This is a genomic window from uncultured Cardiobacterium sp. (assembly GCF_938028825.1).
Classification (GTDB): Bacteria; Pseudomonadota; Gammaproteobacteria; order Cardiobacteriales; family Cardiobacteriaceae; genus Cardiobacterium.
The window spans coordinates 1-57671 of sequence record NZ_CALIZP010000049.1 but is presented as its reverse complement, the minus strand read 5'-3'; the positions used below and the strand labels follow the sequence as shown (position 1 = coordinate 57671).

Sequence of the window (57671 nt, the reverse complement as noted above, 5' to 3'; positions counted from 1 at the left end):
GCGGATTACGCCGGGCGGGTGAAAATGATCTACATCGACCCGCCGTACAACACCGGCAACGACTTCATCTACAACGACAACTTCGCCGAAAGCCGGCACGCCTACCGCCGCCGCCTCCGCCGGCGGACGGGCGACGCCCACGAACACGACGGCCGCCTGCACGCCAACTGGCTGACCATGATGTACAGCCGCCTGAAAATGGCGCGGCCCCTGCTCGCCGACGACGGCGTCCTCTTCATCTCCATCAGCGAAAAAGAACTGGCCAACCTGAAACTCATCGCCGACGAACTCTTCGGCGCCGCCAACTTCATCGAACTCTTCAGCTGGCAGAAAACGACGACCCCGGCCAACCTCTCCCGCAAAACCAAAAAAACCTGCGAATACATCCTCGCCTACCAGAAAAAGGCAGACGTGCCGCTGTGGGGCACGGTGAAAGCGGCGAAAAGCAGCAACGGCCTGATGAACCAGAGCAACGCCGTCGGCCGCCTCGTCTTCCCCGCCTACCTCACCCGCACCGGACTGCCCGACGGCACCTACCCGGCGGGGATGTACGGCACCCGCGCCTACGACATCGCGCTGGAACAGGCAACCGCCGTCAAGGGCGGCGTCTTCACCCGCCCGGTACACCTGCGCGGCAAATTCAAGTGGACGCAGCCCTATCTGGACGCGCAACTGCGCGCCGGGGTGCAAGTCTTCATCCAGAGCCGCGCCTTCTCGCCGTCTTACGAAAAAGCCGCCTACGCGGCGGAAAAAAGCTGGAACCTGCTCAACCGCGACTGCGGCGTCGGCACCAACGAAAACGCGAGCAGCGAGCTGGACAAACTCTTTACCCCGAACTTCTCCGACAAACTCTACCCCAAGCCGCTCTCGCTCCTGCGCTACCTCATCAACACCAACGTCGGCAAAGACGGCCTCATCCTCGACTTCTTCGCCGGCTCGGCGACCACGGCGCACGCGGTGATGGAACTGAATGCCGCCGACGGCGGCAACCGCCGCTTCATCATGGTGCAACTGGCAGAACGGACGCCGCACCACTCCGCCGCCGGCCAGGCGGGCTACCGCACCATCGCCGACATCGGCAAAGAACGCCTGCGCCGCGCCGCCGCTGCCATCCGCCAGACTGCCGCCGCCGACGGACAGCCACTGCCCGCCAACTGGGACGGCGGCTTCCGTGTGCTGAAAATCGGCGACGGGGAGACATAACATGCTCCTCATCGGCCGCGACAACGGCTTCCGCTTCGCCGCCCATTGGCGCTACGCGCAGAGCAAGGCGGCAGCAATGCTGGCGCAGCAACTCTATTCCCGCTTCGGCTACGACGACGAGCTGCGGCTGGAAAAAGCCGCCATCGGCTGCCTCGGCGAAGCGGCCTTCCGCCATTTCCTGCACAGCCAGCGCATCCCGTTTCAAGAAGACACGACCGATTTCAGCCGGGCGCGCAGCGACGCCTTCGACGTCGCCATTCACGGCAAAACCATCGACGTCAAAGTGGCGAAAAAATCCACCCCCAACCTGCCCAACGATCACTGGACCTACGGCTACCCGCAGGAACAACATCCCGCCAGCAAAAATTACGTTGTGGTCGGCCTCGTCGATTTCACCCTCGGCCTCGTCGCCTTTTACGGCTGGATCAGCGGTGCGCAGATCAGCCGCTACCCCGTCGTCACCCAAAACAGCTACGCCAAATTCCCTTACGAAACCCCCAACCACGAATTCCGCTACGGCGACATGAATAAAGACTTCGCCCAACTCTTCCGCCTGTGTGCCGCCACACCATGAACCCCATTCCGCAAAGCCTCTACATCCACATCCCGTGGTGTGTGCGCAAATGTCCGTACTGCGACTTCAACTCACACGCCCTGCGCGGGCAGATCGATGAAACGGCCTACATCCGCCACCTGCTCGCCGACTTCGCCGCCGATTACGACGGCCGCCCCATCTACTCCATCTTCATCGGCGGCGGCACGCCGAGCCTGTTGAGCGGCGCGGCGGTTGGCAGCCTGCTGGACGGCATCGCCCGCCTCGCCCCGCTTGCCGCCGATTGCGAAATCACCCTGGAAGCCAATCCCGGCACCTTCGAGCAAGAAAAATTCGCCGCTTACCGTGCGGCGGGCGTGAACCGCCTCTCCATCGGTGTGCAGAGCTTTGCCGATGCGCAGTTGCAGGCGCTGGGGCGCATCCACAGCAGTGCCGAAGCGGTGCGCGCCGTTACCCTCGCGCGGCAGGCGGGCTTTGCCCGCATCAACCTGGATGTGATGTTTGCCCTGCCCGGGCAGGACGTCGCCGGCGCGCTGGATGACCTGCGCCAGGCCATTGCCCTCGCCCCGGAGCATATCAGCTGGTACCAACTCACCCTGGAACCGAATACCGCGTTCTACGCCAACCCGCCCGTCCTCCCCGACAGCGACACACAAATCGACATCTACGAAGCGGGCAGCGCCCTCTTGACGGCGGGTGGCTACCGCCAGTATGAAACCTCGGCCTGGCGTGCGGGCGAACCCTGCCGCCACAACCTCAACTACTGGCAATACGGCGATTACCTCGGCATCGGCGCAGGCGCGCACGGCAAACAGACGCGGGACGGCATCATCACCCGCCGCAGCAAATACCGCGCCCCGGCGGCGTACCAAAAAGCGGCGGGAACGGGCGGGAACCCGTATAGCGACCAGCAGCTTACCGTCGCCCGCGACGAACAGGCCTTTGAATTCATGATGAACGCCCTGCGCCTGAAAGACGGCGTGCCGACCGCCTGCCTGACGGAACGCACCGCCCTCAGCCTCGACGACCTCCGCCCGACGCTGGACAAACTCGTGGCGCAAGGCCTGCTGGAAGCGGATATTGACCAGCGCCTGCAAACCACCGCGCGCGGTTTCGCCCTGCTCAACAACGTGCTGGATGCGTTTCTGTGAGGCCCGTCCCGGCAAGCAAGCTGCCTGCTTCTGCTTGCCGCTATGCCAATGCCGGGAAATAACACGGCGTGCGCGGGGCAGGCTCCCGCCTGCCAATCGCGGTGGCGGGCAGATTATTTGGGGGTATTCCCGTTTCCGGGCGATTCAACAACAAGCGCCGCCCCGCCCGCATCGGCACCTTCCCGCTGCAAACCGTCGAGAATCGCGCAATCGGGAGCGGCATCGCCGTGGCAGGCGTCGTGCCAGCGCTGCAATTCCGCCACCATCGCCTGCAAGGTGTCTATTCGCGCGCGCAGGGCGGCGATGTGCGCGGCGGTAAGCGCCTTCACTTCGCCCGCGTGCCGCCCGGGGTTTTCCTGCAAACGCAGCAGGGTGGCGATGTCGTGCAGGGAGAAGCCGACGGCGCGCGCGTGGCGGATGAAATGCAGGCGGGCGAGGTCGGCGCTGTCGTAGTTGCGGTAGCCGGCGGCGCTGCGCGCGGCGGGGGCGAGCAGGCCGCGTTTTTCGTAATCGCGGATTTGTTTGGCGGAAAGGCCGCTGGCGCGGGCGGCATCGCTGATATGCATAGGGTTGACCTTCTCTGTGGGTAAAGGTTTATAGTGCCGCCCGACGCGGGTACCCACAAGCGCGCGTTTCTTTTTCCTTCTGATTTAGCGAGGTTTTTATGCAACATATCACTTTGAATATCGACGGCATGACCTGCAACGGCTGCGTGGCAAGCGTGACGAAAATCCTGCAAGGCGTGGACGGCGTGGCAAGCGCGGCGGTGAGCCTCGCCGACAAGCGCGCCGAGGTGGCGTTCGATGCGGCGAAGACCAGTGTTGACGCGCTGATTGCCGCCGTGGAAGACGGCGGTTACGACGCCTCCCTGTAAAGAGACGCCCCGCCGCCCGGCGGGGTTTTTTCTGCTTGACCCTGACCCTGCGTCAAGCCCCAAGATGCGCCCAACCATTCACAGAGGAACATTCCATGCAACAAAAAATCCGCTTCCAGATCGAAGGCATGACCTGTCAGGCCTGCGCTTCGCGCATCGAGAAGGTGCTGAATAAAAAAGATTTCGTCGCATCGGCGGGGGTGAATTTCGCCAGCGAGGAGGCGCAGGTGGTGTTTGACGACGGCAAGGCGTCCGCCGCCGACATCGTCAAAATCATTGAGAAAACCGGCTACGGCGCGCGGGAAAAAACGGAAGACGCGCTGCCGCAGCCCGAAGAAACCGTACACATCGGCTGGCGGCTGTGGCTGCTCTTTGCCATCAACGTCCCGTTTCTCATCGGCATGGCGGGGATGATGGTCGGCAGACACGATTGGATGCTGCCGCCTTTGTGGCAGTTTGCGCTGGCGAGCGTGGTGCAACTGTGGCTCGCCGTGCCGTTTTACAAAAGCGCGTGGGCGAGCATCCGGGGCGGGCTCGCCAACATGGATGTGCTGGTCAGCATCGGCACCGGCGCGATTTACCTCTATTCCGCCGCCATGCTCTTCCTCGCGCCGCACGGCGGCCACGCGCACGGACAAATCTACTTCGAGGCGGGGGTGATGGTCATCGGCTTCGTCTCGCTGGGCAAATATCTCGAACACCGCACCAAGAAATCCAGCCTGAACAGCCTCGGCCTCCTGCTCAAACTCACCCCGCAGCAGGTTACGGTCGAGCGCGGCGGCGTCTGGCAAACCCTGCCGCTGTATCAGGTGCAAATCGGCGACCGCATCCGCGCCAACCACGGCGAGCGCATCGCCGCCGACGGCATAGTGGAAAGCGGCAGCGGCTGGGCGGATGAAAGCCACCTCACCGGCGAATCGCGGCCTGAGGCGAAGGAAGCGGGCAGCCGCGTGTTGGCGGGCGCGCTGATGAACGACGGCAGCATCATCTACCGCGCCACCCAGCTCGGCAGCCAAACGCTGCTGGGCGACATGATGAACGCGCTCGCCGAAGCGCAGGGCAGCAAGGCACCGATTGCGCGCATCGCCGACAAAGTCGCCGCCGTTTTCGTGCCGGCCGTCGTCGCCATCGCCTGCGCCACCTTCATCCTCACCTGGCTGATACAGGGCGACTGGACGCGCGCCTTGATGCATGCCGTCGCCGTCCTCGTCATCGCCTGCCCCTGCGCCCTCGGCCTCGCCACCCCCGCCGCCATCATGGTCGGCATGGGCAAAGCGGTGCAGCGCGGCATCCGCTACAAGGACGCCGCCGCGATGGAGGCCGCCGCGCACGTCAACGCCGTCGTCCTCGACAAAACCGGCACCCTGACCGAGGGAAAACTCGACATTGTTGCCGAGTACGCCCCCGCCGGCGACGCGGACAACCTCTACCGCCTCGCCGCCGCCGTCGAACAGCACGCCGCACACCCGCTCGCCCGCGCCATCATCCGGGCGGCGCAAGCGCGCGGCCTCGACCTGCCGGCCACCCTGGATGCCAAAACCGACGCCGGCGCGGGCATCCGCGCGCAGATTGCCGACGTCGGCACGGTCAAAGTCGGCAAACCCGACTACTGCGGCCTCACTCTGCCGGCCGACCTCGGCACCGTCTGGCAGACGGCCAGCACCGTCGCCGTCGCCGTGGACGGGCGCCCGCTTGGTGCCTTCGCCCTCGCCGACACCCCGAAAGCCGACAGCGCCGCCGCCATTGCCCGCCTGCACGCGCACGGCATCGCCACCTACATCATGAGCGGCGACACGCAAAGCACCGTCAGCCACATCGCCGCGCAACTCGGCATCACCCACGCCAGCGGCAACATGAGTCCGCGCGACAAAGCCGCCGCCGTGCAGGCGCTCAAAGGCGAAGGGAAAGTGGTGGCGATGGTCGGCGACGGCATCAACGACGCGCCCGCCCTCGCCGCCGCCGATGTCAGCTTCGCCATGCAGGGCGGCGCGGATGTCGCCGCGCATACCGCCTCGGCCACCCTGATGCAGCACAGCGTCAACCAGCTGGTGGACGCACTGCTCATCAGCCGCGCCACCCTGAAAAACATCAAACAAAACCTGTTTTTCGCCTTCATCTACAACGTGCTGGGCATCCCGCTCGCTGCGCTCGGCTACCTCAACCCCATCATCGCGGGGGCGGCGATGGCGTTGAGTTCCGTGTCGGTGCTGGGCAACGCGATGCGGCTGAAACGGGCAAAGATTGACTGATGGGGGAAAGCCCGTTTGCACAATCCCGCCACAACCCGCTAGCATGACGCCCCCACTTCCATTAAGGATTGCCTCATGCACAAAACCCTCCCCCTGCACGCCGACACCGTCGGCAGCTATCTGCGTACCGCCGCCCTCAAACAGGCCCGCGCCGACTTCGCCGCCGGCAACATCAGCCGCGACGCGCTCACCCGCGTGGAAGACCGGGAAATCGCCAAGCTGGTGCAAGACCAGCTCGACGCCGGCATCCAGGTGCTCACCGACGGCGAATTCCGCCGCTCCTGGTGGCACATCGACTTCCTCGAAAACCTCAACGGCATCGAAGGCTTCATCCCCGAACAGGCCTACGCCTTCAAAGACACCGAAGTCCGCAAATACAACACCCGCTGCAACGGCAAAGTATCGTGGAATCCGGAACATCCGTTTATCCGGCACTATCAAGCGCTGGCCGAAATCGTCGGCGGTCGCGGCATCGTCAAGTACACCATCCCCAGCCCCAACCAGCTGATGTATCCCTTCATCTGGGACACCGGCGTGTATGCAAGCAAACAGGCCTTTGCCGAAGACGTGCGCCAAACCTACCGGGACGCCATCCGCGCCTTTTACGACGCAGGCTGCCGCTACCTGCAAATCGACGACGTCTATTGGGGCACGCTGTGCAACAACTACGGCAAGCCCGATTTCGACTTTGCCGATAGCAAACGCTACGCACTGGAAAACGTACAGGCCATCCTCGCCGGCAAACCCGCCGACATGACCATCACCACCCACATCTGCCGGGGCAACTACAAATCGTCTTATCTTTTGAGCGGTGCCTACGACCCCGTCGCCCCCGAACTTTTCGGGCAAACCGCGTATGACGGCTATTTCCTCGAATACGACACCGACCGCGCCGGCGGCTTTGAGCCTTTGAAATATTTCAACGACAACCCGCACAAAGGCCGCATAGTCCTGGGGCTGATCACTTCCAAATTCCCCGCACTGGAAGACAAGGCCGCCGTGAAAGCGCGCATCGCCGAAGCCGCCAAAATCGTGCCGCTTGAACAACTCGCCCTGAGCCCGCAATGCGGTTTTGCCTCCACCGAAGAAGGCAACATCATGACCGAAGCGCAGCAATGGGCGAAAGTGCGGCTGGTGGAAGAAATCGCCAAAGAAGTGTGGGGCGAAGACTGATGCACACAAAAACAGCAGGTTCGACCTGCTGTTTGCTTTTCCGGGAGGGAGTCATGAACAGCTGTATGCTCAACATCCCCACCTGCCGATATCCCGCAGCCTTCCAAAAAGCCGTCGAACTGCACTTGGTGAATAGCAGTTTTTATGGGTGCCCGGTCAGGCGAGCCAACAACACCGCATCATTTCTGTTTGAAACGACTATAAGCACCTATTCTTCTTGCCGTTACCGCCGCCCCGGCGCGGTTCAACTATAAACAAGGAAAGCGGGCAATAAAAATCGCCGCATGAAGCGGCGATGACGATATGTCCGTGTGGCTCCCCGAGACGGGCTCGAACCGCCGACCCAGTGATTAACAGTCACTTGCTCTACCGACTGAGCTATCGGGGAATCAGGAAATTGAAGGTGTGTATGAAAATATGGCTCCCCGAGACGGGCTCGAACCGCCGACCCAGTGATTAACAGTCACTTGCTCTACCGACTGAGCTATCGGGGAATACATTCAAGGCGGCGCATTCTAAGCAGCACGCCGTTTAGCGTCAAGCAGGTGTTCGCCTATTTTCTCAATAAGCTATTTTTGCTGGTAAATTTTCAGGAATGCCGCCAGTTTGTCCAAGGCGGCGCTGAGGTCGTCCTTGTATTGCAGGAAGACGATGCGGAAATGATCGGGAGCGTGCCAGTTGAAGGCGCGACCGTGTACCAGCAGGATTTGTTTGCTGCGCAAGAGGTCAAGAATGAAGCGTTCGTCGTTGTGAATGCCGAAGCGTTTGGCATCTATTTTGACGAAGCCGTACAACGCGCCCATCGGCTTGACCATGGTCAGCCCCGAAATCTCGCTGATTTTTTCGTAGGCGAGATCGCGCTGTTCGCGCAGGCGTCCGCCGGGGCGGGTGAGATCGTAAATGCTCTGGTAGCCGCCGAGAGCGGTCTGGATGGTGTATTGCGCGGGAACGTTGGCGCAGAGGCGCATGGAGGAGAGCATTTCCAGACCTTCAATATAGCCTTTTGCCATCGCCAGATTGCCGGAGAGGATCATCCAGCCGGAGCGGAACCCCGCTGCCCGGTAAGCTTTGGACAGGCCGTTCAGGGTGACACAGAGGGTGTTTTCCACCAGCGTCGCGGTCGGGGTATGTTTGGCATCTTCGTAGAGGATTTTGTCGTAGATTTCGTCAGAGAAAATGACCAGGCCGTGTTCTTCGGCTATCGCCACGATTTCACGCAGGATTTCCGGGCTGTACACCGCTCCGGTCGGGTTGTTGGGGTTGATGATGACGATGGCTTTGGTATTGGCGTTCACTTTGGCACGGATGTCGTCCACCGCCGGGTTCCAGCCGTTTGCTTCGTCGCACAGGTAGTGCACCGCCCGTCCACCGGCAAGATTGACCGCTGCTGTCCACAGCGGGTAGTCGGGCATCGGGATCAGGACTTCGTCACCGCTGTCCAGCAATGCCTGCATCGCCATCACGATAAGCTCGGAGACGCCGTTGCCGAGGATGATGTCATCAACGGTTACGCCTTTGACGCCGAGTCGTTGTGTCTCGTGCATGATGGCCTTGCGTGCGGCGAAGACACCTTTGGATTCGCTGTATCCTTGCGCTTTGGCGAGATTGGCAATCAGGTCTTCGCGCACTTCATCGGGGGCGTTGAAGCCAAAAGGCGCAGGGTTGCCGATGTTGAGTTTGATGATGTCGTAGCCTTGGCGTTCCATCCGCACCGCTTCTGCCAGAACGGGGCCGCGAATGTCGTAACAAACATTGTCCAGCTTGTGCGATTTGCCGATTTTGCGCATGGTGTCTCCGAAGGTGATGCAAGGACGCGGGTCGCGTCGGAAGCGCGTCAATATACGCTTCCACCGGTTCTTCGGCAATGTGGTTTGAGCGGCAGGAAACGGGCAATAAAAAACACGCCTGTGCGTGCTTCGTGAATGGGGCAGTCTGGCATCCCCAAGGGGATTCGAACCCCTGTTACCGCCGTGAAAGGGCGATGTCCTAGGCCTCTAGACGATGGGGACAGAATGTGATGGAAACTACCGGATTGAGATACCCGAAATGATGCAATGCCGATTGGCATCCCCAAGGGGATTCGAACCCCTGTTACCGCCGTGAAAGGGCGATGTCCTAGGCCTCTAGACGATGGGGACATTTGGTGGAGCTAAGCGGGATCGAACCGCTGACCTCCTGCATGCCATGCAGGCGCTCTCCCAGCTGAGCTATAGCCCCGTATTCGGGAAGGCGCGCATTCTAGCAGAAAGCGCGCCTTCGTCAACGGTTCGTTTGCGTCCCTTGCGGGAAATTTTGTTCACCCCTGATTTTGCGTGATATATTCCGCTGCGAATTGCAGGCGGCGCAGGATTTCCGCCTGATCAAGCAGCGACAGGGTCACGGCTAAATCGGGTGATGGTGCGCCGCCGGTAACGGCGAGGCGTGCGGGTTGCCCAACTTTACCGAAGCCGACGCCGTTGGCTGCCACGCAGGTGGCGACGGCATCATGCAACGCCTCTTCGTTCACCACCGTCAAGGCGGCGATGCGTGCTTGCAAATCCTGCAACAGCCGCACCGTATCCGCGCCTTTGAACGCTTTTTTCGCCACATCCGGCGGGAACGATTGCGGCGCCTGGAACAGCCACGCCATGTTTTCCGCCATTTCCTTCAAGGTTTTGGCGCGTTCCTGATAATGCGGGATGGCGCGCAACAGTACCGCTTCATCCGGCGTGATGCCGAGCGGGGTGAAGTGCGGCAACAACTGCGGCAGCAAAGCGGCGGGCGTGACCGCCTTCATATAATGCTGGTTCAGCCAGCGCAGCTTTTCCGTATTGAAGGTGGATGCGGCGCTGTGCACGTCCTCGATGCTGAAAAACTGCAACATCTCGTCCATGCTGAAAATCTCCTGATCACCATGCGCCCAGCCGAGGCGGACCAGATAATTCAGAATGGCCGGCGGCAGATACCCCTCGCGGCGATAATCCAGCACATTCGTCGCCCCATGCCGCTTGGACAGCCGCTTGCCGTCGTCGCCGAGAATCATCGGCACGTGGGCGAAATCCGGCACGTCATAACCCAGCGCGCGGTACAGATTTATCTGCTTCGGCGTATTGCTGACATGATCCTCGCCGCGAATCACCAGCGAAACCTTCGCTTCCGCATCATCAACGACCACGCAGAAATTGTACGTCGGTGCGCCGTCCGAGCGGCGGATAACCCAATCATCCAGCTCGCTGTTGTTGACCGTCACCACGCCGCGCACCTTGTCCTGCCAGGTCACGCTGCCTTCCGTCGGATTCTTGAAACGCACCGCCGGCGTCACGCCCGGCACCGGTTCGCCGCCGTCGCGGTATTTGCCGTTGTACCGCTGCGGCAGTCCCAGCCGTTTCTGCTCCTCGCGCATCGCTTCCAGCTCTTCCGGCGTACACCAGCAATAATATGCCTGCCCGCGCGCAATCATCCCGTCGATAATCGCGTTGTACGCGTCAAAACGCTGGCTCTGATAGACAATCTCGCCGTCATGATGCAGGCCGAGCCAGTTCAGCCCGTCGAGAATCACCTGCGTGGATGCCTCGGTCGAACGTTCGCGGTCCGTATCCTCGATACGCAGGCGGAACGTGCCCTGATGCTGGCGGGCATGCAGCCAGCAATACAATGCCGTGCGTACCCCGCCGATATGCAAATCACCGGTCGGGCTGGGGGCAAAACGCGTCACAACCATAAAAACCTCACAAAAAAACAGAAAACAAGCGCCATTGTAGCGCACCCCACCCGGGGCGGATTCATGCATAATACCGCGCTTCATCACAACCGGAGCCCAAAGCCATGACCCCCAGCGACATCCTCGACCTCATCCGTGACGAAAACATCAAATACCTCGACCTGCGCATCACCGACAGCAAAGGCAAAGAACACCACGTCTCCTACCCTGCCGACATTGATGAAGACTTCTTCGAAGAAGGCAAAATGTTCGACGGCTCCTCCTTCCCCGGCTGGAAAGGCATCCACAACAGCGACATGATCCTCATGCCCGATCCGGCAACCGCCTACATCGACCCCTTCTACGCCGAAAAAACCCTGAACATCACCTGCGACATCATCGAGCCGGACACCATGCAGGGCTACGCCCGCGACCCGCGCTCGCTTGCCCGCCGCGCCGAAGCCTACCTCAAATCCACCGGCCTGGCCGATGCCGCCTATTTCGGCCCCGAAAATGAATTTTTCGTCTTCGACGAAATGAAATACCAGACGAGCATGCACAAAGTCATGTTTGAAATCGTCAGCGAAGAAGGCATCTGGAACAGCGCCGCCGACCTGCCGAGCGGCAACAGCGGACACCGCCCGAACATCAAAGGCGGCTACTTCCCCGTCGCCCCGGTCGATTCCCTGCACGACCTGCGCACCGAAATGTGCGAACTGCTGACCCAAGTCGGCCAGACCGTCGAAGTCCAGCACCACGAAGTCGCGACCGGGCAATGTGAAATCGGCGTGCGCTACAACACCCTGGTGCGCAAAGCCGACGAAGTCCAGCAACTCAAATACATCATCCACAACGTCGCCTACGCCGCCGGCAAAACCGCGACCTTCATGCCCAAACCGCTGGTTGGCGACAACGGCTCTGGCATGCACGTCCACATCTCGCTCTACAAAGACGGCAAAAACCTTTTCAGCGGCGACGGCTACGGCGGCCTTACCGACATGGCGCTCTACTTCATCGGCGGCATCATCAAACACGCCCGCGCCCTCAATGCCTTCACCAACCCGTCGATCAACAGCTACAAACGCCTCGTGCCGCACTTCGAAGCGCCGATCATGCTCGCCTACTCCGCGCGCAACCGCTCCGCCTCCATCCGCATCCCCTACATCACCAACCCGAAAGCGCGGCGCATCGAAATCCGCTTCCCGGATTCCACCGCCAACCCCTACCTCGCCTTCGCCGCGCTGCTGATGGCGGGCCTTGACGGCATCAAAAACAAACTGCACCCGGGCGAGGCGATGGACAAAGACCTCTACGACCTGCCGCCGGAAGAAGCGGACAACATCCCGCAAGTCGCCTTCTCGCTGGAAGAAGCGCTGAACGCCCTCGAAGCGGACAACGCCTTCCTCAAACAGGGCGATGTCTTCAACGACGACCTGCTCGACGGCTACATCGAACTCAAACGTCAGGAAGTCGAGCGGATGCGCCTGCAAGTACACCCGCTCGAATTTGAGCTCTATTACAGCTGCTGACCGCATCACCGCCTGCCGCCCGGCGGCAGGCGGACAACACAAGGACGCCCCACATGACAAAATTCCTCAACACCAGCGCGACCACCTACTACCTCGAAGAACTCATCAAAAACAGCCGCGAGCGCCTTTACCTCATCAGCCCCTACCTCAAACTGAACGACCGCATCAAAGAACTGCTGGAAGACAAAGACCGGATGAAGATAGACATCCGCATCGTCTATGGCAAAAGCGAGCTACAACCGGCGGAAGTCAACTGGCTGAAGAATCTGCACTACATCCGCACCAGCTACTGCCACAACCTGCACGCCAAATGCTACATCAGCGAAAACGCCTGCATCATCACCAGCCTGAACCTGTATGAATTCAGCCAGGTCAACAACAACGAAATGGGCATATACATCGAACGCGACGACGGCCCGCTCTACCAGGATGCCTACGCCGAGGCTCAACGCATCATCCGCATCAGTGACGAAGTCAAAATCACACTGGATGTCATCGAAAAAACAGAAAACGGACAAACCGCTGCCACTGACGAGGAGCCTGCGGATACCGCCTACCTGACCACCAGCAAACTTGCCGAGAAAACAGGCATCAGCAGCAAAGACTGCAACCGCAAACTGTGCGAACAAGGGCTGCAAGAAGAAAAAGAAGCGATGGGCAAAAAACACTACGTCCTCACCGAGAAAGGCAAAGTGGCGGGTGGCATCGTCAAAAAAGGCAGATTCGGCCTGTTCATCCTTTGGCCGCAAGAACTGACGCTCTAAGACCTCAAATCCTCTGAAAGCAGAGAAAACCCTCCCTGTGGGAAACATTTTTTGTCACGCGCGAAGGGAAAGTGGTTAACCGCCCGCGCCAAGCGTCCTATAATCCACCCGCTGCCCCGTCTGGGGCACCTTCCCATCTCTTACCAGGAGAACCGCATGAATCCGAACTACCGTTACCTGCTTGCCGCCGCCCTGCTCGGCGGCAGTACCGCTTGGGCGGCGCACACCCCGGTGATCAGCCCGAATTACGGCATGACGCAATACGACGTGGTGAAGCGCGGTGATGTCGTTACCATTGACGGCAAAGCCGATGAAGACATCTGGGCGCAGATCCCGGCGCTCGCCGGCAGTTTCCACTACCCCTGGGCGGCGAAAGAAGCGCCGCCGACGGTCTTCAAGGCATTCAGCAATGGTGAAAACCTCTATTTCAGCTTTGCCGTCAGCGACAAACAGGTACTGGCCAGCGAGCACTGGCGCGACGAAAACACCGTGGATGGCGAGGACCGGGTCGAGCTTTTCTTCGCAGGTGAACCGATTGACCGCCCGGGCGAAGACGGCATGAGTCGCTACTACGCCATAGAAATCGATTCCCAGGGGCGGGTGCACGACTACGCCATCGACTACTACCGCAAATTCGACAGCAGCTGGAACCTGCCGGGGCTGGAAAGCAAAGCCGAACTGACGGCGAGCGGCTACAGCGTTGAGGGCAAAATCCCGCTGCAAACCCTGCAAGACCTGAAACTGCTGCGCGACGGCACCATGCGCACCGGTGTTTTCCGCGCCGAATTCTCGCCGAGCGGCGGCGCGGAACCGCTGATGGAGTGGATTTCATGGGTCAACCCGAACACGCCGCAACCGGATTTCCATGTGGACAGCGCCTTCGGCATCTTCCGCTTCCTGCCATAACGGCGAACAGCATAAAAAACGGGCGCGAAGCCCGTTTTTTAGGGGCTGTTGACATTCGACTTGCGCAGCGGATTTTTGCGGCAGAAACGGCAGATGTAAGGCAAAAAGCGCAGTAAGGTTGGATACCTTGCGAGCATTTTAAAACGCAGCAACTGCCGGATTTTGGCCGAAAAGCCGCCGCGGCGTTGAGTGTCAACAGCCCCTAATGCTGTGCCCGCCAAGCGGCGTAAATGCCGGGTTTCGTTCTATTGCTTTCGGTGGTACCCCGCCTTAGCTTATAACCGGGGGCTTTGGGATAACCGTTCCAGGGCGGTTTTTTGCTCCACTGCGGGGCACGGGATACACTATCGTCTCCAATAACCAACGGGAGGAACCCCATGAAAATCCAAACCTTAACCGCTACCCTGACCCTTGTCCTGATTACCGCCTGCGGCGGCAATGGTGGCAGCGATACCCCAAATGTGGATAACCACAATCCCGATGCTGTGAGTGGTAACACGGGCAACAAGCGCTATGTCATGCCTTTCGATGATTGGGAAGACGAAGGCAGCGAACGCTTTGAATTCAAGCGCAATGGCGCAACGTTTGCGACCAGCAGGTTGAATCAGGGATATACCGTTGAAAGTGGCGCCCTGCCGGCAGGCTTTGCCGAATTCCCCGCACAAATGCACTCGGTGGCACCGGGTGGTCGGGAACTGACGCATACCCAGACTATGCGTTCTTACAAAGGATTTCATGCCGGCGTCTTTACTACGGGGCCCTATATCAATGACGTACTAAAGGACTGGAGCAATCGCGCGCTATATCTGAATTATCTCGATCCCACCAGACAACTGCCGTCTGCCGGCAAAGCCACCTATACTGGCCGTGCCTTCAACTATGACGCCGCCAACGACGCCAATCTGCGCTACACCATTGATTTCGGCACCCGTCGTGGGAGCGGGGAAATCAGCGCCTCGCGCAATCTGGGCCGTATCGCCCTGCAAGACGCCCCCATTTGGCAAAAGACAGATGATGAATTTGGCAATCTCAATGCCTATGGTGTTTATGGCGGCACGGCCAGCATTGAAGATACCGGTGGCCGCTATGTCGGCATAGATACCTATACCTTGGGCATCGCCGGGCCGAACGCGGAAGAAATCGTGGGCAATGTCAATTACGACGCTACCACCCCGGAAGGGCAAACAAGCTACCCCGAAGAAAAGATCCTGCACTTCCACGGCACCAGAGGCGACATCACGCCATAATTACCGCTACCAAAACTCCGGCTACCACGCCGGCACGGGCATAAAAAACGGGCTTCGCGCCCGTTTTTTTATGCCCTGCGGCAATCAGTTGTTCACTTTCGGTGAAGGCTGACCTTTTGCCGGATCGAGGCCGGTGTATTTGAATTCGTAAGATACGTCGAACGGTTTCCACCATTTGCCCACGCCGGTGTCTGCGTCGGTGTGGCGGTGCATCCCGGCCTTCGGCGGCGGTTCGATGTGGTAGGTCACCTTGTAGTTGCCCACGCCGAGCATTTTGATGTTTTGCCCGTAGTGTGGGCCGTCGCTGGCGACCATCGGCATGAAGGTGCCTTCCTGTTTTTCTTTGGTGTCGAGATTTTCCAGGGTGTAGGTGATGGTCAGGTACGGCATCCATTCGCCTTCGCCAAAGCCGTTTTTGTTGCCTTTGGTGGCGTGGATGTCCGCTTCGAGGTGGATGTCGGCTTCAGCCGCCGACAGCCCCATGCCGCGCGGTTCCATGTCGATCGGTTGCAGGTACACGGCGGCAATTTCCATCTCGTTGATGGTTTGCGGTTCACCTGCCGGATATTCGGTGAAGGCGTAGGCGCCGGTGGCGGTCAGCAGCATGGCAGCAGCCAGTGCGGTTTTTTTGATGCTCATTGGTACCTCCTATAAGGTTTACGAGCGGTTTGTGGAATCATCATCGTCAAAGGGCTAGAAACCCGTAACGGTGTGGCACCGCCTGCCGTACTGTTTGTACTGCCTGCGGCGGTGCGTCTGGTTACGGATTTTTTATTCATTCGACGCGGGTTGGGTGGCGGGTGCCTTGTTGCGGAAGAACAGCACCCACAGGGCGAAGAGGGCGGCGAGCAGCAGCACGATTTGCGGCAGGAGGGTTTCCCAGTAGGGGGCGATGCCGAGCCAGCTGTTCATCCAGGCGGGGAAGAGGGTGCCGTCGCCGATAAGCGTCGGGGTGAAGGCTTTGCCTTCGATGAGTTCGCCGACGCCTTTGCCCGCGAAGATGAAGGCCATCAGGTACATGAAGATGCCGGTGAACATGAAGAAGGGTTTGAGCGGCAGGCGCACCACGCTGTAGCGCATGATGAGGTAGATGACGGCAAGGGCGATGACGCCGACGGCGAAACCGCCGGCGAGGTAGCCGTAATCAAGCGCGGTTTTCGCTTCGGCGGCAAGCGCGAAGTAGAAGAGGACGGTTTCCGCGCCTTCGCGATAGACGGCGAGGAAGCTGGTCAGCCACAGGCCGATGAGCGAGCCTTGCGACAGCGAGGTGCCGATTTTCTTTTGCAGATAGGCTTTCCAGTGCTGCGCTTCGACTTTCGACAGCAGCCAGTAGCTCATGCCGAAGAGCATGGCGGTGGCAATCAGCATGGTGACGCCTTCGAGGATTTCCCGCCCGGCGGCGGCATTCGCGAGCAGCCATTTGAAGAGCAGGGCGGTAACGACGCTGGCGGCGAGCGCCCACAGCACCGAGCCGGTGATGACTTTCTGTTTGTCGCTGTGGCCGCTTTTGTGGATGTAGGCGATGACGGCGGCGACGATGAGCAGCGCTTCCAGCCCTTCGCGCAGGATGATGGTGAGGCTGGCGATGAAGAGGGCGATGCCGGTGGTACTGCCGCCGAGCAGGGTGATGGCTTTGTCCATGTTGACGGAAAAGGCGGTGATTTCCGCCTGGATGGCCGCTTCGCCCTTGCCCGCGTTCATCAGGCCGACGAGCTTGGTGAAATGCCCTTCCAGTTCGGTTTTGAAATTCACATCGCGCGCGCCGATGGCGTTTTCCATGCCGCTGGCTTCAAAGATGTCGAAGTAGGCATCCTGCACCATGCCGGCGGCTTTCTTCGCGTCGCCCGCCTGATAGGCGGCTTTCGCCTCGCCCAGCGCGGTGAAGAGTTCGGCGCGCACCGCCGCCCAGTCCTTGCCGCTGTCGGCGGTGGCAGTGTCGTCTGCGGCGGCAGCGGCGGCGACCGGCGCGGGCACGCCTTGCAGCGCTTCCTGCACGTCGTCCAGCAACGTGGTCACGCTGTAACCGAAGGTGCTGATGTTGTCGTCGCTTTCCGCCTGCTTCATCAGCGCGGCAAACTCGCGGTTGATGACTTCTGCCGCGCGCGCCGATTTCTGCATGCGGATGGTGGTTTCCATGTCGCTGTTCTTGAAGCCGTCGTACTGCGCCTGCTGGATGCGCGCCTTTGCCTCGGCGGGGTTTTTCTTCTCGAAGGCGCTGACGGCGGCGGCGAGATTGTCGTCAATCGCCTGATACGCTGTCGCCCAGCCGGGGTCGATGCCTTCCAGCGCGCTGTGCGAGCCGTGCGCGACCAGCTTGTGCCCGCTTTCCAGCGTCGGCACCACCGCGCGCACCTCGTCGCGCAGCGCCTGCAAGCGGGCGGCAACCGCATCTTTCGGCTCGCCCTTGCCGATCATGCGGCGGATGGCACCGAATTCCGCTTCCATCTCGGCGCTTTTCTTCGCGGAAATATTGATGCGGATCGGCCCTTCCAGATTCTCGAACACCTCGAAGTAGGCCATCTGCACCTTTTCCTTCGCTTCATCAACCTTGTCCGCCTGATACAGCGTGTTGGCTTCATCCAGGCGGGCGGCGATGTCCTCGGCAAACGCCCGATAATCCTGGGCGCAGACGGGCAGGCAGCACAGCAGCAGGAGGACGGTGAAAAAGCGGCGGATGGCGGTCATGATTGTTCTCGGTAAATAAGAACCGATATTGTGACAAATAAACAGGGCGGCACGCAAATTTACATCCGCATCCCCCTGTTTGCGCGGCAAAAAAACTGCCGCTGTGAAGAAAATAACTTTTCCACATAACGGCATGACAAATGTGAATGTCAGGGATTCGCATTTGGGCGTATAGTCGGGCTTCCATTCACAACCGGAGACATCCATGAAAAAAGTCCTCATCGCCACCGCCATCGCCGCCCTCGTCCTGCCGGGTTTTGCTGCCGATCCCGTCGGCAAGGTGCTTGCCGACGAAGGCAAGGTCTTTGAAAACGGCCACGGCAAAGTCGTGCGCAAGGCGCTGAAAAAGGGCGAGAAAATCGACAAGCACAACCACGAAGGCGAAGACATCATCTTCAACGTCATGCAGGGTGCCATCAAAGTGACCCTGAACGACAGCGAAGTGCATGAGCTGAAAGCGGGCGACACCCTCGTTTTCAACGGCAAAAACTTCATCGCCGGCGAAGCCACCGATGACGCGCTGGTCGTTATTACCCTGGTGAAAGAATAAGGCAAACAACCACTTGGAGGATATTATGAGCACACAGGCAGGCACTATCCTGAACGGCGAAGGCGAAGTTTTTGCCAACGGCCACGGCAGTGTCGAGCGCATCGTCCTACATGCGGGCGGCAGCATCGCGCGTCACAACCACCCCGGGCAGGACGTGATCGTAACCGTGCTGAGCGGCGGGCTGGACGTTGTCCTTGATGACGGCGAGAAACACCCGCTGCACGCGGGCGACACCCTTGCCTTCAACGGGCGGCACTACTTCGCGGCGGATGCCACGGCGGACACCGTCGCCATCCACACCACCATTCGGGAATAGCCGCCGGCAAATCCTGCGGCGGCGTGCGGGAAATCTCGAAGCGGACGCATGAAGCCGGAGGTAAAGCGGGGTTCGCCCCGCTTTCTTTGTTTTGGCGGCGTGCGGCTTATCCCAGCGCGATGTCGTACTGCCCGTGGCGGTAGGCGGAATCGACGTGCAGGCGGATGGGGATCTTCAAGAGCGCTTGCAGGTCGGAGAAGGTCAGCGATTCTTCTTCGCGGATGAAGTCGATGAGATCGAGCGCAGCGACGATGGTCATCATCTTCGGCCTGAAATCACGCGCTTCGCGCATGAGGTCGCGGAAGAGTTCGTAGGTGATGGTCTCGATGGTCTTGACATAGCCGCGCCCGCCGCAGGCGGGGCAGGGTTCGCACATCACTTGGCGCAGGCTTTCCCGCGTGCGTTTGCGCGTCATTTCGATGATGCCGAGCGGCGAGAGCGGGCTGATAGTGTATTTGCTGCGGTCGCCGGCGAGCGCGTCGAGCAGCGCATTCATCACGCCCTGCTGGTGTTCGGGGGTATTCATGTCGATGAAATCCAGCATGATGATGCCGCCGAGGTTGCGCAAGCGCAGTTGGCGGGCGATGGCGCGCGCCGCTTCGAGGTTGGTTTTGTAGATGGTGTCGTCTTGCGAGAGCTTGCCGACGAAGGCGCCGGTATTGACGTCGATAGTGGTCATCGCCTCGGTTTGGTCGATGATGAGGTAGCCGCCGGATTTAAGGGCGACGTGGCGTTTCAGCGCCAGCGCGATTTCTTCTTCGATGCCATAGCGCTCGAACAGGCTGCGGTCGCCATCGTAGAGTTCTAGGCTGGCCGCCATGTTGCCGAGGAAGTTATCGGCAAAAGCCCGCATCTGTTTGTAGGCGTTGGGGTGGTCAACCACGATGCGGCGCACTTCCGGGGTCACGTAGTCGCGCAGCACTTTTTGATACAACGGCAGTTCGGCGTAGATGAGGGTGCCGGGGCGGGACTGGCGCTGCTGTTGCAGGATGTTTTCCCAGACGCGTTGCAGGTATTGCATGTCGGCGCGCATCGCCCAGAGGTCGGCGGATTCAATCGCGGTGCGGACAATAAAGCCGCCCTGTTTGCCTTCGTGAAAGCCGGCCACGGCCTCGCGCAGGTTTTGCCGCTGTTCTTCGGAGGAGATTTTCGCCGAGATGCCGATGTCGGCGGCGTTTGGCAGATAGACGAGGAAGCGCGAGGGGATGGAGATTTCCATGGTGAGGCGCGCGCCTTTGCTGCCGATGGGGTCTTTCAGCACCTGCACCAGGAACGACTGCCCTTCGCGCATCACCTCGCTGATGCGCGCCGGCGGCTTGTCGCCGCGCCGCACCACGTTCTTGACGTGCAGGAAACCGGCGCGTTCCAGGCCGATGTCGATAAAGGCGGCGTCCATCCCCGGCAGGACGCGCTGTACTTTGCCCTTGTAGATGTTGCCGACGATGCCGCGCTTGCGCTCGCGTTCAACGAAAATGTCCTGCAATACGCCGTCGCCAAGCAGGGCGACGCGGGTCTCATAAGGCGTGTGGTTGATGAGGATTTCGGTGCTTGCCGTTGCGTTGTCTGCCATCTCAACTCCCTAGCGCCTGCAAAAACTCGCCGCTGCAACCCAGCTCGCAGAATCCCTGCCACAGCGCTTGCAGCGGCAGCCCCACCACATTGTAAAAATCGCCGGTGATGGCGGAAACCAGCACACCGCCGCGCCCCTGAATGCCGTAGCCGCCCGCCTTGCCCAGCGATTCGCCGCTGGCGAGATAGGCGCGCAGGAGGGCGTCGGGGTGCGCCGGCATGGTCACGCTGCTGCACTCGACGTGGGTGAAGAGGTCATGACGGCAGCGCATGGCAAGCCCGGTGAAGACCTGATGCTGCCGCCCGGAGAGCCGGCGCAGCATGGTGAGCGCCTCGGCATTGTCCTGCGGCTTGACAAGGATGACGCCGTCGCAGGACACGACGGTATCGGCGGCGATGATGAGCGCCTCGGGAAAATCGGGCATGGCGGTTTCCGTCTTGGCGCAGGCCAGACGCAAGACCAGCTCCGGCGCGGTTTCGCCCGGTTGCGGGGTTTCATCGACAGCGGGCTCGGTGGTGGTGAAATCGAAACCGAGCATTTGCAGGAGGAAGGCGCGGCGGGGGGAGGCGGAGGCGAGGACGATTTGCATGGGGCACCAAAGCGGGAAGAGGCGGGCATTATATCGCCCGCCTGCCATAAAAAAGCCCCGCTTGGCGGGGCTTCATCCTTACTGCGCGGGTTCGCAGTCTTTATAGGCAATCTGGTTGTTCGGCCCGGTAATCATCACCGGCTGGTCGCGGAAATTGTCCGCATTCATGTTGGCGGTGCTGAGGTTGTAGCCCGCGCCCTTGAAATAGGTGTCAACGTTGTCGGAGCGGTTCAGGTCGTATTTCATTGTCACCTTCTTGCCTTTCAGCGTGGCATCGGCCTTGACCGGCACACCGGCACCGTTGAAGCTGTAGGTCACGCGCAGTGGGCGGTCGGCTTCGCACATATAGGAAACCGTGCCGGATTTGGTCACCTTGTTGGCGTTAACCGGCTTGTCGCTTGCTGCGGGTGCACCGCCTGCTGTCGGGCTGCAATCCTTGAAGAGAATCTGGCTGCCCGGCGCGAAAATCATGATGGGCTGTTCGCGGTAGTTGGCGGAATCCATGTTGGCGGTGCTGATTTCATAGCCCGCGCCGCTGAAATAGGTATCGACGTTGTCGGAGCGGTTCAAATCGTACTTCATCACGCGCGCCTTGCCTTTCAGCGTGGCGGTGGCGCTGGTCGGGATACCCTGCTTGTTGAAGGCGTAGTTGACCGTTACTTTTTTATTGCCCTGACACTGATAGCTGACCTGGGCGGCGGAAACTGATGCGGAAAAACCGAGCGCCAGTAAAGCGGCTGCGGCGGGGAACCAGATTTTCATCGTAAACTCCTGAAAGTTGAAAAGAAACACAGACTGTCATGCGCTGCCTGCGACGCGTAGTATAAAACGTCCTTGCGGCGGATTCTTTGCCAAATCGTTATCCCCGCCTTGCAAAATATTAGCGTTCTGCCGCCGCCCCTTCCGCTATGATGCCGCCCGCTATCCGTTCCAAACCCATTAAGGAGAAACCGATGAAAGCACACCACTTCCTCCTCGTGGCTCTCGCTGCCACCAGCCTCGTCGCCTGCAAGAACATCAGCAGCGGCATGAGCCCGCGCGACCGCCATCCCGAACGCAAGGGCGAAGTCTATCCGCAGGCGGGCAACGAACAGACCGGCAATTACTACGGCGTGCAGCCGCAGAACGTGCAGCCGCCGCAGGAAGTCTATCCGCAGCAATAACCCGCCAACCGCATCAAGGAAACCCCGATGAAACCGCAACGCCTTATCGCTCCGACACTTGCCAGCCTCTTCCTTACCGCCTGCGTTAGCAGTGGCATGAACCCGCATGACCGCTACCCCGTACCGAACAACCCGCAGCCCAACTATCCCGCCTACCCGCAGAACAACCCGGTCTATCCGCCGACGCAAGACCAGCCGCAGCCGCAGCAAAACCCGCGCCAGCCGATGCGGCCGCAGCAGCAGGGTTACACCGGCGGCCCCGGCCACTTCGACTGCGAAAACGGCCTTGCGGTGGACATCCGCCACCTCGGTACCGAGCAAATCGAATTGCGCCTGAACGACAAAAGCGCCGTGCTGAAAAATGCTACGACCGCCTCCGGCGAACGCTACACCGCCAGCAAAGGCCTTTACGGACGCGGCGCGGAATGGCACCAAAAAGGCACAGAAGCCATCCTCAACTTCACCGATCCCTACGGCAACGTGGTTGAGACCAACTGCCGCAGCGGCATCATCCGCAACTGATTTCCAACCCCCACAAACGCCGGATATTCCGGCGTTTCTTGTACCAATCCCAAGAAATAAAATGATGTTCGCAGCCCACCATCCGCATGGTTCCGGCGGGCTGAAGCCGCCCTACGGCAAGTTATTTTTGATTTTGGTATTACATGGAGCCGACATGAACAAAAAGCACCTGCTGGCGGCCGCACTCGCCCTCAGCCTCACCACCTTTGCCGCCGAACCACCCGCCACACAAGCCGTCACCGCATGGAAAAATGCGGGGGAAACGACCGTTCGGGGGATGCGTTATCTCTATATCGTCATGCCGCGTCCGCAAAACCGTATCCAATACATCGCAGCAGCAGAAAAAATCCATGCCGCCGAGCCGGATGCCTGGTTCTTCTTCTTTGATGACGGGGAGAAAATTGACGAAATACTGGCCGTCAACCAGAGCGGCGACTTGAGCCGCTTTCCCGCCGCCTGGATGAAAGCGCACCTCATTGGCAGCACATCCCTCCAACTCGAGCCGAAAACACGCAGCAAACAATGGGTGCTGCATGAAGGCGAGTCGCGCAGCGACTACATCGCCACCCTGCCCTGCATAGAAGGCAAAGGCGGCTGCACCGAGTAATACCAATCCCGGAATAACCCGGGTGTACTGACGCGTCTCGCCGTGTCAGCGTCATGGCCAAAATAGCGGATAACCTACTGATTTAACGAATATTACACCCCGCCGCCGTCGGCAGCGCGTTTGTTGCAATCGGAAGCTATCGGCTACAATGGCATCTCCTTACTTACAGGCGGCACAACAATCATGGGCACACAAATGAACGACGCGGCAATCCGGCAACTCATACAACGCGAAATGGCGCAAACCGAAGCGTTGATGCGCGCCGAAATGCGTGCCGAAGTGCCGCTGGCGGAGCTGGTGATGCAATACGCCATCGGCGATGGCGGCAAACGTTTCCGCCCGCTGCTGACCCTGCTGAGTTGCGGTCTCTGTGCCTATCACGACGAACACGCCATCACCGCCGCCGCCTTCATCGAATTCATCCACAACGCCACCCTGCTGCACGACGATGTCGTGGACGAATCCGCCCTGCGGCGCGGCAAACCGTCCGCCAATATCGCCTTTGGCAACGCCGCCAGCGTGCTGGTCGGTGATTTCCTTTACACCCGAGCCTTTCAGCTCATGGTGCGCACCGGCAACAGCGCCGTCATCGCCATGATGGCCGACGCCGTCAACCAGATCGCGGCGGGTGAAGTCATGCAGCTCGGCAACATGCACGACCCCGACGTTGACGAGCCCCGCTACTACCGCGTTATCGAACTGAAAACCGCCGTACTCTTCGCCGCCGCCTGCAAAGTGGCGGGACTGCTCGCCCGCCTCGCCCCCGCACAAAGCGAACAGCTCGCCGCCTACGGGCGCAAACTCGGCATGGCCTTCCAGATCATGGACGACCTGCTGGACTACACCGGTGACGAAGCGCTGATCGGCAAAGCCCTCGGCGACGATCTCGCCGAAGGCAAGCCGACCCTGCCGCTCATCCGCGCGCAGCAACAACTGCCCGCCGCCGACAAAGCCCACCTGCGCCACATCATCGAACAGGGCGAACGCGAAGCCATCGGCGAAGTCATCGCCCTGCTGCACGCAACCGATGCCCTGCCGTACAGCCGTGCCGCCGCCGCCCGCCTCGCCGCTGACGCCGTGCAAGCCCTGGCGGATTTTCCCGACAGCGATTACAAAACCGCACTCATCGCCCTGGCGGTGCGCACCACCGAACGCTGTCGCTAAACACTCCGCGTTCACTGTTACCGTTTTTCGCCAATCTTGCCGACATGAAAGAGACGTTGCAGGCAACGCCTCTACGGTACGTTGCGCCTTGCTGTCGGCAGCGCGGCATGCGACGCGGCCTGGGCGGCGGCAGCCAAACGTTATGCCGCCAGCGTGGCGATGCCCAAGCACGACACTTTGCTCATAAATAAAGGCAAAAATGGCATGAATCGTTGCCGGAAGGAAAGAACGCGTCAGCAGGCGGCAAAAATTTGTCGCTTCGTTCGTCGGTGTGTTGCCGGCGCGGGAGCGGGCGGGGCGGCCATTCCGGCATCATGGACGCACGTTTTGTTGGTAATTGTTTGATGTACAACAGGAAAACAAACATGGCACGCTGCGAGCATATATGTTCCCAACAGCAAACGCTGTTACAACCCGCAGCAAACGCTGTAATTCAAACCTGAAATCTAAATGGAGTAACCCATGAAAAAAATGCAAAAAGGCTTCACCCTTATCGAACTGATGATCGTCATCGCCATTATCGGTATTTTGGCTGCTATCGCTCTGCCGGCTTACCAAGACTATGTTGCCCGTTCGCAAATGTCTGAAGCATTCAACCTCGCTGGTGGTCAAAAAGGTGCTGTTGCTGAATCTTATGCCAACTACGGTGTATGGCCTGCTGACAACAGTGCTGCCGGTATCGCTCCCGCATCACAAATCAACGGTAAATACGTTGATAACGTTAAAGTAAGCAGTAACACGATTGTCGCTACCCTGAAAGCTACCGGTGTTTCCAAAGGTATCCAAAGCAAAACGCTGACCCTGAGTGGTACTGTCACTCAAGCCGGTGGTACTGATGAAAAAGGTTCCTTCGACTGGACGTGCTCATCTACTGCTTCCGCTAAGTATCTGCCGGCCGCTTGCCGTAACACCACTACTACTCCGACCCCGACCCCGTAAGGCGAGGACGAAGCGGCAAAGTGTACCAATCAATATTTGGTATAAGCTGCAAACAGGGAAGCCACACAATGTGTGGCTTCTTTTTTACCCGAGTTTTAATTTCAGGAAATTCATTATGAAGAAATCCATACAGCAGGGTTTTACCCTGCTTGAGCTAATGATTGTCATCGCCATCATCGGCATCCTGGCGGCCATCGCCATTCCCTCCTATCAGGACTATGTCGCGCGTGCCCAGGTAGGCGAAGCGGTGCAGTTACTCGGCGGCATCAAGGTAACCGTCTCCGAGTTTCGCAGTGACCGCGGCGTTTGGCCGGTCGATAACGGCCAGGCCGGTATTGATATGGACGCGCTGAAAATCAACGGCAAGTACGTCAAGCAAGTAGAGGTATCGAACGGCGTCATTACCGCCACCATGCGCAGCAATGCCATCGCCAGGCCAATCAACAGCAAGCAGGTTGTATTGACGCCCACCGAGACCGGCGGCTCCGTCGTGTGGAAATGTTCTTCCCCTGATATGTCCGCCCGCTATCTGCCTTCCGTATGCCGCTAATCTTTGCATCCCGGAGGGGATGATGTCTTGATTGACCAGGGCAAGGATAAAGGCGAAAGAGATTTACGGTTGCTTCTGCGGCACCGCCGCATTGACTTCCCGTCACTTTCCCAACCATGAAACCGCGACTGTTGAGCGTCTTTCGCCATCACATCCCGCCTGGGCAAGGCAGACAAATATCATTTTTCAACATCAGGTGGGTTCCGGCCCACCTTGTTGTGTTTACAAGTTCCATATCCGGACATCTTTTGCGCCACCTGCATAAACAAGCAGGAAATACATCAAACAAACAGGATTTTTTATGCCGCATTTACCTCGTTGGGGACTTTTTTGGCTGACACTCGCTTTTCTTCTTGAACTGGCTAATCGCCTCTTTTTCCCGCAAACTCCCGATATCAGCTGGGCCGAACTCCTCTTTCCCAGCGAAATGTTCTATTTCTTCAATCCCATCGGTGTTTATTTTGGCATCTCTGCCCTGATTTTGTGGGGGGGAAAACGTTTGCCGCTATCAGATCGTACTATGCTGATACTCATGGCTATCGGCGTGGGCTCGTTTCTGCTGATGAATGTCATTCAGCCATATGAGGAGGGCAGTGCAGCAATCATGCTGGCCGTCATCCTGTGGGCGATCGGGGCAGCGGCGGTGTTGCTGTGGGGCTATCTGGCGCTGCGGGGAGTGCTTGACAGGAAAGGCTTACGCCTGACGAGAGCGGAGAAGCTGTATATCAAAGAATTTTTCTTCTTAACGATGCTTTCCTGTGCCCTGGGTTCCGCAACAAACACGGTGCTGAGGCTTTTTGCCGTCCTCTTCCCGCAGACCATGGATCTTGATTTGTATCGCATTGACCTCGCCTATCACGGCTTTGCCGGTATGCTCTTTGCCGGGTTTGATCTCCACTGGTCGCCATTTGTTAAAACGGTCGTGATGACAGTGTACAACTTGCTCAGTATCGTCTTGCTGTTCCTGCTTGCACCAACGCTGCGGGAAGGACGCATGGCGCAACTTCATGCCCTGCGCCTCATGCTGGTGCCGTTCCTGCTGGCCTCCGTGTTGTATGCCTTCAATCCGGTGGCGGGGCCACCTGCCTTTGCCGGCCGCTTCCCCTACGATATGGCATGGCTTGCCCCGCTGGGTTATGGGACAGATTTTGTCCCGCCGTCTTTCCGCAACGGCATGCCCTCGATGCACTTCACCGGTGCGATGCTGATGGTACTGATTGCCGCCGCCCTGACGCGCAAGATTTATTTTTATGCCACCGCCCTGTTTGCCGCGATTACTTTTATCGCGACCATGGCTATCGGCGAGCATTATCTGATTGACCTGATTGTTGCTGCCCCTTATTGCATCGCCCTCGGCACGGCACTGATGAATCCGCCCGGCTGGCATTTTTACAAGCGCCGCATCTGGTGGGCGAACACCGCCTGTTTCGTGATGTGGGAATTGTTGCTGCATTTTGCCGCCACCCGCGTGTTCCTGATAGAAAATCCCCTGTTCGTGCAGCTTTTCTCCGCGCTCAGTGTGCTGGTTGCAGTGTGGGGCTTTACCGCCTTTCTGCGCACTGTCTGGTACCTGCCGCCGCCGCAGACCGTCGGGGACAACGTGCCGCATGCGGCAGCGGTCGTGGCGGAAACAGCGGCGGGCGTGCCGCTGCGCTGGGTCAGTGGTCTTTTCGTCTGTTCCGGTTTTGCCGGGCTGCTCTATGAAGTGGTCTTTGCCAAGCATCTGGGCGTCATCTTCGGCGGCACCTCGCTGGCGGCATATACGGTGATGGCGACCTATATGGGCGGTATGGCGCTTGGCGCCTGGCTGGGCGGCATTCTTGCCGACCGGGTGCGCAGCCCGCTCAAATGGTATGCCGTCGCCGAAGGGGCAATCGGTATCTATGCTCTGGCAACGCCCGCCCTGTTCAAACTGATTGCCCATATTTATGCCGTGCTCGCTGCCGATGTCCGCCCGGATGCTCCCGTCCTGACCCTGTGGCGGGTATTGCTTGGCGTGATTGTTCTCGGCATCCCGACCATCCTGATGGGGACGACCCTGCCCATCGTGTTCAAATTCCTGCGCGGCTATCTGCCCGGACGCGGCAACCTCATCGCCCGTCTCTATACCGCCAATATCATCGGCGCCGCCTTCGGTGCGCTGGCGGGGGCTTATGCCGTCCTGCCCACGCTGGGGCTTGCAAGCGCCACCCGCCTCGCGGCGCTCGTCAGCCTGATGATTGCGCTTTATGCCATCGACCGCCTGAAAACCCTGCCCGCTCCGGCAAGCGGTGCCATGCCGGATGCGATGGTGACAGGGCATGTCGTCCTGCCGCCGCAATCTGCCTGGCAGCAGCGCCGCCTCGGTATCGCCGCGCTGCTGCTGGTGAGTATCGGCGGTGTGGTAACGCTCGCGCTGGAAATCGTCAATATGCACCTGCTGGCGATTGTCGCGGGCAACAGTGCCTATGCTTTCGGCCTGATGCTGGCGACTTTCCTGCTGGGGCTGGGGTTGGGCAGCGCCGCTTATGACAAATTACGGCAGCTTCTTACCGCTCCCGTCATCGCCGCCGCTGCGCAGTTGGGCATTTTCTTCACCATTATCCTTGCTGCCAATCAATGGAATGGCCTGGTGGGCTATTTCGCCAGCTTCGAGCCGATGGAGCATTATCATCACTTCGGCTTTGCCGCACGCGAGCTCATCCGCGCCGCCGTCTGCGCCATTATCATGATGCCGTCGGCCTTCTTTATTGGTCTCGGCTATCCGGCGGCGATGGCGCTCGCTTCCGCCTGGCTGAAAAATCGCGGTGATGCGGCGGGGTTGGGGATTGCCGCGCTGTGCAATACGCTGGGCAATATCGTCGGTGTCCTGCTCGCCGGTTTTGTGCTGCTGAACTGGCTCGGCTCAAACCGCCTGTTGCTGCTGCTTGCCGTGATCAGCCTGCTGCTTGCCTGCTATATGGCGTACACCGCCCGCGCCCTCTGGCCGCAAGCCTTCCGTTACAACAGCCCGGCACAGTCGGCAACGGCAGTGGCAACGGCTGCCGTCGTTCTGCTGGCCTTGTGGGTGTATCCGGCGCAATGGGACATGCAGCAGTTGTCCTCCGGCGCCAATGTGTATTTCACGGCCGGGGCGCGCGGCGAGGTAATAGATGCCCGCGAGAGTATCCAGGGCGGGCTGACCACGGTCAACCGGCAGCAGCAGGCGGAAGGAAACGGCAGCGGGCATACCGTGCTGACCCTGCTGACCAACGGCAAGTTCCAGGGCAACAATGCCGGCGAGATTACGGCACAAAAAGCCTTTGCCCGGATTCCGCTCCTGCACCAGCCGCAGCGGGCGGATGCCCTGGTCATCGGCTATGGCACGGGCAATTCTGCCTATACTCTGCATGAACAAGGGTTCGCCCTGGATATTGCCGAGCTGACGCCGGATATTGTCGCCCTTGCGGACAAGCACTTCGCCGACATCAACGGGCGGGTCTCGCAGCAGGATAATGTACAGATGTATTACACCGACGGCCGCAATTATCTGCTGACGCAAAACAAGCGTTATGACCTTATCAGCATGGAACTCACCAGCATCTGGTTTGCCGGTGCCGCCAACCTCTATAACCGCGAGTTTTATCAGTTGGCAAAATCCCGCCTGAAAGAAGACGGCGTGTTGCAGCAATGGGTGCAAATGCATCATATGCGGGCCATCGATTTGCTCTATATCCTCAATACCCTACACCAGGAATTCCGCTATGTGTGGCTCTATGTTTCCGGCGGACAGGGGATACTGGTCGCCAGCGATTCGGAAAAGGCCACGCAGTTGTATCATCTGGACGGGCGGGCGGCAGACAGCATCGCCGCTTTGAATGAAGAGGAGAAAGCCTTGCATGACAGCCTGTTGCTGGAACCGGCGGACATGGATTATCTGGCGCAGAAATTACGTGTGCCGCAATTCCTTGTCTCTACCGACAATAATCTGTACCTGGAATATGCGACACCCAAAGGCAATGCCATCACTTATGATTCATTGGCGACCAATATCGATATGCTGACCAAACTCAAACAGGAGCAGCTGCAAAAGCAGGGTGAAAGCATCCCTGAGAGCGGGAAGTAGCCCATGCACGGGGCTGTCGTTACGGTCAGCCCCGTTTTCTTCATCACGTTCAAGGAGAATCCATGTCTTTCAGAATCCGCTGTTTTTTAAGCCATTTGTCTTGCTCTGTCGTCATCGGCTGCCTCACGGCGGCGACCGTCTATTGGGGCTGGTATCCCGGGGTACTCGCCAAAGCGGTAGGCGTGTCGCATATCTTTCTGCTGCTGCTGTCCATCGACGTCATCATGGGGCCGCTCTTGACCCTCTTCCTTGCCAAGCAGGGCAAGAAAGGGCTGTGGTTCGATTTCGTCGTCGTTATTGTCATGCAGATAGCGGCGTTGCTGTACGGCATCTGGCACATCGCCGAGGGCCGCCCCGCCTGGCAGATTATCAATGTTTACCGCGTGGAAATCGTCAAGGCCATCGATGTGGATTACCGCAATGCCAAGCCGCCCTTTGACCGCGCTTCCTGGTTTGCGCCGCAATGGGGCATGGTGCGCCCCGCCAAGGACAAACACGAGCAGTCGGACTGGCTGATGCTTGAACTGGAACAGGGCAAATCGCCCGTGCAACGGGCCGAGCTGTATCAGCCGATAGCGGGGCACTGGCAGGATTTTGCCAAAGAGATTCAACCGCTTGCCGATTTGGGCAAGCACAATCCGCAGGCAGCGGTGGATGACATCTTGCGTCAATACCCGCAGGCTGACGGCTTCCTGCCGATGATGGGCGGCGAATGGGACATGACGGTGCTGGTTTCAAACAAAGAGCAGCAAATCCTCGCCACCGTGGATTTGCGCCCGTGGTGACGCGTTGCCGCCAACCGCCTTGCGACGATGATTGAGCCTGCCGCGTTCCTGCCCCTCCCCGGAGGGGCTTTTTGCTCGCGCAGATAAGGGATGTTGTGGCGGCAAACCTTGTCAGGTCGTTAAAAAACCATCACGGACAGCCGCCGGAAGCGCGCCTACAATGCGCCCCGCCTTAACCGCGCCAGCGGCAAGGCGTACTCACTCAAACAGGAGCAACACATGAAAAAAAGCCTCGCTTCCCTCACCATCCTGATGGCCCTTGCTGCCGGAGCGCAAAACCCGCCGCATCCGCAGGAAGAAACCGTCAAACCACCCGTCGCGGGTGCCCCGCATGACCGGACGGCACCGCCTCAGGCCGACGGGCAGAAAAATCGGACGGACAAACACCATCATGGCGACAAGCAGCCGCCGCAACACAGCGGCAAGCAGGGGCAGCAGCCGCCACAGCATGACGGCAAGCAGCCGCCCAAAGCGCCGCAACACAGCGGCAAGCAGGGGCAGCAGCCGCCGCAGCATGACGGCAAGCAGCCGCCCAAAGCACCGCAGCACGATGGCAAACAGGGGCAGCAGCCGCCACGGCACGACGGCAAACAGGGCCAGCAGCCGCCGCAGCATGACGGCAAGCAGCCACCGCATAACCGGCAAGTGGACGACGGGCAACAGCAAACCCCGCCGCCACCGCCGCAACAACACAAGTAAGCATATGACCGGCGTCCGGCGACGCCACCAAACGGAATGGCTCTGCCATTCCGTTTTTTTATGCCGCCAGCCTTTGCCCACGGCCTTCGTGCACGACAAAAATCTCTTTTGCCGGTTTTCCCATCTTTTCTTTCCCCTTGCCGTCGCCATGCGACACCGTCCTGGTTCTTATGAAAACACGTGGGCATTTTCCATGAAGACCAGGACGGTAGCCGAAGGCCGGAAAGGGGAGGGATAAAACCATATGAAAAAAGCGGTAACGGATGCTGTCGTGCAGGCAGGCAACGCGGCAAAGCCCTGCGACTATGTCGCTTCAAATAGGACTGATGCGGTGTTGGCGCGCCTCGCCGGGCACCCATAAAAATCGCTACGCGATTTTTATGGGAAACCCTCGCCGGACTGGTGCACTGTCTGCGGCGCGCCGCCTTGTCTCAATCCTGTTTGAAACGACTATAACGCCGCAAGAGGAAGCGGCGGTTTTGCCGTGTGAAGGGCGGCGGTGCGGCAAAGGCAGACGGAAGTATCAGGCGTGCGGGAAAGCGGCTACCATAGCGCCCCGCCCACACCGCCCGTCGCCCATGCCGCCTGTCATCTGCATCCTCGGCCCGACCGCCGCCGGCAAAACCGAACTTGCCTTTGCCGTCGCCGACCGCTATCCCGTCCGCCTCATCAGCGTCGATTCCGCGCAAATCTATCGCGGCATGGACATCGGCACCGCCAAACCCGATGCCGCCACCCTGGCGCGTTACCCGCATGCCCTTATCGATATTCTCGATCCCGAAGACGCCTATTCCGCCGCCCGCTTCGCCGCCGACGCCGCGCGCGAAATCGCCGCCGCCCACCAGGCGGGCGACATCCCCGTCCTCGTCGGCGGCACCATGCTCTATTTCCACACCCTCTACACCGGCATGGACGGCCTGCCTGCCGCCGATCCGGCCAAGCGCGCCGTCATCGAAGCGCGCCTTGCCGCCGAAGGTGCCGCCGCGCTGCACGCCGAACTGGGCCGTCTCGATGCGGCGAGTGCGGCGCGCATCATGGTGAACGACCACCAGCGCCTCATCCGCGCCCTCGAACTCATTGCCAGCAGCGGCAAAACCCCCAGCGCACACTACGCCGCACAGCGCCGCGCCGCCCCGCCGTGGCAGACGTTCGCCATCGCCCTCAACCTGCCGCGCGCCGTGCTGCACGAACGCATCGCCGCGCGTTTTCAGCACATGATTGCAGCGGGATTCATCGACGAAGTCGCCGTGCTCAAAGCCCGCCCACACCTCGGCGCCGCCACCCCCGCCATGCGCAGCGTCGGTTACCGGCAAATCTGGCAATACCTGGACGGGATGAGCGACCGCGCCACCGCCATCGAACAGGGCATCATCGCCAGCCGCCGGCTCGCCAAGCGGCAAATCACCTGGATGAACAACGGCCTCCGCCAAGTCCTCGACCTGCACCACTACGACCCGCTGCAAGGGCCCGATGCGCCGCTGGGCGCCATCGCGGACTTCATCAACAAAAAGCCCCTGCCGTAGCAGGGGCCTGACATCAACCCGGTTTGCCGTCAATGCGCGGGCTGAACCAGATGCGCGTGTAGCCGTGCAGCAGCAGACAGAAGGCGATGACCCACAGCACCTGCGCCGCCGCCACCCACAGCATCATCTGCGCGGGGACGGTCAGCGGCAGGATGACGCGGCAGACAAACGCCGCGCACACCAGCCACAGCCCGGCCACCAGGAGACGCGGCGGTTCGTGAATATTGCGCCCCGAATGGCCGAGGCTGACCCGCCCCATCATCGACAGCGTCAGCAGGCCGATGCCGGAGAGCGTCAGCGCGTGCATGGCGAGCGAATCGCTGATGGGCCGGAAAAGCTGGCAGAAAAAAAGGAAGAAGCCGAAAATCATCCCGCCGAAAGAGAGGAACATCGACCACAACAGCGGCCGGTGCCAGATGCCGAAGGTGTACCAGCCCGCCAGCCGCCAGCCGTTCGCGAGGGCGGTGGCGAGGGCAAACACCGACGCCGCCGCCTGCCACGGCGTGAAGACTTTCAGCAGGAAGAACAGGGTGAAAGTGACGAGGCAGAGGCGATCGAGCAGGTCGCTGTTTTTCGGCGAGAAGGGATAGCCGACGCCGCGTTCCGTGAAAAACGGCGTGACCCGCCGCCCGATGGTCAGCACGATGGCGAGAATGGTGAACACGCCGAGATACAGGCTCATCACATAACCGCGCGCAAAGCCGAGCAGGGCGCTGATGAACAGCACCTGGCCGACGGCCAGCAGGAACAGCTTCGACACCAGCCCCATCTGCCGCCACTGTTTGACGGCGAACACCGGCCTGGCGACGCCGTAGAGACTGCCGAGGGCAAAAACGAGATCGCAGCAGGCGGCGGCGACCTGCCACTGCGGCGCGAACGCAAACAGCAGGCGGGCGGCGAACCACGGCAGCCAGTAGCAAAAGAGCGGCCAGCCGTGCGGCAGCGGCACACCCGTCCAGTTCTGCACGGCGGTAAAAAGAAAGCCGGTAACGACGGCGGCGGAATAGCCATAAACCATCTCGTGCCCGTGCCACCAGGCGGGCGGCAGGCTGCCGGTCATGCCGTAAAAATGGAACTGATAAACCGCGAGCCAGGCGAGCATGGTCAGCACGGCAAAGGCGGACGCGGAAAAAAAGAAGAGGCGGAAACCCAAATTGAGAATCGCGGGATAGCGCTGCATAAACCCTCCGGAAAAACGGCGGGCAGGATAGCACCGCCGCACCGCGCCGCTTATGACGGAAATCAACCACGGGGCAGGGCGGGGCGTAGCTGCTAAAATACAAGGAGATCTTTCTTTGCAGGAATTGGTATGGAAAAAGGTGTTTTTATCAAGCGGGTTATCCTTCGTAACTATCGCAGTATCGGTTATTGCGACGTGTCATTGGGCAATCTGACTTATCTGGTAGGTGCCAATGGTTCGGGAAAAAGCAATTTCCTCGATGCCCTGCAATTCATACGCGATGCCTTGAATACTTCGCTGGATAATGCCCTGAATGAACGGGGCGGCATTGATGAAGTACGGCGGCGTTCCAATGGTCACCCAACCCATTTTGGTATGCGCCTGGAATTTATCCTGCCCGGCCAAAAACAGGGCAGTTATGCTTTCAATATCGGGGCATTGAAAGGACGTGGCTATGAAGTGCAAACGGAAGAGTGCATCATTGACGGTAAAGGAAAAGGCCCTTCCTACAAAATCAACCGGGGAGAAATGGAAACAACCAGTGAAAAAATCTTCCCTGCCATTACCAAAGACCGTTTGGCACTGGTTGCCGCTTCCGGTTTGCAGGCTTTCCGCGAAGTCTATGATGCCTTGTCTGCCATGAGCTTCTATAACCTGAATCCAAAATTGATGCGGGAATTGCAAAAACCGCAGGAAGGCAAGTTGCTGAAATTTTCCGGTGAAAATATCGCCAGTGTTATCGGCCACTTGCAACGCCTTTCTGACGACAAGCAAATCAAAAATATAGAGGCCTATTTGCATTCTGTTGTGCCGACAGTTCGTTCAGTCATGCAAAAATCCGTCGGGCACATGGAGACTTTGGAATTCCGGCAAACCGTGGGCGCCGCCAGACATCCGTGGAAATTCACCGCATTGAATATGTCGGACGGCACCTTGCGCGCCCTGGGCATTCTGGTCGCGCTATTTCAGGGTAATCAGGACTATTTCCCGACTCTGGTCGGCATCGAGGAGCCGGAAACCGCCCTGCATCCCGCTGCCAGCGGCGCCTTGCGCGAAGCCCTTGCCCGGGCAGCGCAGGAGACACAGGTTATCGTTACCAGCCATAGTCCAGAACTGCTAGATGATCCCAATATTGCCGATAGCCATATTCGGGCGGTTATTGCCGAAGATGGTGAAACCAATATCGCTCCCTTGGATGAAGCCTCCCGTATTGCCATTAAAGAACACCTCTTCACTGCCGGGGAATTACTGCGCAAGAACCAATTGGCACCGGATCGGGAATTTCTGAAAAAACAGATATCGCAGCAAGCAGACTTATTTGGAGAAACCGTCTAATGAAAATAGCCTGTATTGTTGAAGGCGACGGGGAGGTTCGGGCATTACCGGCGTTACTGCATCGCCTGCATCAGCGGTTTTCACCCAATACACCGCCACCCCTTATTGAACCGCCAATCCGGGTGCGGCGGGATCAATTCCTCAATAGACCCAAAGAGTTCTCTCGTCACCTGCAATTAGCCGCCTTGAAGTGCGGGCAAGATGGCCGGATCCTGATTCTGCTTGATGCAGATGATGATTGTCCGAAAATATTGGCAGATAAAATTGTGCAAGATGCCCGAAAAATTGTTCCGCACCGTCCCGTTTCTGTAGTGCTGGCCAACAGGGAATACGAAGCCTGGTTTATCGCCTCTGCCACCGCGTTGCAGGCAAGTGGTGATTTCGTAATTACCACCCGGGAAAAAATACCCGCCGCAGAAGGGCTGCGCGATGCAAAGGGTTGGGTGAAACAGCATATGCCTAACCGCGTTTATGGCGAAACGATCGAGCAATTGGCATTGACGCGGCAAATGGATTTGGAGCAGGCATGCAAGAACAGCCGCTCCTTCCGCAAATTATGCGGCGAGTGGGAAAAATGGATGCGGCCATGAATCATCTGTCCACCATCAGCCGCATCACCGCCCTGTGCCTGCTTGCCGTTTTCGTGGCGTGTTGCGGGTATGCCCTGAATCTGCTGCTTGCGCCGCGTTTGATTCGTGCCGCTGCCGACCGTCTCACGGCGGCGCAAATCGTGCAGCGGCAGGCGGATTTTGCCGCTGCCGCACCGCTTGCCGTGGAAGGGTTGGGCGAGATGTCGGCATGGGCGTTCGTCAAGCACGACGAGCTGTTGCCCGGGCGGCAGGCGGCGTTTGCAGAGAGTTTTGCGAACGGTACCTCCGGTGAAACGGTTGTCGGCCTGAAATTGTGGGATGACGCCGCCGACGACGGCGATATGGTGCAAATCCGCTCGGCGGGCTATTCGGTTACGCTGCTGCTCAGTGATGTGCCGCGCAATGTGTATATTCCCGTCTATCTCGGGGTGCCGGTCGTCATACACGGTGTGCGTGACGGGCGCGGCGGCGGCATCACCGTGTCGGTGGCCGCGCAGCGCGCCCTGAGCCAGGGCGAAGCAAGCTGGCAGGATTTCCCGCGCACGGGCACCGACGGGCAGGTCGGCGCGGGGCTGGCTCTGCCGCTGCTGCATGCCGGGGAAGCGGTGGAAGTGTTGTTGCGACCGGAGGAGGCGCAAGGATGAAAACGCGCGGTTGGTTTGCTTTTTGGCGGCAGGCGGTGATGTGCCGCCGCCTGGTGTATGCGGCGTTGCCGTTGCTTTGCCTGATGGCGGCGGTTTTTTTCGCGCCATCGGCACCGCCTGCGCCGCCGGGGGCATCTGCATCATCCGCACCTGCGGCAACAGTCGGCAGCATTAGCGTGGTGGCGAGGCTTGACAGCTTTCCGCGCGCCGCCCCATCTTGGGGGGATGCGCTCAATCCCGACGGGCAGGTGCCCGCCACCGGTTTTGCCGCCTATTATCTCGACCGCAGCAAGTCCGGCCGGGTCATCGCGCGCGAAGAGGTTCCGCATATCAACATCCATTACGGTTATGACGACTTTCACGGCATTCCTTCCGACCAGTTCGATGCCTACTGGATCGGGCGGCTGCATGTACCGCAGCGTGCCGTGTACTCGCTGTTCGTGTGGCATGTCTCGCAAATGACCGGGCGCATCCGCCTGGTCATCGACGGCAGGCTGGTGGGGGACGGATTGAGCAGGGATCTGCCGGACAATCTGCTGCTGGAAGCGGGCGATCATGTTGTGGCGGTCGAATATGCCAATTTCTGGCATACCACCGACTTCCGCCTGAATCTCCGTCCGAGTGTGCCCGTGATAATCTCGCCCGATTCGCTGGCACCTTCCCTGCGCGCCTTGCAGTTGCCCGCCGACACGGTTGTTTTTCTGGTAACGGCCACGTGGCATGGCAACAGGTTCGACAACACTTTCCCGCTCTACATTGATGATCCCCGTCCCTATGTGCTGCTGGTGCAGGGCGGCGGCCTGAACTGGGAAATCCACGGCACACCGCTGGCGATTGTCAGCGACAGTGCGGATAACGATTTCCGCGCACCGGGCAGCCCGCCCGTGTTCTTCTGGGAAACGTACATCGATATGCCGGATGCGCTGTTTTCCGCCGGTAACTGCCGCTGTCAGGGGGCTGAAATCGACTGTGCGGACAAGTTCGACAAGATGACCGCCCTTATCGACCGGGTGCAGCAGTGGACGGGCTATCCGCTGGCGGGGGTGGGTGTCGGCGATGATCACCGTGCGCCCCGTCTCCGCACCGACGCGGCTTCCCTGCAACAGAAGCGGGAGGCATTTGCGCGCTTCAAGGCGGAAGAAGGCGGCAAATGCGCCGCCAAATACCGGGAGGAGACGGGGCAGGGGATGCAGCGCCGTTTCGATGCAATCATGCCGCAGGCGGCACCCTGATGATGCGCGACTTCTACCGCCGCTTCCCCGGCCGCAGCGACTGGCAGCGCAATAATGACGGCCGTTTCCGCACCCTGTGGCGGCATTGCCGTGCCTTGCGCCACCATGCCTATTACACCCTGCTGCTCGCCTGCCTTTGCGCCATCGGCATCGGCTGTGCCTGGTGGCCGTATATCGGCGATGCCGATTTTCAGCCCGCCGATGCCCGGCAGGAGCGCCGCTTCCCCCTGCTGTGGTTCCCGCCGGCGGACAATCCCTGGGGCAGGCAGCTCAACCCAAAGCGGCAGGCGCCGACGGGCGGCTTCGACGCCTGTTATTTCAGTCTGGACGCACCGACCCGCCTCGTCGCACGCGAGCATGTCCCCACCGCAAGCAGCCGTGGCGTGCCGGAAAAAACCGGCATCCCGCCGGAAAAATTTGCCGCCTACTGGGTCGGGTGGCTGCATATCGGCGCGGCGCGTGATTATCGCCCGGACTGCGGCTACGACAATATCAATATGCGCATCCTGGTTGACGGACACGTCATCATGCAAAGCAAACGCAGCGACAACGGCTTCCTCCGGCAATTCATGAAGCCCGTTCACCTGCAACCCGGCGACTATCTGCTGGAAATTGAACTCGGCGGTCTGCCGCCGCAAACCGTTTTCGAGCTGCACTAGGGGCTGTCGTGTGCCGGAAGCGGGACGCCGCGCACAAAAATCCCCGCTTTCCCGCCGGTCATTTCACATATAAGAAAATAAATATCACGGCAATGCACAGAACATACGGCGAGGGAAAGCAACGGGGAGTGTGCGGTATAAAGTTGTAATACATTGATTTATCACAATAAAAATCGGAGTTTATCCTGCTGTGGCCGTGTGGAATTCCGCTTTATCGCCTGCGGCATCTGTACTACAATTCGCGGCGAAGGTTAACGGATTCACATCCTTTGGCAACGCCCGCCGTTGCCGGGCAGCATCCGCTGACTTCTCCACCGTGCGGCAAGAGCCCGCCCCAAAGCGCATTATCCGTGCGTTTTGCCGCGTGTTCCCGCCGTGCGGCATTTCCCAGCATTAACGGAGTTCATCATGTCCACAATGTTTTTCGTGCAGTTTGCCATTGTGCTGCTGTGCATCATGATCGGTGCCCAGGTCGGCGGCATCGGTCTCGGCGTTTTCGGTGGTTTGGGTCTCGCCATCCTGACCTTCGGTTTTGAGTTGCAGCCGACCAGTCCGCCGATTGATGTCATGCTGATGATTATGGCGGTCGTCGCCGCCGCAGCAGCGATGGAGGCTTCCGGCGGTCTCGACCTGATGATTCGCGCCGCCACCCGCATCCTGCGCAAGAATCCGAAACACATTACCTTCATGGCACCGGTCGTGACGTATGTCTTCACCATCTTTGCCGGTACCGGCCATGTCGCTTATTCCGTGCTGCCCGTCATCGCCGAAGTCTCTCGCCGCAGCGGCATCCGCCCGGAACGCCCGCTGTCGATGGCGGTCATCGCCTCGCAGTTTTCCATCGTCGCCAGCCCGATTGCGGCAGCGGTGGTCTCGGCGGTCTCCTATCTCTCGCCGTATCACGTCAGCATCCTCGACATCCTGATGGTTACCATCCCCTCCACCGTCATCGGTATCGGCATCGCCTGCATCTTCGTCAACAAGATGGGCAAGGAGCTGAAAGACGATCCGGAATATCAGCGCCGCCTGCAAGACCCTGCCTATCAGGAAATCTACGCCGCCCAGGAAGCAAGCGGCGGCAGTGAAGCCGCTTCTTTCGACGAGAGGAAGGCAAAAACCTCGCTCACCATCTTTATTCTCGCCGCGCTGCTGGTCGTCATCCTCGGCTCCATCGAGTATGTGTACAAATACTGGCCGGGCTTCCCGCAGGAAGTCCTGCACCATCTGCGCCCGGTCTTCCCCGATGCCGAAGGTAAGCCGAAACTGCTCAACATGCCGCACGTCATCGAAATCGTCATGCTGACTGCGGGCGCACTCATCATCCTCTTTTGCAGACCAGACGGCACCGCCATCACCCGTGGCTCGGTTTTCCACGCCGGGATGCGCGCGGTCATGGCCATCTTCGGTATCGCCTGGCTCGGCGACACCCTGATGCACGCCCATATGGACGAGTTGCAAACGCTGGTGAAAGGCTGGGTGGAAACCGCACCGTGGCTCTTCGCCGTCGCCCTTTTCGCCCTTTCCGTGCTGGTCAACAGCCAGGGCGCAACGGTCGCCACCCTGTTCCCGGTCGGTATTGCCCTCGGCATTCCGGCGGAAACGATGGTCGGTACCTTCGTCGCGGTGAACGGCTATTTCTTCATCCCGAACTACGGTCCGATTATCGCCTCCATCGACTTCGACACCACAGGCACGACGCGCATCGGCCGCTATATCCTGAACCACAGCTTCATGCTGCCCGGCCTGCTCAGCATGGGCTTCAGCCTCGCCATCAGCATCCCGCTTGCCAAATGGCTGCTGGGCTGAAAGCCGCCGCCTGACGGCACAGGCATCACCAGGGGCGGCCGGAGGGTCGCCCTGTTTTTTTCTGCCGCCGTGCTCTCCCCGCATGGGCGGTTTTTTTATCGTGCGCGCCATTCCACAAAAAAACACAGGAAGGCAGGACGTGAGCACAAGATGAACTGTTCTTTGACAAAGATTAACCTCTTCGCCTATATTCAGCCTCCGGGCGTGCCGCGCGCCGCCTGATTCCTTCACGCAACCATCAGCGAGGTCTCCTATGGAACAATCTGCTCCTGTTTTTACCGAAATCACCGTCAACGGTTACTACACCCTGCTCATCGCCTGCATCGTGCTGCTATTCGGGCGGCAGCTGGTGAAACACATCCGTTTCCTGCGCGATTTCAACATCCCCGAACCGGTCGCCGGCGGCCTGGTTGCAGCGGTCATCATCTACATCCTCTACGGTCTCGGCAGCTACATCTTCAAGTTTGATGCCGGACTGAAAAATGCCTTCATGCTCATCTTCTTCATCTCCATCGGGCTCAGCGCCGATTTTTCCCGTCTGAAAGCGGGCGGCAAACCGCTGGTCATTTTCACCATCATCGTCGGCATCTTTATCATTGTGCAGGATGTCGTCGGTGTGGCGCTGGCAACCATGCTGGGGCAGAACCCGCTCATCGGTCTGGTCGCCGGTTCCATCACCATGACCGGCGGCCATGGCACCGCCGGCGGCTGGGGGCCGGAGCTGGAAAAAATCGGCTTGGTGGGGGCGACCGGCCTCGGCATGGCCTGCGCCACTTACGGCTTGGTGGCCGGTGGCCTCATCGGCGGCCCGGTGGCACGTCGCCTCATCAACAAAATGGGGCGCAAACGGGTAGAACCCGCCGAGAACATCGATGTCGGCGACAATCTCGACAAACCCGACGACATCTTCGAACGGCCGCAACGGATGCGCCTCATCACCGCATCTTCGGCGGTGGATACCCTGGCGATGTTTGCCGTCTGCTTGGTGTTTTCCGAAATCATGAACGATGTGGATGCACGTCATCTGAAAGACATCCTCCCCATCCTCGACCTGCCACAATTCGTCTGGGGGCTGGCCTGCGGCGTCATCCTGCGCAACATCCTCACCGGCGCCTTCAAGTTCAACATGTTTGACCGCGCCATTGATGTCTTCGGCAACGCCTCGCTTTCCATCTTCCTCGCCATTGCCCTGCTCGACCTGAAACTGTGGGAACTGACCGCGCTGGCGCTGCCCGTTACCGTCATCCTGGTCGTGCAAACGGTGGTGATGTTCCTCTATGCGACCTACGTGACTTTCGTCTTCATGGGCCGCGATTATGATGCCGCCGTGCTTGCCGCCGGTCACTGCGGCTTCGGTCTCGGTGCGACGCCGACAGCGGTTGCCAACATGCAGTCCGTGACCGAACGCTTCGGCCCGTCGCACAAGGCCTTCCTCATCGTGCCGATGGTTGGTGCCTTCTTCGTTGACCTTATCAACAGCGCCGTGCTGCAAAGTTTCGTCAAGTATCTATAAAACGGACGGGACACAAAAAACCACCGCCTGCGCGGTGGTTTTTTTGTGGGCGGCCGACCGCCGCCTCTTTCGCAGGGTGTCCGCTCAGAATTCGTAGCGGAAGCTCGCGCTGATGTAGCGCGGGCTGCCGTAGCCGTATTGCCCCCAACCGTACTGGTCGCGGTATTTTTTGTTAAAGAGGTTTTCCACGTTGAGCTGCGCCGAGAGTTGGTCGTTGATTTGGTAACGCGCCATTAGGTCAACCAGGGCATAGCCGCCTTCGCTGCCGTTGCTTGGAGTGCTGCGGATGGTGATGGAAGCGAGGCCGATGTCGGCAGCGGTCGCACTGCTGGCTGCTGGCAAGGGTGAGAGCGATGAGACTGCGCGGCAGGCTGTCCGGGGCGTGGAAGAGGACGCGTTCCACCCGTTGCAGACAGGCACTCTGCTGCGCGAGGCACATCGCCAGCCAGGCGCGCTGCCGCTCGCCGCCGGAGAGCGTGTTCACCGCCTGCTGCGCCAGCGGCACGACCGCCGTCTGCGTCATCGCGGCGGCGACCAGACTGCGGTCTTCCCCGCTGGACCGCTGCAACCAGCCCTGCCACGGGAAACGCCCCAGCATCACCAGTTCCTCCACGAGAAAATCCGCCGCTTCCGGCAAACGCTGCGGCAAATAGGCGATGCGCCGTGCCCGCGCCTTCGGCGGCATGGCGTGGATGGCTTGCCCGTCGAGCAGCACACGGCCGCCGCTGGGCGCCAGTTCGCCGCTCAGGAGGCGGATGAGGCTGGATTTGCCGGAGCCGTTGTGGCCGATAAGGCCGTACAAACGACCGGGCGTGAGGGTGAAGGAAATATCGTGCAAAAGGGTTTTGCCGTGCAGGACGAGCGCGGCGTTTTCTACGGTCAGCATAAGCGGGCGGGTGGTGAAAAGCGCGCGGTTATAAATGAGAGAGCTTCTTGTTGCCGCGCTTTGTGATGACCGGGAAAGCGGCTTGGTGCCGGGAGGCGTGTGATGCAGGCGGCAGCCGCGCCGCTGCGGTGCAAGGCGCAGCGGTGGAAGGATGGCTTGCCGCAGGGATGAGAAAGCCCGCCGAAGCGGGCTTTTTAAGGTTATTTGAGGATGACGTAGTAGGCGAAGAGCGAGACCACCGCGATGCTGACAAAGTTCAGCACGAGGCCGGCGACGAACATGTCGCGCGATTTGATTTCGCCCGTGCCCATGACCAGCGCGTTCGGCGGGGTGGCAACCGGCAGCATGAAGGCGCACGACGCACCGATGCCGATGACCATCACCAGCACTTCTTTCGGCATCCCCATTTCTTTGGCGACGGCGGCAAAGACCGGCACCAGCAGCGCGGCGGAGGCGGTGTTACTGGTGAATTCGGTGAGGAAAATGATGAAGGTGGCGACGACCAGGATGATCACGAAGGGCGAGATGTGGCCGAGTTTGGCGGCAATCATCTGGCCGATTTCCAGCGAGGCACCGGAGGCGCCAAGAACGTTGCTCAGGGTGATGCCGCCGCCGAAGAGCAGCAGTACGCCCCAGTCGGCGTTGTCGGTGACGTCTTTCCAGCTCGCGAGGCCGAGGACGACGACGGCGATGATGGCGCAGAGGGCAACAAAGGTGTCGGGCGAAGTGATGCCGAGCGCGTTTTTGATTTGGTTGCCGCAGATCCACGCCGCAGCGGCAGCGGCGAAGACGGCAAGCGTCAGCACACGTTGCTTGGTCCACGGGATGTGGTCTTCCGGTCCCTGATGGATTTTTTGCTTGAAGTTCGGTTTGCAGACGATGTAGAGGGTAAGGAACATCGCCGGCATCAGGATAAGGGTGATGGGCAGGCCGAGTTTCATCCAGGCGACGAAGTCCATGCCGAGTTCTTTGGCGGCGATGGCGTTCGGCGGCGAGCCTTGCAGCATACCCATGCCGCCGATACTGGCGGAATAGGCAACCGAAAGGAGGACGAAAACGCGCGTGCCACGGTCATTTTTGTTTACCGAGGACAGGAGACCGATGGCCAGCGGCAGAATCATCGCGGCAGTGGCGGTGTTCGAGATCCACATCGACAGGAAAGCGGTGATGAAACACAGCCCTACCACCGACCACAACATGCTCGAACCGGCGGCATGGATGATGATGTTGGCGATTTTCTTGTCGATTTTCTGCACTTGCAGCGCCGTCGCCAGCGCGAAGCCGCCGAGGAAGAGGTAGATAATCGGGTCGGCAAAACCGGCAAGGGCGGATTTCATGGTGATGACCGAGGCCACGGTGCCGTCGGGATTCATCTTCTCCGGCATATGCAGCAAGAGCGCGCCGATCGGGATCATGATGGCGGTCAAACTGATATGCACCGCTTCGGTGAACCAGAGGATGGCGACGAAAATCAGCAGCGCCAGACCCTTGTTGGCCTCGTTGTTATACGGCAGATACGAATACGATAGCCAGGCGACGACGAAAGCAATGGCGATAATGCCCAGGCCGGTCACGATGCCGGGTGGGAAAAAGCCCTTGATTTCGTTGGAAGTAACGGGAGAATTAACAGACATAACGGGTTCCTCTCATGATTATTGCCCGCGCTTAATATAAATCAGCATAAGTGATGAAAGGAAGCAGAGAATGCTAAATTTCCAACACTATCGCAGTGACTTAGCAAAGCGGGGCACCCATTACCCACAACCGTCGCCTTCCTTGCTTTTGCGTAACTGTCGCCGTAAAATCCACCCTCTTTTCACAGGCCCAACGCCATCGGCACAGTGAAACCTAACCGGAGACTATCAACATGCTTACCGCTGAGAAAAAAAGCGAAATCATCAAAAAATACCAACGCAAAGAAGGAGACAGTGGCTCTACCGAGGTACAGGTTGCCCTCCTGACCGCGCGCATCCTCGAACTGCAACCGCATTTCGACACCCACAAAAAAGACCACCATTCCCGTCGCGGTCTGCTGAAAATGGTCAGCCAGCGCCGCCGCCTGCTGGACTACTTCAAGCGCGTCAACTACGACGGCTACCGCAAGCTCATCGCTGACCTCGGTCTGCGCCGCTAATCCTGAAACGAGGCAGTCAGCGTGAAAGAAAGCATCACCTTTACCTACGGAAACCATCAAGTCACCCTGGAAAGCGGCGAAATCGCCCGTCAAGCCGACGGCGCGGTAATCGTCAATATGGACGGCACCGTCGTCCTCGTCACCGCCGTGGCGAAAAAGACCGTCGCCGAAGGACAGGATTTCTTTCCGCTGACCGTTGATTATCAGGAAAAATCCTACGCCGCCGGCCGCATTCCCGGCGGCTATTTTCGTCGCGAAGGGCGCCCCAGCGAGAACGAAACTCTCGTATCCCGCCTGATTGACCGCCCGCTGCGCCCGCTCTTCCCCGAAGGCTTCTTTAACGAAGTGCAGGTCATCGCCAGCGTGATGTCGGTCAACCCCGACGTAAACCCGGACATCCCGTCCATGATCGGTGCATCCGCCGCGCTTGCCCTGTCCGGCGTGCCGTTCAACGGTCCCATCGGCGCCGCGCGCGTCGGCTACAAAAACGGCAACTACCTGCTCAACCCGTCCGATAAAGAACTGCAAGATTCCGACCTTGATCTCGTCGTCGCCGGTACCGAAAGCGCCGTACTGATGGTCGAATCACAAGCCAACGAACTCTCCGAAGAAATCATGCTCGGTGCCGTCATGTACGGGCACGAACAGATGCAGACGGCCATCAACGCCATCCGCGAACTGGCCTCCAAAGCAGGCAAACCCGCTTGGGACTGGCAGGCCGAACCGCAAGACGAAGCCCTGCACGACAAAGTCCGCGAACTGAGCCGCGACAAACTCATCGCCGCCTACCAAATCGCCGACAAACTCCAACGGCAAAACACCGTTGCCGCCATTCATGAAGAAGTTCAAGCCGCTCTCGTCAGCGAAGACGGCTGGACTGCGGCTGATGTCGGTAATGCCGTGCACGAACTCGAATACCGCGTGGTGCGTGACCGCATCCTCGCCAAAGAACCCCGTATTGACGGCCGCGATACCGTGACCGTCCGCCCCATCACCATCCGCACCGGCGTCCTGCCGCGTGTGCATGGCTCCGCCCTCTTCACCCGTGGCGAAACCCAGGCGCTGGTTGTCGCCACCCTCGGCACCGGTCGCGACGCACAAATCATTGACGCACTCACCGGCGAATACCGCGACATCTTCATGCTGCACTACAACTTCCCGCCGTTCAGCGTCGGCGAAGTCGGCCGTGTCGGCTCGCCCAAGCGTCGCGAAATCGGCCACGGCCGCCTGGCGCGCCGTGGCGTTACCGCCATCCTGCCCAAAGAAAGCGACTTCCCCTACACCATCCGTGTCGTCTCGGAAATCACTGAATCCAACGGCTCCAGCTCGATGGCCTCCGTCTGCGGCACCAGCCTCGCCTTGATGGATGCGGGCGTACCGGTCAAAACCCCGGTGGCAGGAATCGCGATGGGACTGGTCAAGGAAGGCGACCGCTTCACCGTCCTCACCGACATTCTGGGCGACGAAGACCACCTCGGCGATATGGACTTCAAGGTTGCCGGTTCCGTAAACGGCGTAACCGCCCTGCAAATGGACATCAAGATTGACGGCATTACCCGTGAAATCATGGAGCAGGCGCTGACCCAGGCCAAGGCAGGACGCCTGCACATCCTCGACGTGATGAAACAGGCCATCGCTGCGCCGCGTGCGGAAATCTCCGAATTTGCGCCGCGCTTCACCACCATGCGTATTGATGTCGAAAAAATCAAAGACGTCATCGGCAAAGGTGGCGCAACCATCCGCAGCATCACCGAAAGCACCGGTACCACCATCGAAATCGAAGACGACGGCACCATCAAAATCGCCGCTGTGGACAAAACTGCGGCCGACAATGCGCGCCGCATCATCGAAGAAATCACCGCCGAGCCGGAAATCGGCCGCATCTACGATGCCAAAGTGGTGAAAATCACCGATTTCGGTGCCTTCGTCGCCTTCCTGCCCGGCAAAGAGGGGCTGGTACACGTCTCGCAAATCGCCGACTACCGCGTGACCAATGTCGAAGACGAATTGAGCATCGGCCAGGAAGTCAAAGTCAAACTACTGGAAATTGACCGGCAGGGGCGCGTACGGCTTTCTATCAAAGAGGCCAAAAATCCGCTATAATCCGCGCCCGTTTTACTATACAAACCCCGGAGAGATGGCAGAGCGGTCGAATGCGCACGCCTGGAAAGTGTGTATACGTTAATAGCGTATCGGGGGTTCGAATCCCCCTCTCTCCGCCAACCACGCAAAAACGCCATGTTTCATGGCGTTTTTTTTCGCCCGTGACCTGCCTCCGGTGTTTCGGGAAATCCCGAAATCGTGTCAATGGTATGCTCGTTTCAAATAGGAATGAGTCAAGGCGGCTAGTCGAAGACAGTACAGATAGTACGGCGCGGGTTTCCCATAAAAATCGCGTAGCGATCTTTATGGGTGCCCGGTCAGGTTCGCCAACACCGTATCATCTCTATTTGAAACAACTATAAATCGCCCAATTCATCGGAAATTTCCCACTGCTGTTTATCGCAGACAACGGCAGCCAAACACATTTCCCGCCGGCGCACATCCCCGCCGAGAAAGCGCGTGCTTACGGCATAATGGTGGCTCCTTATCTTTGGAGACCGCCATGCATCCCGACCTGCTCGCTCAACTCGAACGCCGCCTGCCCGCCGCAGCCGTCGCGCACATCCTCGCCAGTGCCATTCCTGCGCTGCCCTACCGCCTCGCCCCGGCCGCCGCCGGGCTGCCGCTCACCGCCTCACGCGTCGGCGGCATCGGCTACTGGCCGCAGCATCTGCCGCTGCCTGCCAACGCTCACGGGCGGCCGCTGGCCCTGCTCGCGCAAATCAACCTTGGCGAACTGCCCGCCGGGGCCGCCGCCACCATCGGCCTGCCGGAACACGGTCTGCTTGCTTTCTACATTGATGGTTATGACGATACCTTCGGCATGAACGACGCCGACCTGCGTAACCATCGCGGCTATCGCTGCGCCTACTTCGCTGACACCACCGCAGTTCCGCACAGCCGCGATCACTGGCGCGCGCAAAACCCCGCCGCCTACCAAGATGACGGCGACGGTACGGCAGATAACGACACCGATGATGAAGATTACTGGGCCGAAAACTGGCAGGAAGACCCGCAAACCTGCCTCAACGGCTGGCTGCAAGCCGTCGGTTTGCTCGTCAGCGCCCTCAACGACCCCACGCTGACCGCTGCCTGGGACACCGAAAGTACCGCCCTCTACAACAACAGCAGTGCCTGGATTGCCGCACACCGCGATTTCACCGACCGCGCTGTCGGCTATGCCGCGCTGCGTGCCGCCTGTCCCAGGACTCACGCCCGCATCACCGCGCTGGATGACGTACGCGCCACCCAATGGACGGATGATGCCCTGCTTGCCGACATGGATGCCGCCTTTGCCGCGCGCTGGCAGCATGACCCCCTCGCCGAAATCACCGCCTGGCTCACGCGCCGCGACAAACTCGTCGCCTATATTGATGATGCCGCCCTCAGCCACTGCTGGCAGCAGGAACGCGGGGCCCTGCGTGGTTTTGAGGGCGGCTGCGCGCACCGCTACCACCGCCGCCTGCGCATGGACAGCCTCACCGACCTCGGCGCCGCCCTCGTGCAGGACCATTTCAGTGGCAGCGAGGCACGCGTGCGCGACATCATCGGCAGCGCCGCCGCCACCAACCGGATCAGCCGCGCCAGTTGCTGGGACGATCTTGATGCCATGCCTGCCGCCTACTACCCGCGTCAGTACGCCGAGCTCAACCGCGTCCTCGGCTACCTGCACAGCCACGCCGTTGACAACGCCCCCGCCGCGCAAAACCTTTGGCGACAATACTGGCAGCATGACCCGCAGGCCGTCCTCACCGTTGACTGGGCGATGCAGGACGAACTCATCGCCCATTACCACGACCCTGCCCTCAGTGCCATCTGGCAGGAGGAATGGCGCGTTATGCGGGACAACGCCGCCGCCATCATCGCTGCCGCTCAGGAAGAGCAGGTTCACGACGCCTCCGAACTCGATGCCATCCTCGAAACCCATATCCCGCGCACGCTTGCCGCTTTCCGCACCAGCTTTCGCGCCGCCGACCCCGCAACCCAGGCCCACATCAGTGCCTTGGAACAAACCATGCTCGCCGGCCGTATGGAACGCCTCGCCGCGCACTTCGCCACCCTCGGCTTCTATGCCGATCCGGACGCGCAGCCTGCCCCCGACCACGCCGCCATTGACCTCTTTGCCACAGCATTTGGCGAACAACTGGACGACGACCCCGCCGCGCAAGCAGCCATCCGGCGCTACATCAGCGGCGACGAAAGCGACCCGCTGCAAACCGCCCTTGACCTCCTCGCGCAAACCCTGCACGACGGCGAATCCCCTGAAGAAACCGCCGCCGAGCGGGAAACTTCGCAGCAATACCGCGACCTCTACATCGCCGACAACGACCGCTACGTGGCCTCGCTGCACGACGACGAATACAGCCGCCTCTGGGCGGAAGACCGCGCCGCATTGCTCGCTGCCGACATTGACAACCGCGCCCAACTCAGCCTGCTGCTCAACTTCAGCCTGCAACAAAACAGCAACGCCTACCACCTCGCGCACTATCACGCAGCCAACCCGGTACTGCTGGCGGTGATGCGCGCGCTCAACGACGCGCCCGCAGACGCGGCGGACAGAACATGGTACTTCCCCGTCCACGGCGAATACGCCATGACCTTCCGCCCGCCCGCCGAACACTACCTCCTTGACGACAGCGCCGATTTTGCCGCCCACTACGGTATGTCGCGCGACGACTGGGCGGCCGCGCACAACTTCGACCCGGACGACGACACCCTGCGCGCCGTCATCGCCCGCGCGCAGAATGGCAACCACTTGCGCGGCTACCCCTTCTTTACCCAGCGTGACCCGCGTCCGGATGACCCCACGCTCGCCGACAGCGTGCTGCTCTTCCAGCTCGACAGCAGTGAAGAAGGCAGCTGCACCAACATCCTGTGGGGCGATAGCGGCGTCGGCGCCTTCTACATCGACCGCGCCGACCTCGCCGCCCGCCGCTTCGACAAAGCCTGGTTCTACTGGGACTGCTACTGAAAGCCGCGTTGCCGCGCCCGGCAGCCGCGAGACACAAAACCTTCCCCGCCGCACGGACGCGCAAGCGGGGAAGATTTTTTTGTGCCGCGCGGCGGAACATCATGCGCGCGAGCTGCGCCTCTCGCCATAAAACCAAGTAGAAACAGTTAATTATCGGAAATAAAACGGCCAATCCCTTCAAATATCAACAGAAAATCACATCCGCATGCGGGCTGACTGATAAAGCGCACGATCCATGTCCATAATTACCAATGGACTTACAGGCGTTTAGCAAAATAGAAACCACCATATATTGCGCTATGAGGACGCTATCCCTACCATATCTTGCGTTTTTTTACCCAAAGAGCAGGAGAACCTTCAACCATGCTGCGCTATGTGCACGAAGACATCGTCTGGCAGGAAGTGCCGGGTGAGGTGTCACTGGCCTACACCATCGCCGGTTGTCCGCTGCGCTGCCCCGGCTGCCACAGCACTTACACCTGGAATCCCAATCAGGGCACGGCGCTCACCCCCGCCCATCTGCAACGCCGCATCGAGGATTACGCCGGGCTGCTGTCCTGCGTCCTCTTCTTCGGCGGCGAATGGCACGGCGCGGCGCTCATCGACTGCCTGCGCACCGCGCGCGCCGCTGGGTTGAAAACCTGCCTTTACACCGGGCTGGATGAGGTTCCCCCCGCCCTGCACGCGGAACTCACCTTTTTGAAAACCGGCGCCTGGTGGCGTGAACGGGGCGGCCTGGACGACCCCGGCACCAACCAGCGCTTTATCCGTACCGCCGACGGCGCGGTGCTCAATCAACTCTTTTGGAGACACTGACATGCTGCGACTGACCCCCGAACAAATCCAACTGAAACTCGACTTTATGGATGATTACGTGCGTGCGCACAACGCCGCCGATGGCTCGAAACTCGACGCCAACGCCAACGTTACCCAGAAAAACATCGCCACCCTGGAAAGCGAGCTGATGAAAGACCTGATGGTGCAGGTGAACCGCGCCCAGGTTAGCCGCAAAATCCGCGAAATCTTTGGCGATGCCACCGCCGCCGAATACATCCGCCAGATTGAGGCGCACGAAATCTATATCCACGACGAAACCAGCCTCAAACCCTACTGCGTTTCCATCTCCATGTATCCCTTCCTGCGCGACGGTCTGACCAAACTCGGCGGCGAATCGAAAGCGCCGCAGCATCTCGCCTCCTTCTGCGGCTCGTTCATCAACCTCGTCTTTGCCATCAGCTCGCAGTTTGCCGGCGCGGTGGCGACCGTCGAATTCCTCACCTACTTTGACCACTTCGCGCGCAAAGACTTCGGCGACGATTACCTCGCGACGCACGAGCGCGACATCGCCAACTGCCTGCAACAAGTGGTGTACAGCATCAACCAGCCCGCTGCCGCGCGCGGCTACCAGAGCGCCTTCTGGAACATCTCCATCTACGACCAGTACTACTTTGATGCCATGTTCGGCGACTTCGTCTTCCCCGACTTCAGCAAACCCAACTGGGCAAGCGTCGCCAAACTGCAAAACTACTTCCTGCAATGGTTCAACGCCGAGCGCAAGCGCGCCATCCTCACCTTCCCGGTCGTGACTGTCGCCATGCTCACCGAAAACCGCCGTTGCAAAGACCGCGCGTTTGCCGACCATATCGCCGCCGAACTCGCCGCTGGCAATTCTTTCTTCGTGTACCAATCCGACAACCCCGACTCGCTGGCCTCCTGCTGCCGCCTGCGCAACGCCATCGAAGACCGCACCTTCAGCTATACCCTCGGTGCAGGCGGCGTGGCGACGGGCTCCATCAACGTGATTACCATCAACATGAACCGCCTCGTGCAGGACGGGCGCGATCTCCTGACGGAAGTTGAAAAAATCCACCGCTACCAGTACGCCTACCGCAAACTGATGGAAGAATACCTCGCTGCCGGTATGCTCACCGTCTATGACGCCGGCTTCATCACCCTCGACAAGCAATACCTCACCATCGGCATCAACGGCATGGCGGAAGCGGCCGAATCCCAGGGCATCACCGTCGGCAACAACCCTGCCTACATCGCCTTCGTGCAAGAAAAACTGAAAACCATCTACCACGCCAACCAGCGCGCGAACAAAGCCTACGGCGTACGCTACAACACCGAATTCGTGCCGGCGGAAAACCTCGGCGTGAAAAACGCCGCCTGGGACAAACGCGACGGCTACAAAGTGGCACGTGATTGCTACAACTCCTACTTCTATCTCGTCGAGGACGACCACAACACCAACGCGCTGGACAAATTCATCCTGCACGGCCGCGAACTCATCGACTGGCTGGACGGCGGCTCGGCACTGCACCTCAACCTTGACGAAGCCCTCTCGCAAGCAGGCTACCGCAAACTGCTTGACATCGCTGCGCACACCGGCTGCAACTACTTCTGCGTCAACGTGCGCATCACCATCTGCAACGACTGCAACCACATCGACAAGCGCACTCTCACCGCATGCAGCGCTTGCGGCTCGCATGACATTGACTACGGCACCCGCGTCATCGGCTACCTGAAACGCGTCTCCGCTTTCAGCGCGGGACGCCGCGCCGAACACGCCCTGCGCCACTACCACCGTGAGCATCAGGAACAGGAACAACGGGAAGTGGCAGAAAACGCCGCCTGAGGGATACGCATATCCCGGGTTTTGCCGCTGTCGCGACTATCCCCCACCTCTCCCTGCAATGGGGAGGGGTTTTTCATGTACGGGGGTGGTGTGAAAGGCATATTGACTGATCCGTGCGGCATACTTTTCAGGACGCCATAAAAAACCGCCCCGAAGGGCGGTTTTTTGCAGGCGGTGATGTTTACTTGATGAGGCTGGCGAAGTAGGTCAGGGTGCGGACGAGCTGGTTGGTGTAGCTCATTTCGTTGTCGTACCAAGCGACGGTTTTCACCAGTTGTTTGTCGCCGACGGTCATCACTTTGGTTTGCGTGGCGTCGAAGAGTGAGCCTTCGCTCATGCCGATGATGTCGGAAGAGACCAGTTCTTCTTCGGTGTAGCCGAAGGATTCGTTGGCGGCGGCTTTCATTGCGGCGTTGACTTCTTCGGCAGTAACTTTCTTTTCCAGGACGGTAACGAGTTCGGTCAGGGAGCCGGTGGTGACGGGTACACGTTGTGCGGCACCGTCAAGTTTGCCTTGCAGTTCGGGGATGACGAGGCCGATGGCTTTCGCGGCGCCGGTGCTGTTCGGCACGATGTTGGCGGCAGCGGCGCGGGCGCGGCGTTTGTCGCCTTTGCGGTGCGGGGCGTCAAGGGTCATCTGGTCGCCGGTGTAGGCGTGGATGGTGGTCATGAGACCTTCGACGATGCCGAATTTGTCTTGCAGGACTTTGGCCATCGGTGCCAGGCAGTTGGTGGTGCAGGAAGCGCCGGAAATGACGGTCTCAGAGCCGTCAAGGATTTTGTGGTTGACGTTGTAAGCGATGGTTTTGATGTCGTTGCCGCCCGGTGCGGAGATAACGACTTTTTTCGCGCCGGCCTTGATGTGTTTTTCGGCTTTTTCCTTGCTGGTGAAGAAGCCGGTGCATTCGAGGACGACATCCACACCCAGTTGCCCCCACGGCAGTTCTTCCGGGTTGGCGTTGGAGAATACTTTGATTTCTTTGCCGTTGACGACGAGGCTGTCGCCTTTGAGTTCGGCGGTGCCGTGGAAGCGGCCTTGCGAGGTGTCGTATTTGAAGAGGTGCAGCAGCATGTCGGCCGGGGTGAGGTCGTTGACGGCGACGACTTCGATGTTTTTCGCTTTGTCCATTTGGCGCAGAGCGAGGCGGCCGATGCGTCCGAATCCGTTGATGGCGACTTTGATTGTCATGAGTTTTATCTCCTGGTTTGTGGGTTGAAAGCCGCGTGATTATAGCACTATGGCCTCAACTATTTAGAAAAAACTCTGATTGTCTGCATCGCTTAGGGTTTACCGAAAAGCGCGTCAAGCGGGATAAATCCCGGCTTTACGCCGGGCGCACCCCGCCGTCCCATTCGTGAAAAAGCGCGTCCACTGTGCCGTCTTCACGCAGGAAGTAGAGTTGGCGCGGTTTGATATATACCCGCTGTCCCGCCTGCACGGGGCGGTGCTGGAAGACTTGCGCGGGCAGCGGCAGTTGCCAGCGCGCGTCGCCGCCCCAGCCCCGGTTCTGCACGGTGAGGCGGTAGTTCGCGCCGAGCAGGGTGATGTCGTCGATGACGAGCGGCAGTTGTACGTGTCCCGGCGGGTGGTCGTCGAGTTCGATGTCCTGCACGCGCAGGGCGAGTTCACCCGTGCCGTCAGGCAGCGGCCGTTCGGCTTTTGCCCACGCCCGCCCGCTGTGCATGATGTGCGCGGCAAGACGGGCGGGGAAACGCTGCGTTTCGCTCATGAAGGAAAAGACTTGCGCGTCGGCGGGCGCGGCATAAAGCTGCTGCGGATCGGCGTTTTGCGCAATCGCGCCGTTACGCATGACGACGATGCGGTCGGCGAGGTCAAGCGCTTCCTCGCGGTCGTGGGTGACGAACACGCCGGTGAAGCCCAGCTCGCGCTGCAACTGTTTCAGCCACAGGCGCAAATCCTGGCGCACCTGCACATCCAGCGCGCCGAAAGGCTCGTCGAAAAGCACCACTTCCGGCTCGGTGGCAAGCGCCCGCGCCAGCGCCACCCGCTGCTGCTGCCCGCCGGAGAGCTGCGCCGGGTAGCGCTCACCGAAGGCGGCGAGCTGCACCATGTCGAGCAGTTGCGCGACTTTCTCGCGGATGACTTTTTTTGCCGGCCGCTGTCTGCGCGGCAACACGGTGAGGCCGAAAGCGACATTGTCGGCAACGGTCAGATGCTTGAACAGCGCGTAATGCTGGAAGACAAAGCCGATATGGCGCGCACGCACGGGTACATTGGTCACATCGCGCCCGTTCAGGACGATGCGCCCGCCGTCGGCCGATTCCAGCCCGGCAATCAGGCGCAACAGCGTTGTCTTGCCGCTGCCGGACGGCCCCAGGAGCGCTGCCATCTCGCCATTCTCAATGCGCAAATCCGTCGCTTCCAGCGCGGGATACTCGCCGAAACGCTTGTGCAGCTGAAAAACCTCGATACTCATACATCCTCCTCATGCCGCGCGACCCACGCTTTCAGCGCCAGCGTCGCCAGCGCAATCCCCACCAGCAGCAGCGCGCTGGTAAACGCGGCCGCCGCCTGATAATTCTGATACAAATACTCCACATTGAGCGACAGCGTCATCGTCGCACCGCGAATATTACCCGACACCACCGACACCGCGCCGAACTCGCCGACCGCGCGCGCATTCGTCAGCGCCACGCCGTAGAGCAGCGGCCAGAGAATCGTCGGCAGCGTGATGCGTCGCCACAACTGCCACGGACTCGCGCCCAGCACCACCGCCGCTTCCTCCTCCGCCGCGCCGTGCTGCTGCATGAACGGCACCAGCTCGCGCGCGACAAACGGACAGGTTACGAACACCGTTACCAGCACAATCCCCGGCACGGCGAACATCAACTGCCAGCCGCGCGCGGCGAACCACGCACCAAGCGGCGCATTCTCGCTATACAGCAGCAAATACAAGAGCCCGGCGATAATGGGCGACACCGCAAACGGAATATCGAGCAGCGTCAACAAAAACGCCCGCCCGCGAAAACGAAAACGCGTGACCAGCCAGGCGAACGCCACGCCGAAGACCACATTCACCGGCACCGTGAGCGCCGTGACCAGCAGCGTCAACAACAGCGCATGGCGCGTATCCGGCTCCGCAAGCGCGGCGGCAAACGCCCCCCAGCCCTTGGCGAACGCGCCGGCGAACACCACCGCCAGCGGCAGCACCAAAAAAAGCAGCGCGAACAACAGCGCCAGACCAATCAATACCCGACGCATCACGCCCTCCCGAAACGGCGCAGGAAAAAGCCCTGCCACACATTCACCAGCAACAACAGCAAGAGCGACACTGCCAGCATCACCGACGCCAGCGCGGCAGCGGCGGGCATATCGAACTCCTGCAAACGCTCAAAAATCACCAGCGACATCACCTTGCTCACATACGGCTGATTGCCGGCAATAAAAATCACCGCGCCGTACTCGCCGAGACTGCGCGCGAACGACAGCACCACGCCGCTTACCAGCGCGGGCGAGAGCAGCGGCAAAATCACGCGGCAAAACACCTGCCACGGGCGCGCGCCCAGCGTCGCCGCCGCCTCTTCCACCTGGCGCGGCAGCGCTTCCAGCACCGGCTGCACCGCGCGCACCACAAACGGAATGCTCGTGAACACCATCGCCACCACAATCCCCAGCGGCTGAACCGCCACCTGCACACCGAGCGCGGCAAGCGGCCGCCCCAGCCAGCCATCGGCGGCAAAAAGTGCGGCAAGCGCGATCCCGGCGACCGCCGTCGGCAGGGCAAACGGCAAATCGATGAGTGCATCGACCAGCCCGCGTCCGAAAAAACGATAGCGCACCAGCACCCAGGCGAGCAGCAAGCCGGACAGCGCATTCACCAGCGACGCCCAGGCCGCCGCCCACAGCGTCACGCGGAACGCGGCGAGCGCCTGAGCGTCGGTAATGACCGCCCAATAATCGGCGAACGACAACTGCGCCACATTCATGACCAGCCCGGTGAGCGGCAGCAGCAGCACCAGCGCGACAAAAAACAGCGACAAACCCAGCGACAGGCCAAAGCCGGGCAACACCCGCAAACGGCGCGGGCGGACAGGCGGAGCAGAAGACAAATGCGACATGATGAACTCTTTTGGAATAAGGCGGTGAGTATAAAACGCCGCCCGCGCGCGCTTTATGCCAAAAAAGCATAACCGCCGAGCGGGAAAGCATGACGGCGCCAACCGGCAGCTTGCCCGCCTGCGCGAACGGCTGGGAATCCGGGATTTATAGTCAAATCGCTGAAAAAAGATAATGGCGTAGGGCGGACATCAGCCCGCCTAAAAAACATTTTTACGGGCTGAAACGCCGCTCTCAACTTTTTATAACGCTTTTCAAAACAGGGCATTACTCTAAGACCCCGGTCTTCTACCAAAAATCCCGGGATCAAAGAGCATGCCGCAAGAAGAGTTTATCATTGCCACCTATCTGCTGATAGATGAGTTGTATCAGAAAATCGTTACCACCAAATTGCGCAGTCGTGGTTTCGCCACCGCCTTGAGCGATGTCGAAATCATCACCATCCAGGTCGTCGGTGAGGCGCTCAGCCTTAATGACGACAAGAAAATATGGCGGTATTTCAAGGAAAACCTGCAGTCATGGTTCCCAAAACCCAGCCCCTATCCGAACTTTTGCAAGCATTGCGCCAACCTGTGGCATGTCCACCGGCAAATGGCAGCGCTACCCGCCGCCCGTTATGGGCAGGATGACGAGTACATCATTGATGGTTTTCCCCTGCCGGTTTGCAAGCCCGCCCGTGCGAAGCGGCACAGGAGTTTCAAGGGCGATGCACAATACGGTTACTGTGCGGCCAAAGACGAGCACTATAGTTAAATAGCAAAGAAACAGTAACCATCAAAATCATGACCTATCCAGCCCATATCCGTAAAAAAATCCTTGCAGAACTTG

The 57671-nt window shown here is 59.9% G+C and carries 51 protein-coding genes and 6 tRNA genes (1 of these 57 running past the window's edge); 36 read left to right on the top strand and 21 right to left on the bottom strand.

Annotated elements, in window-relative coordinates; all coding sequences use genetic code 11:
• The 3 genes in view from Q0562_RS07840 to hemW are tightly spaced (at most 1 nt apart) and all read left to right on the top strand, a layout consistent with a single transcriptional unit that may run on beyond the window.
• Positions 1–1203, top strand: the 3' portion of a protein-coding gene (locus tag Q0562_RS07840; protein WP_298643251.1) for a site-specific DNA-methyltransferase. Its footprint begins 324 nt before the window's first position; 1203 of the gene's 1527 nt are visible here — the last part of the coding sequence; its start codon lies off the left edge, out of view; it ends in the stop codon at positions 1201–1203.
• Between the two features lies 1 nt (position 1204).
• Positions 1205–1777, top strand: a complete 573-nt coding sequence (locus Q0562_RS07835) for a hypothetical protein (RefSeq protein ID WP_298643249.1) — start codon at positions 1205–1207, stop codon at positions 1775–1777.
• Positions 1774–2907, top strand: a complete 1134-nt coding sequence (gene hemW / locus Q0562_RS07830; protein ID WP_298643247.1) for a radical SAM family heme chaperone HemW — start codon at positions 1774–1776, stop codon at positions 2905–2907. The genes Q0562_RS07835 and hemW overlap by 4 nt, the downstream gene beginning before the upstream one ends.
• 113 nt (positions 2908–3020) lie before the next feature.
• On the opposite strand, the gene Q0562_RS07825 is transcribed toward hemW, so the two are convergent.
• Complete coding sequence (locus tag Q0562_RS07825) at positions 3021–3473, bottom strand: MerR family DNA-binding protein (RefSeq protein WP_298643245.1); 453 nt, start codon at positions 3471–3473, stop codon at positions 3021–3023.
• Between the two features lie 98 nt (positions 3474–3571).
• Here Q0562_RS07825 and Q0562_RS07820 point away from each other — a divergent pair, with 98 nt between their 5' ends.
• The 3 genes from Q0562_RS07820 to Q0562_RS07810 all read left to right on the top strand — a co-directional run bounded on the left by Q0562_RS07820 (position 3572) and on the right by Q0562_RS07810 (position 7203).
• Positions 3572–3781, top strand: a complete 210-nt coding sequence (locus Q0562_RS07820; RefSeq protein ID WP_298643243.1) for a heavy-metal-associated domain-containing protein — start codon at positions 3572–3574, stop codon at positions 3779–3781.
• A 95-nt stretch (positions 3782–3876) separates the two neighbouring features.
• Positions 3877–6030, top strand: coding sequence for a heavy metal translocating P-type ATPase (locus Q0562_RS07815; RefSeq protein WP_298643241.1), 2154 nt, complete (start codon positions 3877–3879; stop codon positions 6028–6030).
• Between the two features lie 75 nt (positions 6031–6105).
• Entirely contained in the window at positions 6106–7203 is a 1098-nt protein-coding gene (locus Q0562_RS07810) for a 5-methyltetrahydropteroyltriglutamate--homocysteine S-methyltransferase (RefSeq protein ID WP_298643239.1), read from the top strand.
• Between the two features lie 312 nt (positions 7204–7515).
• Here the strand turns inward: Q0562_RS07810 and Q0562_RS07805 are convergent.
• From Q0562_RS07805 to gltX, 7 genes are all read right to left on the bottom strand, one after another.
• Positions 7516–7591, bottom strand: a tRNA-Asn gene (locus Q0562_RS07805).
• Positions 7592–7621: 30 nt separating this feature from the next.
• A tRNA-Asn gene (locus Q0562_RS07800) sits at positions 7622–7697 on the bottom strand.
• 75 nt (positions 7698–7772) lie between these two features.
• Positions 7773–8990, bottom strand: a complete 1218-nt coding sequence (locus Q0562_RS07795; RefSeq protein ID WP_298643238.1) for a pyridoxal phosphate-dependent aminotransferase — start codon at positions 8988–8990, stop codon at positions 7773–7775.
• Positions 8991–9136: 146 nt separating this feature from the next.
• Positions 9137–9212, bottom strand: a tRNA-Glu gene (locus tag Q0562_RS07790).
• Positions 9213–9265: 53 nt separating this feature from the next.
• Positions 9266–9341: transfer RNA gene (locus tag Q0562_RS07785), tRNA-Glu, on the bottom strand.
• Between the two features lie 3 nt (positions 9342–9344).
• A tRNA-Ala gene (locus Q0562_RS07780) sits at positions 9345–9420 on the bottom strand.
• 79 nt (positions 9421–9499) lie between these two features.
• Positions 9500–10903, bottom strand: a complete 1404-nt coding sequence (gltX, locus tag Q0562_RS07775; protein WP_298643236.1) for a glutamate--tRNA ligase — start codon at positions 10901–10903, stop codon at positions 9500–9502.
• A 104-nt stretch (positions 10904–11007) separates the two neighbouring features.
• On the opposite strand from gltX, the gene glnA reads away from it, so the two are divergent.
• From glnA to Q0562_RS07755, 4 genes are all read left to right on the top strand, one after another.
• Positions 11008–12411, top strand: a complete 1404-nt coding sequence (gene glnA, locus Q0562_RS07770) for a type I glutamate--ammonia ligase (RefSeq protein ID WP_298643234.1) — start codon at positions 11008–11010, stop codon at positions 12409–12411.
• A 53-nt stretch (positions 12412–12464) separates the two neighbouring features.
• Positions 12465–13175, top strand: a complete 711-nt coding sequence (locus Q0562_RS07765; protein WP_298643232.1) for a phospholipase D family protein — start codon at positions 12465–12467, stop codon at positions 13173–13175.
• Between the two features lie 156 nt (positions 13176–13331).
• Positions 13332–14081, top strand: coding sequence for a carbohydrate-binding family 9-like protein (locus Q0562_RS07760; RefSeq protein WP_298643230.1), 750 nt, complete (start codon positions 13332–13334; stop codon positions 14079–14081).
• Positions 14082–14458: 377 nt separating this feature from the next.
• Positions 14459–15328 (top strand): factor H binding protein domain-containing protein, encoded by an 870-nt coding sequence (locus tag Q0562_RS07755; protein ID WP_298643228.1) that lies wholly within the window; start codon positions 14459–14461, stop codon positions 15326–15328.
• An 84-nt stretch (positions 15329–15412) separates the two neighbouring features.
• Here the strand turns inward: Q0562_RS07755 and Q0562_RS07750 are convergent, their stop codons facing one another.
• Both Q0562_RS07750 and Q0562_RS07745 read right to left on the bottom strand, forming a co-directional pair.
• The gene (locus tag Q0562_RS07750; protein WP_298643227.1) at positions 15413–15967 is read right to left on the bottom strand and encodes an iron transporter; all 555 of its coding nucleotides are present in this window, start codon (positions 15965–15967) and stop codon (positions 15413–15415) included.
• Between the two features lie 132 nt (positions 15968–16099).
• A complete protein-coding gene (locus tag Q0562_RS07745) occupies positions 16100–18013 on the bottom strand; it encodes an FTR1 family protein (RefSeq protein WP_298643226.1) in 1914 nt (637 codons plus the stop codon).
• A gap of 205 nt (positions 18014–18218) precedes the next feature.
• Between Q0562_RS07745 and Q0562_RS07740 the strand changes: the two genes are divergently transcribed.
• Both Q0562_RS07740 and Q0562_RS07735 read left to right on the top strand, forming a co-directional pair.
• A complete protein-coding gene (locus Q0562_RS07740; RefSeq protein ID WP_298643224.1) occupies positions 18219–18563 on the top strand; it encodes a cupin domain-containing protein in 345 nt (114 codons plus the stop codon).
• Positions 18564–18588: 25 nt separating this feature from the next.
• Positions 18589–18879, top strand: coding sequence for a cupin domain-containing protein (locus Q0562_RS07735; RefSeq protein WP_298643223.1), 291 nt, complete (start codon positions 18589–18591; stop codon positions 18877–18879).
• A 106-nt stretch (positions 18880–18985) separates the two neighbouring features.
• Here the strand turns inward: Q0562_RS07735 and Q0562_RS07730 are convergent, their stop codons facing one another.
• The 3 genes from Q0562_RS07730 to Q0562_RS07720 form a co-directional block, all read right to left on the bottom strand.
• A complete protein-coding gene (locus tag Q0562_RS07730) occupies positions 18986–20449 on the bottom strand; it encodes an Rne/Rng family ribonuclease (RefSeq protein WP_298643221.1) in 1464 nt (487 codons plus the stop codon).
• Between the two features lies 1 nt (position 20450).
• Positions 20451–21038, bottom strand: a complete 588-nt coding sequence (locus Q0562_RS07725; RefSeq protein ID WP_298643220.1) for a nucleoside triphosphate pyrophosphatase — start codon at positions 21036–21038, stop codon at positions 20451–20453.
• A gap of 78 nt (positions 21039–21116) precedes the next feature.
• The gene (locus Q0562_RS07720) at positions 21117–21800 is read right to left on the bottom strand and encodes an adhesin (protein WP_298643218.1); all 684 of its coding nucleotides are present in this window, start codon (positions 21798–21800) and stop codon (positions 21117–21119) included.
• Positions 21801–21991: 191 nt separating this feature from the next.
• Between Q0562_RS07720 and Q0562_RS07715 the strand changes: the two genes are divergently transcribed.
• From Q0562_RS07715 to miaA, 10 genes are all read left to right on the top strand, one after another.
• A complete protein-coding gene (locus tag Q0562_RS07715) occupies positions 21992–22201 on the top strand; it encodes a hypothetical protein (protein ID WP_298643217.1) in 210 nt (69 codons plus the stop codon).
• A gap of 27 nt (positions 22202–22228) precedes the next feature.
• Entirely contained in the window at positions 22229–22723 is a 495-nt protein-coding gene (locus Q0562_RS07710; protein WP_298643215.1) for an MliC family protein, read from the top strand.
• 154 nt (positions 22724–22877) lie between these two features.
• Entirely contained in the window at positions 22878–23330 is a 453-nt protein-coding gene (locus Q0562_RS07705; protein WP_298643214.1) for a hypothetical protein, read from the top strand.
• A 183-nt stretch (positions 23331–23513) separates the two neighbouring features.
• Entirely contained in the window at positions 23514–24494 is a 981-nt protein-coding gene (locus Q0562_RS07700) for a polyprenyl synthetase family protein (RefSeq protein WP_298643213.1), read from the top strand.
• Positions 24495–24956: 462 nt separating this feature from the next.
• On the top strand, positions 24957–25433 hold the full coding sequence (locus Q0562_RS07695; protein ID WP_298643211.1) for a pilin: 477 nt from the start codon (positions 24957–24959) through the stop codon (positions 25431–25433).
• Between the two features lie 115 nt (positions 25434–25548).
• Positions 25549–25983 (top strand): pilin, encoded by a 435-nt coding sequence (locus Q0562_RS07690; protein ID WP_298643210.1) that lies wholly within the window; start codon positions 25549–25551, stop codon positions 25981–25983.
• A gap of 532 nt (positions 25984–26515) precedes the next feature.
• Entirely contained in the window at positions 26516–30067 is a 3552-nt protein-coding gene (locus tag Q0562_RS07685) for a fused MFS/spermidine synthase (protein ID WP_298643209.1), read from the top strand.
• Between the two features lie 62 nt (positions 30068–30129).
• Positions 30130–30852 carry a TfpX/TfpZ family type IV pilin accessory protein gene (tfpZ, locus tag Q0562_RS07680; RefSeq protein WP_298643207.1) on the top strand — a complete coding sequence of 241 codons (723 nt, stop codon included), beginning with the start codon at positions 30130–30132 and terminating at the stop codon, positions 30850–30852.
• A gap of 219 nt (positions 30853–31071) precedes the next feature.
• Positions 31072–31551: a hypothetical protein gene (locus Q0562_RS07675; protein ID WP_298643206.1), complete on the top strand. Its 480-nt coding sequence runs from the start codon at positions 31072–31074 to the stop codon at positions 31549–31551.
• A 578-nt stretch (positions 31552–32129) separates the two neighbouring features.
• The gene (gene miaA / locus Q0562_RS07670; RefSeq protein ID WP_298643205.1) at positions 32130–33074 is read left to right on the top strand and encodes a tRNA (adenosine(37)-N6)-dimethylallyltransferase MiaA; all 945 of its coding nucleotides are present in this window, start codon (positions 32130–32132) and stop codon (positions 33072–33074) included.
• Between the two features lie 13 nt (positions 33075–33087).
• Here the strand turns inward: miaA and Q0562_RS07665 are convergent, their stop codons facing one another.
• Positions 33088–34254 carry an NnrS family protein gene (locus tag Q0562_RS07665; RefSeq protein ID WP_298643203.1) on the bottom strand — a complete coding sequence of 389 codons (1167 nt, stop codon included), beginning with the start codon at positions 34252–34254 and terminating at the stop codon, positions 33088–33090.
• A gap of 129 nt (positions 34255–34383) precedes the next feature.
• Between Q0562_RS07665 and Q0562_RS07660 the strand changes: the two genes are divergently transcribed.
• From Q0562_RS07660 to gltS, 7 genes are all read left to right on the top strand, one after another.
• Positions 34384–35589, top strand: a complete 1206-nt coding sequence (locus tag Q0562_RS07660; protein WP_298643202.1) for an AAA family ATPase — start codon at positions 34384–34386, stop codon at positions 35587–35589.
• A complete protein-coding gene (locus Q0562_RS07655; protein ID WP_298643201.1) occupies positions 35589–36179 on the top strand; it encodes a DUF4276 family protein in 591 nt (196 codons plus the stop codon). Before Q0562_RS07660 ends, Q0562_RS07655 begins: the two co-directional genes overlap by 1 nt.
• Entirely contained in the window at positions 36176–36823 is a 648-nt protein-coding gene (locus Q0562_RS07650; protein WP_298643199.1) for a hypothetical protein, read from the top strand. The genes Q0562_RS07655 and Q0562_RS07650 overlap by 4 nt, the downstream gene beginning before the upstream one ends.
• Positions 36820–38055 (top strand): hypothetical protein, encoded by a 1236-nt coding sequence (locus Q0562_RS07645; RefSeq protein ID WP_298643198.1) that lies wholly within the window; start codon positions 36820–36822, stop codon positions 38053–38055. Before Q0562_RS07650 ends, Q0562_RS07645 begins: the two co-directional genes overlap by 4 nt.
• The gene (locus Q0562_RS07640; RefSeq protein WP_298643196.1) at positions 38055–38714 is read left to right on the top strand and encodes a hypothetical protein; all 660 of its coding nucleotides are present in this window, start codon (positions 38055–38057) and stop codon (positions 38712–38714) included. The genes Q0562_RS07645 and Q0562_RS07640 overlap by 1 nt, the downstream gene beginning before the upstream one ends.
• A 408-nt stretch (positions 38715–39122) precedes the next feature.
• Entirely contained in the window at positions 39123–40520 is a 1398-nt protein-coding gene (locus Q0562_RS07635; RefSeq protein ID WP_298643195.1) for an anaerobic C4-dicarboxylate transporter, read from the top strand.
• Positions 40521–40773: 253 nt separating this feature from the next.
• Positions 40774–42033: a sodium/glutamate symporter gene (gene gltS / locus Q0562_RS07630; protein WP_298643193.1), complete on the top strand. Its 1260-nt coding sequence runs from the start codon at positions 40774–40776 to the stop codon at positions 42031–42033.
• Between the two features lie 84 nt (positions 42034–42117).
• Here the strand turns inward: gltS and Q0562_RS07625 are convergent, their stop codons facing one another.
• The 3 genes from Q0562_RS07625 to Q0562_RS07615 all read right to left on the bottom strand — a co-directional run bounded on the left by Q0562_RS07625 (position 42118) and on the right by Q0562_RS07615 (position 44553).
• Entirely contained in the window at positions 42118–42267 is a 150-nt protein-coding gene (locus Q0562_RS07625) for a TonB-dependent receptor (RefSeq protein ID WP_298643192.1), read from the bottom strand.
• Between the two features lie 4 nt (positions 42268–42271).
• The gene (locus Q0562_RS07620; RefSeq protein WP_298643190.1) at positions 42272–42919 is read right to left on the bottom strand and encodes an ABC transporter ATP-binding protein; all 648 of its coding nucleotides are present in this window, start codon (positions 42917–42919) and stop codon (positions 42272–42274) included.
• A 200-nt stretch (positions 42920–43119) separates the two neighbouring features.
• Complete coding sequence (locus Q0562_RS07615) at positions 43120–44553, bottom strand: DASS family sodium-coupled anion symporter (protein ID WP_298643188.1); 1434 nt, start codon at positions 44551–44553, stop codon at positions 43120–43122.
• 233 nt (positions 44554–44786) lie between these two features.
• Here Q0562_RS07615 and rpsO point away from each other — a divergent pair, with 233 nt between their 5' ends.
• The 6 genes from rpsO to nrdD all read left to right on the top strand — a co-directional run bounded on the left by rpsO (position 44787) and on the right by nrdD (position 52765).
• Positions 44787–45053: a 30S ribosomal protein S15 gene (gene rpsO / locus Q0562_RS07610; RefSeq protein ID WP_298643187.1), complete on the top strand. Its 267-nt coding sequence runs from the start codon at positions 44787–44789 to the stop codon at positions 45051–45053.
• A 21-nt stretch (positions 45054–45074) separates the two neighbouring features.
• Complete coding sequence (pnp, locus tag Q0562_RS07605; RefSeq protein ID WP_298643186.1) at positions 45075–47156, top strand: polyribonucleotide nucleotidyltransferase; 2082 nt, start codon at positions 45075–45077, stop codon at positions 47154–47156.
• Positions 47157–47184: 28 nt separating this feature from the next.
• Positions 47185–47275, top strand: a tRNA-Ser gene (locus Q0562_RS07600).
• Between the two features lie 383 nt (positions 47276–47658).
• Positions 47659–50127 carry a DUF1963 domain-containing protein gene (locus tag Q0562_RS07595; protein ID WP_298643185.1) on the top strand — a complete coding sequence of 823 codons (2469 nt, stop codon included), beginning with the start codon at positions 47659–47661 and terminating at the stop codon, positions 50125–50127.
• A 363-nt stretch (positions 50128–50490) separates the two neighbouring features.
• Positions 50491–50943 (top strand): anaerobic ribonucleoside-triphosphate reductase activating protein, encoded by a 453-nt coding sequence (nrdG, locus tag Q0562_RS07590; RefSeq protein ID WP_298643184.1) that lies wholly within the window; start codon positions 50491–50493, stop codon positions 50941–50943.
• 1 nt (position 50944) lies between these two features.
• A complete protein-coding gene (gene nrdD, locus Q0562_RS07585) occupies positions 50945–52765 on the top strand; it encodes an anaerobic ribonucleoside-triphosphate reductase (protein WP_298643183.1) in 1821 nt (606 codons plus the stop codon).
• A gap of 181 nt (positions 52766–52946) precedes the next feature.
• Here nrdD and gap read toward each other — a convergent pair whose 3' ends face one another.
• From gap to cysT, 4 genes are all read right to left on the bottom strand, one after another.
• Positions 52947–53954: a type I glyceraldehyde-3-phosphate dehydrogenase gene (gap, locus tag Q0562_RS07580; RefSeq protein WP_298643182.1), complete on the bottom strand. Its 1008-nt coding sequence runs from the start codon at positions 53952–53954 to the stop codon at positions 52947–52949.
• A gap of 136 nt (positions 53955–54090) precedes the next feature.
• Positions 54091–55203, bottom strand: coding sequence for a sulfate ABC transporter ATP-binding protein (gene cysA / locus Q0562_RS07575; protein WP_298643180.1), 1113 nt, complete (start codon positions 55201–55203; stop codon positions 54091–54093).
• Positions 55200–55988 carry a sulfate ABC transporter permease subunit CysW gene (gene cysW, locus Q0562_RS07570; RefSeq protein WP_298643178.1) on the bottom strand — a complete coding sequence of 263 codons (789 nt, stop codon included), beginning with the start codon at positions 55986–55988 and terminating at the stop codon, positions 55200–55202. The genes cysA and cysW overlap by 4 nt, the downstream gene beginning before the upstream one ends.
• Positions 55988–56845, bottom strand: coding sequence for a sulfate ABC transporter permease subunit CysT (gene cysT / locus Q0562_RS07565; RefSeq protein WP_366144733.1), 858 nt, complete (start codon positions 56843–56845; stop codon positions 55988–55990). The genes cysW and cysT overlap by 1 nt, the downstream gene beginning before the upstream one ends.
• Before the next feature lie 313 nt (positions 56846–57158).
• Here cysT and Q0562_RS07560 point away from each other — a divergent pair, with 313 nt between their 5' ends.
• On the top strand, positions 57159–57596 hold the full coding sequence (locus Q0562_RS07560) for a hypothetical protein (RefSeq protein WP_298643176.1): 438 nt from the start codon (positions 57159–57161) through the stop codon (positions 57594–57596).
• The last annotated feature ends 75 nt before the right edge of the window (positions 57597–57671 follow it).

Excerpts from the sequence above, each read along its gene's own strand:
- Q0562_RS07835 (WP_298643249.1), top strand. The coding sequence starts at position 1,205 with ATGCTCCTCATCGGCCGCGACAACGGCTTCCGCTTCGCCGCCCATTGG.
- hemW (WP_298643247.1), top strand. The coding sequence starts at position 1,774 with ATGAACCCCATTCCGCAAAGCCTCTACATCCACATCCCGTGGTGTGTG.
- Q0562_RS07825 (WP_298643245.1), bottom strand. The coding sequence starts at position 3,473 with ATGCATATCAGCGATGCCGCCCGCGCCAGCGGCCTTTCCGCCAAACAA.
- Q0562_RS07820 (WP_298643243.1), top strand. The coding sequence starts at position 3,572 with ATGCAACATATCACTTTGAATATCGACGGCATGACCTGCAACGGCTGC.
- Q0562_RS07815 (WP_298643241.1), top strand. The coding sequence starts at position 3,877 with ATGCAACAAAAAATCCGCTTCCAGATCGAAGGCATGACCTGTCAGGCC.
- Q0562_RS07810 (WP_298643239.1), top strand. The coding sequence starts at position 6,106 with ATGCACAAAACCCTCCCCCTGCACGCCGACACCGTCGGCAGCTATCTG.
- Q0562_RS07795 (WP_298643238.1), bottom strand. The coding sequence starts at position 8,990 with ATGCGCAAAATCGGCAAATCGCACAAGCTGGACAATGTTTGTTACGAC.
- gltX (WP_298643236.1), bottom strand. The coding sequence starts at position 10,903 with ATGGTTGTGACGCGTTTTGCCCCCAGCCCGACCGGTGATTTGCATATC.
- glnA (WP_298643234.1), top strand. The coding sequence starts at position 11,008 with ATGACCCCCAGCGACATCCTCGACCTCATCCGTGACGAAAACATCAAA.
- Q0562_RS07765 (WP_298643232.1), top strand. The coding sequence starts at position 12,465 with ATGACAAAATTCCTCAACACCAGCGCGACCACCTACTACCTCGAAGAA.
- Q0562_RS07760 (WP_298643230.1), top strand. The coding sequence starts at position 13,332 with ATGAATCCGAACTACCGTTACCTGCTTGCCGCCGCCCTGCTCGGCGGC.
- Q0562_RS07755 (WP_298643228.1), top strand. The coding sequence starts at position 14,459 with ATGAAAATCCAAACCTTAACCGCTACCCTGACCCTTGTCCTGATTACC.
- Q0562_RS07750 (WP_298643227.1), bottom strand. The coding sequence starts at position 15,967 with ATGAGCATCAAAAAAACCGCACTGGCTGCTGCCATGCTGCTGACCGCC.
- Q0562_RS07745 (WP_298643226.1), bottom strand. The coding sequence starts at position 18,013 with ATGACCGCCATCCGCCGCTTTTTCACCGTCCTCCTGCTGCTGTGCTGC.
- Q0562_RS07740 (WP_298643224.1), top strand. The coding sequence starts at position 18,219 with ATGAAAAAAGTCCTCATCGCCACCGCCATCGCCGCCCTCGTCCTGCCG.
- Q0562_RS07735 (WP_298643223.1), top strand. The coding sequence starts at position 18,589 with ATGAGCACACAGGCAGGCACTATCCTGAACGGCGAAGGCGAAGTTTTT.
- Q0562_RS07730 (WP_298643221.1), bottom strand. The coding sequence starts at position 20,449 with ATGGCAGACAACGCAACGGCAAGCACCGAAATCCTCATCAACCACACG.
- Q0562_RS07725 (WP_298643220.1), bottom strand. The coding sequence starts at position 21,038 with ATGCAAATCGTCCTCGCCTCCGCCTCCCCCCGCCGCGCCTTCCTCCTG.
- Q0562_RS07720 (WP_298643218.1), bottom strand. The coding sequence starts at position 21,800 with ATGAAAATCTGGTTCCCCGCCGCAGCCGCTTTACTGGCGCTCGGTTTT.
- Q0562_RS07715 (WP_298643217.1), top strand. The coding sequence starts at position 21,992 with ATGAAAGCACACCACTTCCTCCTCGTGGCTCTCGCTGCCACCAGCCTC.
- Q0562_RS07710 (WP_298643215.1), top strand. The coding sequence starts at position 22,229 with ATGAAACCGCAACGCCTTATCGCTCCGACACTTGCCAGCCTCTTCCTT.
- Q0562_RS07705 (WP_298643214.1), top strand. The coding sequence starts at position 22,878 with ATGAACAAAAAGCACCTGCTGGCGGCCGCACTCGCCCTCAGCCTCACC.
- Q0562_RS07700 (WP_298643213.1), top strand. The coding sequence starts at position 23,514 with ATGGGCACACAAATGAACGACGCGGCAATCCGGCAACTCATACAACGC.
- Q0562_RS07695 (WP_298643211.1), top strand. The coding sequence starts at position 24,957 with ATGAAAAAAATGCAAAAAGGCTTCACCCTTATCGAACTGATGATCGTC.
- Q0562_RS07690 (WP_298643210.1), top strand. The coding sequence starts at position 25,549 with ATGAAGAAATCCATACAGCAGGGTTTTACCCTGCTTGAGCTAATGATT.
- Q0562_RS07685 (WP_298643209.1), top strand. The coding sequence starts at position 26,516 with ATGGCTATCGGCGTGGGCTCGTTTCTGCTGATGAATGTCATTCAGCCA.
- tfpZ (WP_298643207.1), top strand. The coding sequence starts at position 30,130 with ATGTCTTTCAGAATCCGCTGTTTTTTAAGCCATTTGTCTTGCTCTGTC.
- Q0562_RS07675 (WP_298643206.1), top strand. The coding sequence starts at position 31,072 with ATGAAAAAAAGCCTCGCTTCCCTCACCATCCTGATGGCCCTTGCTGCC.
- miaA (WP_298643205.1), top strand. The coding sequence starts at position 32,130 with ATGCCGCCTGTCATCTGCATCCTCGGCCCGACCGCCGCCGGCAAAACC.
- Q0562_RS07665 (WP_298643203.1), bottom strand. The coding sequence starts at position 34,254 with ATGCAGCGCTATCCCGCGATTCTCAATTTGGGTTTCCGCCTCTTCTTT.
- Q0562_RS07660 (WP_298643202.1), top strand. The coding sequence starts at position 34,384 with ATGGAAAAAGGTGTTTTTATCAAGCGGGTTATCCTTCGTAACTATCGC.
- Q0562_RS07655 (WP_298643201.1), top strand. The coding sequence starts at position 35,589 with ATGAAAATAGCCTGTATTGTTGAAGGCGACGGGGAGGTTCGGGCATTA.
- Q0562_RS07650 (WP_298643199.1), top strand. The coding sequence starts at position 36,176 with ATGAATCATCTGTCCACCATCAGCCGCATCACCGCCCTGTGCCTGCTT.
- Q0562_RS07645 (WP_298643198.1), top strand. The coding sequence starts at position 36,820 with ATGAAAACGCGCGGTTGGTTTGCTTTTTGGCGGCAGGCGGTGATGTGC.
- Q0562_RS07640 (WP_298643196.1), top strand. The coding sequence starts at position 38,055 with ATGATGCGCGACTTCTACCGCCGCTTCCCCGGCCGCAGCGACTGGCAG.
- Q0562_RS07635 (WP_298643195.1), top strand. The coding sequence starts at position 39,123 with ATGTCCACAATGTTTTTCGTGCAGTTTGCCATTGTGCTGCTGTGCATC.
- gltS (WP_298643193.1), top strand. The coding sequence starts at position 40,774 with ATGGAACAATCTGCTCCTGTTTTTACCGAAATCACCGTCAACGGTTAC.
- Q0562_RS07625 (WP_298643192.1), bottom strand. The coding sequence starts at position 42,267 with ATGGCGCGTTACCAAATCAACGACCAACTCTCGGCGCAGCTCAACGTG.
- Q0562_RS07620 (WP_298643190.1), bottom strand. The coding sequence starts at position 42,919 with ATGCTGACCGTAGAAAACGCCGCGCTCGTCCTGCACGGCAAAACCCTT.
- Q0562_RS07615 (WP_298643188.1), bottom strand. The coding sequence starts at position 44,553 with ATGTCTGTTAATTCTCCCGTTACTTCCAACGAAATCAAGGGCTTTTTC.
- rpsO (WP_298643187.1), top strand. The coding sequence starts at position 44,787 with ATGCTTACCGCTGAGAAAAAAAGCGAAATCATCAAAAAATACCAACGC.
- Q0562_RS07595 (WP_298643185.1), top strand. The coding sequence starts at position 47,659 with ATGCATCCCGACCTGCTCGCTCAACTCGAACGCCGCCTGCCCGCCGCA.
- nrdG (WP_298643184.1), top strand. The coding sequence starts at position 50,491 with ATGCTGCGCTATGTGCACGAAGACATCGTCTGGCAGGAAGTGCCGGGT.
- nrdD (WP_298643183.1), top strand. The coding sequence starts at position 50,945 with ATGCTGCGACTGACCCCCGAACAAATCCAACTGAAACTCGACTTTATG.
- gap (WP_298643182.1), bottom strand. The coding sequence starts at position 53,954 with ATGACAATCAAAGTCGCCATCAACGGATTCGGACGCATCGGCCGCCTC.
- cysA (WP_298643180.1), bottom strand. The coding sequence starts at position 55,203 with ATGAGTATCGAGGTTTTTCAGCTGCACAAGCGTTTCGGCGAGTATCCC.
- cysW (WP_298643178.1), bottom strand. The coding sequence starts at position 55,988 with ATGCGTCGGGTATTGATTGGTCTGGCGCTGTTGTTCGCGCTGCTTTTT.
- cysT (WP_366144733.1), bottom strand. The coding sequence starts at position 56,845 with ATGTCGCATTTGTCTTCTGCTCCGCCTGTCCGCCCGCGCCGTTTGCGG.
- Q0562_RS07560 (WP_298643176.1), top strand. The coding sequence starts at position 57,159 with ATGCCGCAAGAAGAGTTTATCATTGCCACCTATCTGCTGATAGATGAG.